The sequence below is a fragment of the Paenibacillus sp. GM1FR genome, assembly GCF_002803315.1.
In the GTDB taxonomy this organism is placed as follows: Bacteria; Bacillota; Bacilli; order Paenibacillales; family Paenibacillaceae; genus Paenibacillus; species Paenibacillus amylolyticus.
In genome coordinates, this window is the sequence record NZ_MKZL01000063.1 from 1 (window position 1) to 57671 (window position 57671).

A 57671-nucleotide genomic window follows, 5' to 3' on the forward strand; every position below is an offset into this window, starting at 1 on the left:
ATCTCCCTTGATTGTATAGGGATATTATACCATTTACTCGAACTCACTTTCTACTCTGTACGTAACTGCCTTGAGTAGTATCTATTATGGGATTAATTTCAAATCACATCACATTCGAAATATGGTTTGAAACACACAAAAAACTATAGCGTACCCAATACGGAATGAATCTCAACATTGTTTGCTTTATCAACTGTAATGTTTGAAACTAATTTTTTCAGGATCAAGTTTACTTGGTCTACTTCAGTAAATTGTCCTAGATCTGATAATTCATCAAGTGAGATGTTTATTTCCTTAAACTGTTCAGTGTCATTCAAAGCTCGTTCTAATTCAGATTTCATTTTGGACAACTGTTCTTGTTTCTGTTTAATCTCTTGTTCATACTGTTCCTTCTCAAACTCATATTGCTCATCATCAATCTCATCGTTTAACTTTTGCTTACGAATTTCAAAAAGCAATTTACGTGCATTTTGTATCTGCTTTTCTAATTTTACAATTAATTTCCCGGTGTCTTCCCTTGCTTTTTTCGTGATGGTTATCGCTTTACCTGATTTAATCTTGGCTCTCAGCTTCCCACTTAGACTTTGAATAAGAGCATCTTTGAAGTCATCATACGGAATCCTGTTGTGATTGCCACATCCAGTTTCACCCTGCCTTCTCCTCTTACTGCACACTAGGTAGCGATAGGTGTTCTTCTTACCATTAGAGGTCACAATGTTCAATGATGATTCGCAATGCTTGCATTTGATTATTCCAGCGAATACATTAACCTTATTTCTTACTCCTCCACGCTTCCCACCTCCACGCTTTAAGCGAACCTCCTGTGCTTTTCTGAATAACTCTTCACTGATGATTCCTTCATGAGTTTGTTTATCGCTCTCTTCCCATAATTCTTTATCCCGTTTTACTAATTTTCTAGAACGATCAGACATATTATTTATGTCGTTGTATACTTTCACCACTGTGAATTTATTGAACACATTCCTACCAGTATATATTTCATTTGTCAATATTCGTTCAACTGAGGTAATCCCCCATTTTCCACCCCTATAAGAAGGTATCTCCTCTTTATTCAGATACTTAGTTATGGCCTTTTCACCCATCTTCTGGTTGACATACATATCAAATATGAGTTGTACAAGGCTGGCACGTTCATTAGGTACAATTGTTTTCCTATCATCAATTTTGATTTTATCGTAACCCAGTGGAGCAATTGTGCCTAAATAATTCCCTTTCATTCCTGATTGTCTTATGCCTCTTCGTGATGAGATGCTAATTTGCTCACTCAACTTCTGGTTTACTGCTGAGAATATTTGAAATTTGAATTCATCATGATCAACTTGCGAGTCATAGTTCTCGTCAAGAGAAATCACTCTTAAACCAAGCTTATCTACAAGTGTCCTCTTCAAACCTAATGAATCGTAAGTATCACGAGAAAATCTAGATAAAGAAGAAAAAAGGATGGTCTTAAAGTAACCTTTAGTCGCATCCTCAATCAACGTCTGAATAGATGGTCTTCCAACAATGGATGTACCAGTATCCCGGTCTACATATATGTACTCTTCGCGAATTTTTAAACTTAACTGTCTTGCTTTCTCTTCACAATCCATCCTTTGATGTTCTGGACTGAACTTTTGTGACTCCTTTGTCGTGGATACCCTAACGTATATCGCTGCATCATCATATCTCATGTAACTTTCCCCTTTATTCTGCCGTTTTAATATGGATGTCATATTCTGAAGCAGGGAAATTTTTGATTGCTTTATGTACTATCGTATCAACTACAAATTGAATTGCTTCTCTTGCTTCTTCTTCGCTACGGTTGTCATCTATGAATATAAAGTTAAATGAATTGGATTGTTTTCTCTTACTTGTCTCCTTCATTCGTTGCACACCACCCGTATTAGTGTCATACGGATACTTTATGCGGATACTGCTTGGACGAATGACAGACAATGTCTTCGCTGTACTTTGAATATTTACTCACCTCCCTACCTGTATGTCCAAGGTGATACCTGCTGTCACCCCAAGACACCACACTCTATACTGTCCATTTCATATTTCTAATTGAGCCTACTCCTGTGTTTGCTGGCTCTTTAACTTCTGTATGTATTATATTAGTTGGTCTTGCTTTAAAATAATCGCCATTCTTTCATAAGTGAAATTTCTACTGATCGTTATTGTTCCACCATATGGATGCTCTGTAGTAATTGAGAAAGATCCCGTATAACTTAAGTCTTCAGGATTTTCATATTCTTCTATTGTTGTTTTTCCTAAAGTGACGTCTTCCGACTGGAGTAAATAAAGACAGTTACCTATCTGATGAAATCTTCCTGTGTCAGACTTTGAATAGGGTAAGCCTATATGTTTAAATGCCGCTCCCTTAGAATCAAAACGTCGAAAAGTTTGCTGTTTAGTTGGATCAGCAGTATTTACTACAGTAAATAGATAGTGAGGAAAGCTAGTTGCTTTGGCGCAATTCTTTGCATTTGTTAATACTTGTATGTTTTCCAAGTTATAACCTTCTTTTTCATTTAATCTATCAATGGTCGGTCTGAAAGAATGTTTAAAATCATTTTTCATGTATTCTTTTGTGACTTCATTCCAAGACAACCAGAATTCTTTTTTCTTATGTAGAACAGCTAAAAAAGTTCCCTCTTCATTCTCCCATTCACAATCAACGTGCTTATACATCCCAGTGTTGTATTTACAATTGGTTATTCGGCTGTAAATGCTCCCATGAAGTAGAAATGCGCTGAATTTTTCATCATGTGTAATTATGCCTTCTTTGTAGCATTTCTCTGCAAATGCTAGTGCGCGCAACTTGTAATCCACGTAATTTTGATCACCGTATGTATCAATCCACTCTTTTAAAACTTCTTCTGTGATGAGACGTTTCGCCAAATTATTAACCTCTTTTCATATAATATTATTTTAGTGCAATTAGTAATTCAGAAGTCGAACATCTACGCCCGACCCCTATAACTATATAATTGCTACTCTCTAACTTTTTTGAAATATTTCAATTTCAAATTTGGGTTATAGAACATCTCTGTGTTGGGTATGTATTGGTCGTCATTCAGATAGCGTTCACCCTCAACTCCAAAAATAGAGCCATCATGATCAACTTTAACCTCGTACAATTTCTTCACTGAAAAGTCCCTTGTTTCACCATCGACCAACTCAATAAAATCAAATTCTTCATTCTCACTTACTTCTCTCAGTTCAGGTTGCATATACTTTCCTCCATGTTTTTATATTTGATAGACACCAATTGACAGCTTAGTTCAAATCAAAGTCACGTCATGGCATCACCACCTCTATTTCATCCAAAGGTGTCTATCTATATAAAACACTGCTTAAATCGTATGTAGGTTACTCCCATGCATTGATACAACCAACCTGAACCAAGAGAGCACGATCCAGTTGAGGTACGTACGTATTGGCATTACCAATTCTCCATAACAATTGATTTTTTTGAATGGTACTCATCTGTTCGAACAGCACAGTTGAGTCATTTCGTAATCCGCATTCAGAAGCGTTCAGTTTAACATGTGTAGGCATATCCTTCTTCTTAGCGGTTGTCACTGAAGCGACTTGAAGTGTCGGACTATATCGATTTCCAATGTCGTTCTGAATTATTAACACAGGTCTTTTCCCTTTCTGAACACTACCACTTGCTGCTGGTAACTCAGCGAACCAAAGCTCGTACCGTTTATATTCCGTCTTTTCAGCAGTCAACATTTCATCACTCCATTTGTCGTTTTCTTTATAATTGTATTATATATCCCGATTTATAATTTAACAAGTATTATTTTAGTGTAATTAATGTAGAAAAAAAGGATCAGGCTTATTTGCCCAATCCAAATGTGTCATTTAATTATCCAGCATCTTCTTCTGCTGCTTGTTTCTTTTTGTATAACCCTAATGAGAAGCAGTAACCAAGGCATTCCTCAACCTGAGACATCCTGTGAGTCATATCATACTTATCCTTAAGTAACATTGACTTGTTGATAGTCATTGTATTTGACAAGTCAACAATGCATTCCATGCCAGTAATCTGCTTTTCGAGGTATGTATAAAATGGATGCTGATCATTTAAAGCTTCATTATACCAAGATTGTTGCTTGTCATCTTGGTACACCCCGTAAATTGGAGCAATTGTTATATCATAAACTGTTTTATCTTGGCACATATCATCATTAGTGATGATGCAAACTTTTCGTTGCTTAAGCTCAAAGACAGCCTTTTGAACCGTTTTTGGATTAAAAATACCTTTTGAAGTAGTTATCGTACCTTTTAACGGATCAGTGTCATCAGGGACAAAAAAATCTAAAGGTCGTTCGGCAGTGTAAGGAACTACTGCTTCATAAATCCATCCACGTTTAATATCTGACCAATTTTCCTTATCGAGAAATTTTTGGTCTCTAAAGTATTTCGCCACAAAATCAATCCCTTTCCCAGCTTCTTCTTTTGAAATCAACCGATTCTTGAATTTGTTTTTGAGAAAGTTTATTTATTGATTTAACTTGTTTAGGAGATTGGTTTTCTTTTCTTTTCTTAAAGTCAGTAAGTGAAGTTGGAGACATTTTTTTTCCTCCTTTTTTCTTCATATACTCTCCCCCATAAAAACTTTTTACAGTTAATTTATGATTGAGGGTATATTATTATGTTACTTTGGTTATAATATTCTGTTCATTAAATATACCACTTTCATATAACATATACAATGTATATGCGACATTTTAGTTGGTAATAGTACCTATAAATTGCACTAATAGTAGGTAAAAAAAATAGCGCCTAGAATTAGTCTAGACGCTATTTTGGTGGTTGTTTACATGTTAACCAAACTATCACCTTCAGAGACAGTTGTAGACGTTCCTAGGTGAGTCTGAACCGTTGATCCCTCAATGGCAATCAGTTTCCCGTTCAATGTCACCCTTGCACCATTCCCTGTTGTAATACGTCCCTGACCACTACCAGATGTACCGGGGCTAATTGATATAATAGTTCCCCCAAGTTTTGGCGAAGGAGAGGGATCAGCAGTCCAGTTCTCGTTGGTCTGATCACCCACACATGCAACGGGAACCCCATTGACTTTAAACTTGTTGGTGTTGGATGCTAAAGTACCTCTAACCTTTGCTCCAGTAGTATGAGTAGTTGTACTATATGTAGGACTATATCCCGTACAGTTGCCGAATTGATCCCATGACGAACATTCTGATCCACTTTGATATCTTTCAACATACGAGACATGTCCACTCTTATTTGATTCTTGTATAGTTGATCCTACAAGTGCTACTTTAGCGATAATAATCTTCCTTTCTTACATCATATAAATTTTAAGATACCTCTGTTCAGTTGAGTTATCGTCAGCGTAATCTATTGCTTGCTTTTTAGAACTGTCTTTGATTTTTGCATCTGCTTTCAAATTTGTCATTTCCCCAAAATAGAAATCATTCTTAGTAATTACGGTCAACATTAGCGCCGTTTTTCCGTCATCACGTTGAACATTAACATCGAGGGCATTTCTCTTAATTGCTTTGTAAGCTTCATAATTATTTTCTTCAATAACGTACATTAGCAGTGTATTACCACCATTAGATGAATCTTGAGCATTCACATCAAGTGTGCCATTATTCAATGCTGTGCGGATCTTCTCAGCATCTAACTTACCATCCGTTGAATATGTTTCTTTCAAATTCTTCACCTTTTTGCTTGCAGATGTGTTGCTGTTGCTACTTGGAGTGTTGACATTACTTCCAGATGAACCGTTGTTTGTTTCTGTTGTTCCACTATTTGTTGTGCTGCTTTCCGTAATTCCCTCTTTTAATGACACTTGAGAACTTGTAACAGATTCTACAGAGTAACCCATAGCGTTTGCTGTGTCTCTCACTGGAAGATAGAGTCTTCCGTTCACGTTAAGTGGCGAATCAGACAGTTTCGCTTGAGATCCGTCAACTATTAGTTTAACATTTGACTGCGTTGCTTTCAGGTAAGTAGTCGCCCCTACCGCTGTTCCTGCTGTAACTGCAACTCCAACAATCAAACCTAATGTAAACGTAGACAATTTCCCAAATATCTTTTTCATTATGTACCTCCAATTTAATATGGGATATACCTAGTAAAATCTAGATACAGTACAGTATATCCCATATATCGGTCACACGAATGAATTTTATTACTTAACTACTTCACTCTTACTCCGTTGATGTAAACCTCTTTACCAATATTAAGGTTTGGCTCCTTAGTCTCTTCTGGTTCATGTGTGATCAGGCTTATGTAACCATTTAACATGTCTGGCTCAGTGTATTCTTTAATTTGTTCATAGATGTAGTTATCTAGCATCTTTGTAAGATTGTACTCCATGACAAAATTCATAAGGATATCACTTTCGTTCATGGTCGTTTCGTACAAGTCTCTCGTTTCAATTAGTTCCGTCATTAATGCTTTTTCTAGCTCATAGTTTTTACTCATATGTATCTTCCTCTTTATTGATTAGTTTGTGTGAAAATTGAATGTTTTACCATGGAATTCAAACGTACCATCTGCTGTAATCTCAATATAACCATTCGTGTTACCGATCTTCATTGGCCCTCCATCAGCCATTGCTGTTAGCTCCTTGGCTGTGAATACCATTTTTGCATCTTGAGAATCTAGATAGACACCGCTATCTTTAAAGTCAACACTGCGCTCTTTTCCAGTATTGCTTGCTTTATAAAGTTGCTTATAACCACCGTTGTACTTCGTGTTTACCATCTTAGCCCGATTATCTGCCCCACCATCACCTGTACCAATGATATCAGTTGGTTGAGCAGCATCTCCTGAGCCATCAAAGCTAATCTCTCGCTTAATCTTCTCATTCGTCAACTTATATGCATAAGCAATGATACCTGTATCTTCCGTAGTCAGAATACGCTTTTCACTATCTTGCCAGAATAGCAGACGATCACGAGAATCTTTCGCTTGTTCTTTAGACTGTACTTGCGCTGTAATCCAATGTTGGTAATTGTCCTGAATATCAATGTAATCAATAAATTGACCCACATCAGCGTCTTTACCAATTGTTTTCAGTCTGTTGACGGTTAGGTTGTTTATATAGCCATCATCAGCCAGAATGGTGTTTACCTCTAGCATCTCAGCCATCAGTTTACCAACATTGATAATATCCAACTTATCCATATCTAGATATCCAGCATCAGTATCAAATAAAATTTCGCCAGCTTTACCAATGAATTTTGCTTTATGGGCTACCAAATTCCCGAAAAGGTCTACGCTAAAGGGTGCGTCATGAAAATTTTCAGCCCCAGCCCACATCCCAATGCGGGGAAGAATCTTGAACACTCCTGTACCATCGCGTAAGGTAAGAGATGATCCTTCGATCTGTGCATGTGCCACAATCATTTTTTTAATGTTCTCGGTGTTGTCATAGACTCCTCTATCACCCGGATACCACTGGAATGGTTTTTCTTCAATTTTCTCATCAAGAATCTTTCGAATGCCCTGTTTTGCTAGAACGTACAGTTCCAAGTTTCCACCAATTTTCTCACTGCTTGCATTAGCATATGTATTTCTGTAAGCTTCGAAAACATCATTTGCTGTTTCTGTTTGGTCAATGAAAAACTCATTATCATATTTACAGTTCACACCAGCATTGTAGTATGCGACCTTATCATGAGCCTTAATCTTCTTAATCTCAAATTCACTTCTTTGATCCAGCTCATATAACACAGGAGAACCATTTTCAAATTTTGCGACAACTGTCATATTTGCTATCTTGCCGCTATCAACTATTTCTTTTACACCCGGTCGTTTAAAATAGTAGCGCTCAAACCAATACTTTATGGTTTCCTTCAATGTATTAATGCTTCTGTCTTCCTTAGTCTTGAACTCATCGATGATGATTTTTGATAAATCTGCATCCCCCGAAGAAAAAATAATCATATCATCAATATGATGAATCTTCTCTCCTTTGTTATGTAGACGGTAGGAAATACCGTTCAATTTAGAAGAAATAGCCGTATCTGCACCCATATAAAGAAAATCTTTGTTAAACATAACCTGACAATAACTCAATTAAACAACTCCCTTTTTAGTATTTATGAATTTAGTGAACTTGTTTCGATATATCTCATATATTTCGTAGGCTTCTGGTGTTTGAGCAAGACATTCCATCTCAAGGAACATTTTCGCAATGTGAATAACAACGTCTTCGTTTTCTCCCTCAGTAGAAATGTAGGCATTCTCTAAAGCAAGATCATTGTAATCTTTAATGAATACGCGCTTGTCTTTCATAGAAAGCCTATCTCCAACTTCATTTGATTCGAGTATGATAAAATTCCCGTATTCGTCTCTCTCAGTATGTAGCATAGTAAGACTCTCGATTTCCTTATTCCATTTGTCATTCAATGGAAATAGTATCTCGTTTAAAAATCGGTTCTTCATTCTTTCACCTTGAGCATTCATCTTAAGGTTGAGGATATACGTCCCCAACCATGGAATGTGATAATTAGGTATTTTCAAAACTATTTACACTCCCTGTAACTTTGACTTAGAACTCAATAACAAGCGCTTTGACCTCATTTCCTTTACATACATATTTTCCTTCTACACGCATTTCAAAGTCTTTTTCAATTGCCATCAAAATTTGCTCAACTTGTTCTTTGCTATATGTATCTGCTCTACTTTCATATGCTCTATTATCTTTTAACAGAAATTTAACTTTCATATTCACAATTCCCCATTCACTATGTATTATTTTTGACTTTCACTATCTATGGTCAATCTATATCCAAACTTATTCCCTCTTCTTCTTCATCTCTATTGCCCTTGCTAGTCTCCTTGGATCACTTCCAGCCTAACCGCTGCATCAACTTGTACCACGCATATCTAACCTTCCACGTATCTCATCCCCCCCGTTCATATGTATTCATAGGCTCCAAGAGTTCACCTTGGAATTCGTTAACCTTGTGTACTTAATATAATTCAAAACAAGTAATTTTGTAAAGTGTTATTATTGTGTAATTGATAAATTATTTTCTCTTCTACTATAGTGACACCTCAGAATCGATTCTCTTCCTCATATCCTTGATTAATTAATAGGGAATTTGAACACAACCGGCCTCGCCGGTATAAAGTGACCCCCATAAAGGTGAGTGCTCATTTCCATTGTAATTAATCATATCTCCAAGCGAGTGTCCTTTTTGTTGAAACAAAATAGATTGTTCTTCTATGGTCAAGAATGCAAGTTGCTCTGCTGCTCTTACTCCTATTGCACCATCAGATACTAGAGATTGGATTTCAGGGATTAAGTCATTAAGTTTGATGAGACGCTTCATAGTACGTTCTGATTCGCCCATAGACTCAGCTATATCTTTAATTAGGACCATTGGTCCCATTAAATTTTTTCTTCCCTTTCCCGCTTTCCAGTACTCCTTTAGGAAAGCACCTTGTCTTCCTTTCTTAACTGGATCACTCTCAGCTTCTCCCCTACGCTCTGTATTCTCAGCAATCAACATGTATTCAGCTTGCCATTCATCTACATCCTACAATCTCAACTGGAACTTCCCTACTTTCCGGAAAATTTTCCGGGAGGTTATCAAAATTACACTAGACACACCAAATAGTCCATGATAATATATATTAAAGCTTTATTTTAGTGTAATTGAATATTATCCAAAGGAGGACTAAAGTTATTGCTCGCAAAAAGAGATTCACAGTAACAGACATCATAGGAAACGATTATGAACAATGGCAGCAGGGTGAGATTATCACAATTGAAGCTGGTACAGGAGTAGGTAAGTCATACTTCATAAAGAACACTCTGTATGAAAAGGCTAAACGTGAGGGAACTAAGATACTGTTTCTTCTTAATCGCACTCGACTCAGTGAACAGTTTCAACGTGAGATTGAACAGGACAATAAGGCAGATATAATAAAGATTCTGTTATACCAGAATATCGAGGATGTTGTAAGGAAGCGAAATGTGGTAATTAGCAAAGATTATCAGTACATAGTGTCAGATGAGTTCCATTACTTTCTCTCTGAATCAAAGTTTAACAATAACACTGAAGATTCATTTAATCTGATTATCTCCGAATTAGAAAAGACCAGGATATTCATGTCTGCTACAGCAGATGGGGTAATAGAATATTTTCGCTTCAAACGTATTAAGCATCGTAGTTACAACGTCCCTCATGATTACAGTCATATCAAGGAATTAATATTTTATAGAAATGACAAGGTGCTAGAAAAGTTTCTACATACGATCCCTAAGAATCAAAAGGCCGTTTGTTTCAGCAAAAGTGCAAAGAAAGCTTCTACCCTACATACCATATTCAAGGATTCACTTTTTGTCTGTTCTGCATCTGGAACATCTAGAGAAAAGAAGTATCTCGACAAAGAAAGAATTAGCCGTATGCTCATGGAAGAGAAATTTGAGGAAAAGTTCTTGTTCACAACTTCCACACTGGATAACGGTGTTAACCTCAAAGACAAACAAATCAAGTATGTAGTTGCCGACATTGAAGACATAGATACACTTATACAATGTTTGGGTAGAAAAAGAATTGCTAGTGATAGTGATAAGGTAACCGTAATAATCAAGAACATCTCAGACAAGATGATCAATAAGAAACTTGAAGACTGTGAACGTATAATTAATCCCGCAAAATATCTGATGGATAATGGATCGTTAGAGTATGTTAAGAAATACAGAAAATATAGTAGTCCAGTTATCTATGACACTGTCACCGTAGATAATGACAAAGTTGAAAAAGTCATCAACGAATTACGATATTTTAAGGAATGCTATGACAAGAAATTTTACGAAGATGTACTAAAGGAGGAAAATGGTTACATGACCTATTTGCAGACTAAGCTTCAACAAGATAGTTACACTGTGCTTGATGATACATATGAAAAGGCTACACTCTCAGATTACTTAGATAGTATTACTGGAAAGCAACTTTATAAAGAAGAACAAGAAGAGTTAATTAAGAAGGTCAATATTCGAGACAGTAGAAACAGGTTACAACGTGGATGTCGAATTATTAACGAATACTTTATAGAAAATAACTTTCCATATAGTGTGAAAGACAAGATGAAGAATAACAAACGAAAACTTGATAATAATGAGCCTAATCCAAACTACACTAAGACGTATTGGTCACTTGCCAAATACAATTGATAATCACAAATAGTACATAAATGAAAGCGACTGAAATTAAAAAAGTCAGTGTTTATATAGGTTTTTTGATGATTTTGCATATTTTTCATGGAGTAAACCCTTATAATAAGGATTCGTTTAGGTACATAATTGCTCAAAACCCTTGATACGACTGCATTTATGACTAATGATTGATTATTTATTTGGGATTTGAATGTACCAAATTGAATCGGAAGGTGAATTGGCGTAGCCAAGAGGAACGCGATAGGCTGATTAATTCGTTTACGAGCGTTGCGAAGTGATTTAATTAGGATGGTATCGTTCCTGATTACTACCTCTACAGTACAGATAACAATAGTCAAATTTTAAATTTGTCACTTTTACTTCCTATAAGGTTAATGTTTATACTATAGGAAGTTGAAGTGACAAATTTCTCATCTTACACTTAATAATAGGTGGCGAGATCCATTCCGTTTCACTCCATGGCTGTCGCTCCACCTTCATCCACAACATAAACCGTTGTGTCTGTCATTTGATTTTCACTTAATTATTCATCATCCACATCATGTATCTTCGTAATTTCACTCAATTCCTTAATGTCCAATACATTCATCAGCCTGAGGAGAAAGTGACCATCAGGCGTTGTTTCTCCACGTTCCCACTTTTGATATGTTCGAGATGACGCTCCTATTGCTTCAGCAACTTGTTTCTGAGTCATTCCTATTGCCACACGTCTATCTTTGATTACTTCATAATCGAAATCCATTAATAGTGGGCCAGTGTAGAGGTCATACCAAATATCAGATCCATCTTCATCTTCCCCATATACATTAAGTCCCCACACTTTTGTTGTAGGTGTAATCTCCACATATAGGAATCCTTTTTGTCGATCATTAACATCTATCCATATCCTCTTGGCGTTCTTAATCCTCACACCAATCCATTTAAGTATCGGTTGATTATTGCGATCACATGGGAATATACCTGACATTTTTAATATGTTACCGTGTCTTTCAATGTAATTCCCGATATACATATCATTAATCTGATAAATAACCGGTTTCAATCCAGTCTTTTCTCTGACAATGTTATAGTCCACAATGAGATGTTTAGGCGTTTTTTCGTCTAATCCAAGTCTTTGAGCTAGCTTAAGGTAATGCGACCAAGTGTAAATTGATTCAAATTCTCCCACATATCCAGTTTGCCTAATGGTGTAGTTAAAGATAGTAACTGTATCAAGCTTGTAATCATAGTATAGCTTCTCTAGTGTATTGTAAAATCGCTCAAGCTCTTCTTCGTAATTGTTACGAGAATATTCAAGCACGCGACTAACAAAATCATAAACTGTGCCAAGATCATCTAAGTTTCTTTTCTGTGACTTGTGAAAATAGAATGGAATTCTTCGTATGAATACTTCTTTATTCACTGGCTGAAACATATACTTGTTCATTTTATTGAATCCCAAATATGAAAACACTTCTAATCCAACTACCTCATGCCTGGATAAGTAATCCACCAGCTTTTCCACTTTGCTCTCGTCCTCTATGTACTGTCTAATAAGTGCTTTAAGTTGTTACTGCTCATCTACTGTTACAGTCATCATATCCGCTCCTCTTTGGTATATCCACATTATAGTATGAAGAATATGGGTAGTATAGATGACAGGTTATTCGTATGAAATAACCGCCCCTTTAAGAATCTACGGATTTTCTAGCACATGACCATCTACATCGCCCTAATAATGCGAAATAATATTCGCCAGCCTCTGATTTCCATCATATTCTTTATGCTCAATCTTCTACTTCCCTCACTCTTTCAATTTATTCAAAAGAATAGAATGTAATAATTGGGCGATAATAAAATCAAGTAGTAATCGATTCTTATTAAGGTGGTCATTATGAGATATAAGAAATGGTATGAATATAAGATTATTTCCCGTTACTCAGACGAAGAAGTTGCAGTTCCAGAAGAGCTCATTGAAGAGCAACTACTCAATTGGATGGAATTTGTTCTTCTGAATTATTCCGTTGAGAACAAGATAGAAAACAAACAAAATTCGGAGGATTGATTTTCGATGAGAGTACTCAAAGATCATGAAAAGTTAGATAGAAGTGAAATCGAAGCCTTGATCGGTAAGATCAGGGCTATTGTTTATACTCGTGTATCATCTGAAATTCAAATTGATAACTATTCACTAGAGTCGCAGATTGATATTTGTGTAAAAGATGCAAAATCGAAGTTTGATATTAATGAAGATGAGATCATTGTCTTACGTGAAGAGGCAGAGTCTGGAGATAATCCTAACCGTCCAATGCTAAATTACATACTGTTTTTACTTGAAAAAGGCCTAGGGAACAGAGTTATCTTTTTACATCCTGATAGATTGAGTAGACATCTTCACCTACAACAACAGATCACACATAGGATATGGGAGTTAGGTTGCGATCTACATTTCGTTGAGTTTGATCTACAAAAAGGAAATGCAGAATCAATGCTCAATTACAATATCCAAGGCTCTATTGCGCAATATAACAAGGCTAAGATTCTTGCGAATACAAAGCGCGGTAGAAAAACAATGGTAGCAAACAATAAGATTCCGGGAATGAATAGAATATATGGATACACCTATGATAAGGAATTGAATACCCTCATTGAGAATGCCGAAGAAAAAGAACGATACCTAATGATGGTGAAGATAATTTTGGAGGGTGGTACTTGCACTGAGGTTGCCGAATACCTAGCAAAGAAAAGATATTCAGCTCCTAAAGGGGATACTTGGTATCAAGCTACAATTAGTCGAATTCTGAGAAATGAATCTTACATGGGTACATACTATCACGGTAAAACAGAGGTTGTTCGGATTGATGGTAAGAAAAAGCAAGTTCCTAAACCCAGAGAAGAGTGGGAGAAGATTGATATTCCTCAATATATAGATGAGGTTACATTCGAGAGATTACAAAAGACACTAGATGGAAATATTAAGAATAGCGGTAGACCATCAGAAGACTATCTGCTGAGAAGTATTGTACGGTGTGGTAGATGTGGCGCTGCTGTATCTTCAGGGGTAGTAACTAAAACTCAAAATGGCATATTAAAATACTACACATGTACAAGAAAAACCAAAAAATCATATAGCATTGAAACGGGACTATCCAATTCTACATGTAAAGGATCAAACTGGCGAGTTGATATGATTGACTATTTGATATGGAACGAAGTATTAAAAATCATAGGTAATCCCGAACCAATGATTCCAGAATTATCCGAACGATTATCAGATAGAAGTAGATTAGATGAGATTATACTAAATATAAACATTATTATCAAAGATATTGCTGAAAAGGAAATGTCCAGAAATAGGTATATCGATCTTTGTGGTGACTTAATTATCACAAAAGAGGAACTTTTGAAGAAGCTTCAACCAATTGAGAAAGAACTTACTGAATTGAAAAAAGAACTATCAGTTTTGAACAAAAACCTAGATCTGAACAGTGGACAAAATACTAGTATGCCACTTAGACTAACATTGCTTGAAAAATATCAAAATATTATTAATTACGAATTACAAATGATAGACATGAGAAAAATAGTGGGCGTCCTTGTCGATAAAGTAGTCTTACATGACGATAAACGCATCGAGATACTATATAAATTCACCGCTGAAAGTAAATTAGTTAGAAATGATCTCTACGTCTCTGATTCAGTCAACTTAAATAAGCTTAAGTGGGTAGTTGAATCCCCTCCTGCTAAATGGAGTGAGATTGAGCACCTGTACCCTCAGATGCTAAAAATGTACAACGAGAACTTGCTTAGCTTTGAACAAATCGCTAATGCAACTGAAACTGATTGGTGGACGATAAAGCAAATGTTCAAGGCTAAGGGTGCAACGCTACTTTCAACAAAAGAAAGAGGCATTAAAAGACGTGCTTGTGACTTTGAGAAGATATATAATCTGCACTATGTTGACGGACTAGCTTTTACTCGAATTTATAAGGAGCATGGATTGAGTCCAACTTACTGTAAACAGGTGCTTAAAGAGAAATATACACAAGTATAAAAAATGAAAAAAATACCCCTCAAGAGAATAATATCTCGAGAGGGGAATATATGCACTTCCCCCTCCTACCTATGGAGAGTTATTTTGTCTAGATTGATGATAGCCTGGTGATAGTTTTATCCGAAGAAGTTCAATCGTCCATATCTACCTCTCGTATCGAAGTGGAAGTCCTAGGGGCATAATCTGTAAAATGGATACTATTTTAGATTTAAAATAGCCCCCACCTATTAGTAGACCGGCTAAGATTGGAATATGAATCGTTAATGAATCCAACTTCACGGAATAATTACAAGTGCTAAAGCAATATTTGGAACATACCAGCTAGTTGTAGGTGTAAATATACCCCCATGCATATTCCTCTCATATCTTAGATGAGCCCCAAACACAAAAGCCTAAGCAATAACGCCTAGGCTAATGATTGTTACAGTCTATCCATCTTAGCAAGCATCTTCTCTCTTGTTGGGTTAGTGTACAGCAACGTAGTATGTATGTTACTGTGCCCGGCTTGATTGGCTACCTCATGCACTGACATATCATTCTCTAATGCATGGGAACAGAAGAAGTGACGCAAATCGTGTGGCGTGATATCTTTGCCTATGATACCTGAATAATGCTTAAACAGTTTATTGATTACTGTTCTATCTAGTTTGCTTCCACGGTTACTGACAAACAAGTATTCTCCTTTGATACCCTTCTCTTCTCTTTCCTTGATCCAGCTTTGTAACGCTGTCCTTGCTTTGCTCCCTATATTCACATTCCGCTGTTTCTTCCCTTTACCCTCTGACACAATCAATTCCCTGGATGTTAGATTGAATTCATTCATCCCAATGTTTAAGCATTCACTAATACGTAGACCACAATAGGCCAGTAATGAAACGATAGCATAGTTACGCTTAGATTCACTCTCTAATACCAGTTGTCTGAATTTCTCTACATCAGCAAGCCCAACCGTAGCCAATGAAGCATATTGTTTCTGTAGCTTTAGCATATCCTTCTTGCTTATCACCTGTTCAGTTTGGACATTCGTTTCAATGAGATAATCATTAAACTTAATCAATGCACTTATCTTAGCGTTGATCGATGTTGGACTGTTCTTCTTAATCGTTTTCAAGTAGCTTATGTAATCTTTAACATTCTCTCTATGTACTTTCTTAAACTCGACTCCCTTACTTTCCTCAAACCATTTAATATATCCTCTAACATTTAGTATGTAGCTTTTAATTGTGTTGGTACTTAGTTCATCGGTTATTAGCTGCTGCTCAAACAATTGAATCATTAGCTCACTCCCTATCAGTTATGTTGCATTATGTAAAGGCGTATATCCACTAAATTATGTTGCATTACATGCTCTTATTCTACCCTTATACATCACGAAATGCAACATAATTAATATTATGCTGCAAAATATATTGATACCTATTCTAGACTGTGACAATAAATATATTTGAGTATTTATGCTGTGTACTTCAATTTGAAGTTACAATTCGGAAATCGAAGTTCGATTCCTTGTTGTCCACTTGTAGTAGTTTAACAAGATGGTACTGGAACAACATCGTAATTTCCGAAGTCACTAACCGTCATAAAATTTAGGATGATTACTTTTTATGTCTGGATAATCACGTTAGTTCACCATTCGATGGGGCATTGTGTCCTATTTAAGAAACAATCCTCACGATCAATTGATTAAGGAAGAGAAAACATTTCAAATAGCTTTCCTAATACCAAGCGGTGCAATGTCATACCAAATTGTTCATATGACAGAATCAACAAATTATAATCACATGAATCGTGATTCCAATCGTGTACGATACATAAACTACCCATTTATCCAGTCGCATCAACGTTTTAGCTTCTATGGCAGATCAAATTATCCTATATCGTAAGTACAATCGTGAAATGACCAAAAAGTCACTAAAAAACTAGTCGTAGCAACGATTCTAGCCATGTTGGTAAAATTTATAAGTTTACGATTGAATATCAAAAAATCTAGACAGGACAAGGGATTCTAGCGTTTTTTAAAAGTTCAATCGTATAGTAACAGGATTATCTAAAATGATGACTTATTTACTCAATATTTCACATTTTTCATGCATCTAAACAAAGCACAACTTGACAATTAAAATTCAATAAGAGAATGAACTCACTCTTCTTCAACAATAACATTCATCTGTTGAGCTAAGATTAGCATACCATCTGTTCTAACCTTGCTCATAAGAGGATTCATTTTATATTGATATCCACGAATTGAGTAAGAGATAAACAAATTGTCTTCAGTTCTTTTCTGTTCGATAATTTTAATGTCATGCTCTTTTAATGCCTTCTTCAGCTCATATATGTCAGCGGTCACCCTGTCTTGTAGTGCACTTAAATAAAATCTCAACTCTCTTTTTAATATGGCACTGCTCTCACCTATTCTTTTCTTATCCTCCTCTATTACGTCTAACAGTAGTGGCATCTCCGCATATTTTTTTACTAATTCTAACTCCTCAGCACTCTGCTTCATTATTCTAATCCCCCTCCTGATAATCGCACTGCAACTAAACTTTTTATTTCAATCCATTCGTGTCCATTTTCCCATTCGATTCTAACCTTCTTTCCTAACTCATTAACCTTCGAAACAATTCCACTCACGACTCGTTTCGAGTTCAATTCAAAAATCTCAAAATTCGCTTCTTCAGTATATCTGTATGATATTCCTATGTTCTGATAAATAACTTCCCACTCGTCCTCGTGAAGAAGAGGTCTAATCTGATCATTGTCTCGTGAGCGATGTTCAATGATTCGTTCTTTATGTTGTGGAAGCATCATGCGGCTCGATTCCCATAGTCCATTTGCTTGCAATTTTTTACTCATCTGTAGTGTCCTCCAATTTTATTTGATCTGTCTATGGCTTGACCAGCAGATGTGATTGAGCTTGCACGAAGTATGGCAATATCTCCAAAGCGATCCTTAATGTCATCCATCACCTTATCAATCGCACGTTTTTGCTCCTGATCATCGAACAATGACATTTGATACGTCTCAGCGTTTGAAAGATTAGATAATGATATCCCAACTCGTCTCACAGGCTGACCGTCCCAATGTTGCCGAAAGATCTGTTTAGCTATCTTACACACATCTACAGTTATATTAGTGGGATCTTGAAGTTTAACCTGTCTACTGAAGCCAGTCGGTCGATCAAAGTCTGCACCCGATAAACTCATAGTAACTACGCTACCCATCAATCCCTTTTTCCGGGCACGTCTGCAAACCTCTGTACAAATATCTTGTATTACAACGTCAATCTCCCACTGTTCTGTATAGTCCCTAGGAAGCGTCATGCCATTCCCAATATCCTTTTGCACACTATGAGTATTTATGGTCACTGGTGAGTCGTCTAATCCATTCGCTACTCTCCATATAACCTCTCCGTTAACACCCCATTTGCTTCTCAATTTAGATAAGGGCGTATTTGCAAGTTGTCTTATTGTTCGAATCCCCATTTTCCACAAGTGTTTTTCCATTCTTGATCCAATACCCCACATATCACGAATTGGCTTATCACCTATATGCTCATACAGTTCTTCTTTTCTAAGAAAGAATACTCCGCCTTCAATTTTCTTCGCGATCATGTCACAGCAAAGCTTACTCATCACTTTGTTGGTCGAAATACCTGCTCTTGCATATACACCCGTTTCATTGTAAATCTTGTCTTGGATCTGCTTTGCCATGTCAATCGGGTCATTGCCAAAAAGATGTAGAGATCCGGTCACGTCACAAAATAGCTCATCTATACTATAGGGCTCTACTAGGTCGGTAAATTCCTCAATGATGGACATAATTTGAGTAGAAACCTCGATATATTCTTGCATGTGCGGCCTTACAATTATCAACTCAGGACACTTTTGAAGTGATTGCCATAATGGTTCAGCGGTTGACACGCCTTTTGCTTTAGCTAGAGGACATGCAGCAAGTATAATTCCTGAACGTCTTGCTGGATCTCCTGCAACTGCCAATGGTTTGTTTTTGTACTGTGGCATCTTAGCCTTTTCCACACTGGCGTAAAACGACTGCATGTCAATTAACATAATTGTCCGCTCTTTCTTAGCCATTATTATCACTCCCATATAAAATAAGAACGTTTGTTTGTATATGTATTATAAACCGAACATGCGTTCTTTATGCAACAGGGAATTTTTGTAGTTCATATTGATATTTAAGTTGTATAATACAATAAGCAATCTATTTCACATAACAAGGGAGTAATACAATGAAGGATAAGTTAAAGGGTTTGATCATTGGTATTCTAATTGGATCAACAATTACAGGAGCAACAGCATTTGCAGCTACTACTACACCAATTAAAGCAGCTATCCAGAAAGTCAGTCTTTATGTAGATGGAACTAAGAATTCCACAACTGATGCAATAACGTATAAAAACACTACATACGTACCAGTTAGAAGTATGAGTAATGCGATTGGTGAGAAGGTTTCATTAAAAGGGGATAATCTTTATATTGGGAAACAACCAAAGTTTATTGTGAATGAGGATAATGCCTACAAGTACGTGTATTCGAAAATTAAGAAAGACGTAGATAAATACAAACTTGGAATGATGGATGAAGGATACAGTGAAGATGGGAAGTATTTTCTAATCAGAGTATATGAAAATCATCCTGAGTACACTGTCACTTGGGGATTTTATTATGTTGAACTTACCAGTGGGACTGTCTACAAATATGACATACCTGAAAATAAGTTGGTAAAACTATAGGGTGGATTTCTCCACCCTTTCTTCTTAATTCTTGTCTTTTATTTGGATAGACTCTCAATTTGTTCAACTTGTGGTATCCCAATAACATCAAGAATCTCTTTAAAATTTGAAACCGTCTCATCTGAAAGTTTGGTAATTTCCTTATTGTGCATTCGCTCATTGAATTTTTTTGAGACTAAGACTTTATCAAACTTTGTTGTTTCTAACGAATTCAAAACAATCTGTTTGAAATCTTTTTCTGAGAATACACCTTCAATTGCTGAGAAAACTTTACTTTTTGCTGGTGTATATAATATCTTGCTCTTATCAATTCCACATTCATTCTTCAATTTCTTTTCGGTTTGTTGTCCTGCTTTATCATTGTCTAATAAAATATAGTAATCCGTTTCAGAATCAATAATTAAAGTTAGAACATTGATTATCTGTGCTGAACCCAAACAAGGATATAGTTTGAAATTATCGAGTTTAATCTCAAGTATTTCATTAAAATAATATCTCATAGCTTCAAGATAATAATAATCAGAATAACCCTCTACAAGAACTACCCTCTTACCAAAAGTGCTTATATTATTCTTAAGTCCCAGTCCTATAGCAGAAAGTATAGGCTTCATAGTGTTATTGTCGGCACCTTTATGAATTTTATTTTCTACATAGGTGCTATCATTGTCTTTGATTACTAACCTAATTCTCTCTAGTCTGTTAGGGTCCATTAGCCAATGACTATGTGTAGAAATGACTATAGGACTATTAACTGAAAGATCATTAAGCATAATCGAAAGGTCTTCCTGAGCAGATGCATGTAAATATAAACCTGGCTCATCAATTAATAAAATACTTCCTGTTTTCATCTCTGCTTCTAGTGTTAAATAAAATGACAAAAACCATTGTAGCCCTTGACTCCTCTGTCTTGGTTGGAAAGGTTTTTGATTATCCAATCCATATACAAAAAAGTTAATCCCATTCCCATCTAAATTAATTGTAAGCGAAATACTGTCTTGTGAATAATAGCCCATAAAGTTACCAGAGACTTTTTTGGAAATTCTATCTGTTAAAAGTCTTCTTCTTTGAGGACTTGTTTCACCGAACAGAAGTGATGGATCTTGGTTCACAACTTTGAAAAATCTATTAACAATTGGAGTTATTTCTGCATTGCTTGAAATTGAATCGGGAATGATATCTTCAAACGAACTAAAGTATACAAAGTTGGGTATAGTTTCTTTGAAGATAGCACCTACACTGAAATTATGGATTTTAGTCAATAAGTCGAAATAAGAATCAAGATCCTGAAGGATAGTGGAAATTTTATTAATCTGTTCATTATCCAAATTATTAATAGCTGTAAGGAGAGAGTTTATTTCTTTGATAATCACAACAAGGCTTGCTGATGTCATTGCTTCTATATTCGTTTTGTATCTTGTTCTTAATTCCTTATTAATTGCAGCTGTAGCTTTATCTGTTTCCGTTACTATATATTCTAAGGTATCGTTAAAAATCTCTATATTAATAACTTCATTTGATTCGGCTGTTCTAGTTATTGTTACACCATTACTTTTCTTTGAACTGTTTTTGTTTAATGTAAAAAATTCTTTAATATTTTGGAGATCATTATCTTCTAATTCAAGGTGAACTATTACTTCAGGATATTCGCTTATGTAATCAATTGGGTAATCACTCTCTTTATCAAAGACATTTTTCGAAAAACAATCAAGAGCTTTTAAGATATTTGACTTGCCCGATTCATTTTTACCAGCTAGAATAGTTAAATTTGGATTAAAATAAATCTTGCCGGAGTCGCGGATTGACCTAAAGTTCTTGATTTGAGCCCATACTAATTTCAATTAAACTCGCCTCCCTAATATATTACATAGGGATATTATAGCTTTATCTAATTCCAATTTCTATGGAGTTTGAATATAGAAATCAAATAAGTATTCATGCATCTTCTTAAAGTGTAGACAAGTATCCTGTCTTTGCTCCTTACTGACTACACATTCTTTTTCAGAGCTCAATAAATCCTGGTCGAACTTCAAATCTATATAGTAAGGTGCTCAATTCGGGTCTATTTTGTATGGTTCTGCGCCAGACGGTTCGGAGTTTGGTAATAATGTTTTGGTTCAAGGTGAGCACATTTAATGTATTTGCGTGTTAATTATGAAAAAAAAATCGATGTGAATTGGACTACTCAACAGAAGAACAAGAACGAATCAAAACTATGATAAATCAAAGTTTCATTCTATCCTCTGACCGTATGATTTAATTTAATTTAATTACTGCCGATATAAACATTATAAATATGAAAGCGGTAGTTGAATGATCGAAAGTTTAAAAGAAAACTGGTTACAATTTTTGATGCCTACTTTTTTACCCTTGGTTATTATTTCAGGTATACTTTTGCTATTAGCAAACAAACATGAAAGAATATTGTTTACTCCCAGAAGAGCTCTTTATCGACAACTAACCAAAGTCCTTATCTTATCAATACTCGTAACTATAATAGGATATTTTCTTATAAACATAACAGCATCATTTTTAAATAAAGAAGATATTATAGATAGTTATTTTGATCTATTCCTTCTCTTTGTCGTTTACCTTTCATTTATACCGATAAATCTAAGATTTGCTGAGAAGAACGACATAACATACCACTGGGTTTATCTTAAGAAATATCAATACGTTCCCTTACTGATACATAAAGTTACGTTTAACAATAAATTGATGCTTCAATCTTTGACATCTTCTCAAGATAAGTATGATCAAGGGTTTATTATCATTGAAGAAACTGCCATCCTAAATAATGAAAAGATTCACTTTATTGGACCCAAGAAAAAGAATCCATTCTATGTAAATCGTCCGAAAAAAGAGGATCTATTTGCAGCGGTTGAACAAATTAAGCCAATAACAGTTGGAGATGAAGGCCACTAAGTCTATAATGCTAATTTTTTAACTAGAGCTCTAAAGACAACTCCATCAGATTTAATTTGCATATCTGCAAACTGTTTATTCTTTTTCTCATTCTTTAATTAATTTACCCTTACTACTTCATCATCCAAATACTGTGCGTGTACTCTTCTGAGAGAAACTACTCTAAAGAAGACTATTTGAACACAACAAAAACCCGCCACTTAAATGGTGGGTTTTATTATTGAGTCTATGTGAAATCTAAATTTCATTATAATTTCTCATTTACAAATTTTTTAGGATATATCCATCTGGACTCATCTAATTGAAATTCATATAAAACTTCTTCATGGTCATCTTGAAAAACTTTACAAATATCTTTTTTCTGAGATAAGTCATGTGTATATTCAATTTTTTCATTTCTTAATGTAAAGTATGTAACTTTAACAAGCAAAACATCAAATGTTTCTCCGACATATGCATTGATTGGAACAGTAGGTATGAATATTTCAATCCCCTTTTCAAACACCCCAATGTCCACCTTAATACTATTTAACCCTTTTGAAGTCTTTGTCTCAATATTCACTTTGCAATCCAATATGACTTCTGGGTTCCCATAATGAGATAGTTTAATGAACGAAGTATTAGCATTATCTGTATTCTGTGTTACTGTTTGTAGGTGATTGAGTAACCATCTGTAGCCCTCAGTCTCAATTATTCTACTGTTTTCATGAGTTTTAACATCGTTCAATTTGATATTGCCGTAAAAGTCATGAAGCACCAAGAAGGATCGATTACTCTTTCTGTCTTGCTCATCTTCCTTTTGTTTTCGGCTATCTTCGTCCTCTTTATCTTTCTTTCTCTGATTGTACTGTTGGTAAAGAGCAATACACACAGCAGAAATTAAACCGACATAATTAGCAAAGAATCCTAACCAAGCGTTCTCATCTGCATTCACTCCCGGAGCTTGCCACGAAAACAAAGCATAATTTAAGATGATTGGCAGACCCACAATCAATATAATTAAGTATATGAACCTCTTCAAGAAATCACCTTACCTATCTCAATTCGTTTAAATCAAACTTGCATTTTACAGTGCTTCAACCCAGTTTACAGCAGCCTCAAAATCATTGATTGCGCGCGTGGTATCACTCCCATTCGGCATGAGAGAAGAGTGCGCGATTTTATGGCGAAATTGATTCCTGTGAGAATTGATATTTGTCCATATTGTAGAGTTGTTTGTTGGCAGAGATTGTCCAGTCTTCTCATTCAATTGTGTATTGCATCTTCGATAAAAATTAGTCTTTGTACTATTCAAGTAAGTATCAATTTCTTCTTGCGTGTTACCATTTAAAGTCATTTTCTCAATGATTTTTTGTTCTACAGCAACTTCGAGAGCTGCGGAACTATTAATGATGGCTGAACGGTACTCTCCTCTTTCTGCAAGATTGCGGGCCATAATAATCAAATCTTTAGTAGGTGGAATATTGAAGTCATTTAATAGCCTTTCTCTAAATGTTTCAATTTGATCACTATCAATATCAGGTAACCATTTTCGATATGGCACCAAGCTTGGTGCTTTCCCAACATGTTTAATAGAATCATAAAAATAACCGTCAACAAACTGTAATGATTCTGTTCCCTTAAGAGTATGCATAGTCATTGTTTCAACAAAAAAGTCATTTCGTAAATAAGAATATTGCTTTATAAATTGATTTAAAGCATTGTAATATGGATAAACTAATCTACTAAGTTCATTTAATCTTTTACTAACAATGTAATCTACTTTTGCTTCCAAGATTTGATCTGTAGTGTATGAATTAAATTCTGTTGTAGCCATTCTTGTTAAATCACTTGTATCAGTATAGCCTGTACTTTCTCTTATCATTCTTGATTTAATTTTCTCAATTAAAACTTCGCTTGTGACAACTGTATAGTGTTCTTCAGTCAGCGATAACTCTTCTTCGATATGACAAGTAATATAACTTTTACAAGGCTCAAATGCGTAATTTGGAATTCGATTGTTTATTATGTGACTTTCCAGGTCTGCCCTCTCACCTTCCAAATAATTAGGAGACTCTTTACTAGCAAAAGGACTAATGTGTACTCTGAAAAAATTGTCACTTAGATTTAGAATAAAATCCTTCTCTTCTGTTGGACTAATTCTCGTTTTCACTGGATAATCTCCATTTGGTAATTGAATCATAAAGGGAAGTTCATTAGAAAATCTTACTTCTAATTTCATTTTTAATTTTCCTCTCCTTTCTTATAAAACATCCCTCTCGTTGCTCATCAGAATACCTGTTCACAGTAATCGGATAATGGTATATCTCGATATCCTCTACAATGAACCCTCGTCGCTGAGCCGCTAACAAAGTCTCATACATATTCTGTCGTCCTAGGGTTATCTGTGTGTATGTAAATCTTATCTGCCCTCAATCCATGCTCACAGAAATACTTAACCAAGTCATATCCATTGGGTAACTCTACACCATCTACATCCTCGCCCAGATCGTGGTCTAATGTAAGAATGGCCACCTCTTTGGTCTCTAGGATATGTACTGCTTCGTAATATTGTACGAGCGTAATATGTACGAGCGACCATGAAGCCATCTGGACAGTCTCTGAGGTCGTCTACGTAAAGGTTGATCTTATCTGTCATGGTCGCACATCCTTCCTCGTGAAACAATTCTTTTACTTTAATACCTCTATTACGAATTCATCAAAAAACGCATACGTGTCCATACATAATATAGAACTCTGATCAAAATTTTCAATGTTTATTACGATAGGTTCTTCTGTCTCAATTTCATCTAGGGCAATTCTAAATTCTTTTTGATGTTCAAAAAACAAATCTTTTGTGAAAATAGATTCTATATTTCTATACTGATAATTTAATAACCTTTCAGCGCCATTGAGATTAAAGTCAGTATAATTCACTAATCTTGCATCGTAGGAAATGTTGTTAGTTCTGAAATGATTTTCGACAGATTCTTGAAATGGGAAAGAATCGATAATTACAGCTTTACTCCCGAATGATGACAACATCAGTTCTTTTACTTCTTCCGTGAAATGGGGTTTTACTATATAAGATTTTGTAGATTCATCAACAACAATAAAGTCGCTACCTTTTAAAGCAGTCATACAGTAGATGGGGATTCTACTAAAAGAATAATCTCTTATGATTGCTTCAGGTGTTATGCCTTCTAAAATAACTTCCTGTGTATCATCGTCAAGCAATTTAAAATCTATTTCCCTGATTACATTGCCCCCATCGTACCTATCTCCTTGGCCTTTTAATTTTGTTCTGTTTTCTAGTTCAACAAAATAATCGATATTATTCATATATAATTGTCCTTTTGCGATACTATCCATAAACTCAGGCTGCGTAAATTTTACAAATTGTATAATACCGTCAACAAACCCTTCGATATCTGATACCTTCATTTTACCCTCCTTTACGAAATCGCCATTTGATCAGATGTCTTGCGAAGTACCTTGTGTAGACTCCAATACAGAAATTCGCTCCTCAAGTTTATCTCTATTAATATTTTTTTTGTCCAATAGATTGTGCGTTGCGATTAAAGATCGATAATACTCTACTCTATCTAAAGTTGGTCTATTTTTCTAAAAAATCAACAATATACGATTTCAAGTCCTCAATGAACAGAGGTGAGGAAAGAAATGCGTCATTAATTTCCTTATATTTTTCTTGTTCATTTCCTAAATGAAGATACTTGTTGTACACCTTCTTTATAATTTTATTGACATCTTCACCGCTGTAATCGGAATAAATATGTCCAAGATCATTTCGTACAAACTGATCCACATAGCGTGTCAAACTTGGGCGCGCGCGGTCTGACAATTGATCAAGATAGTTCATGTTAGTTTCCTCCTAGTTGTGGGATAAAACAGTCATCTTATCGCATATGTTTCAATTGAAGTTATACAGCTAAGATCATATATGACAATTTCATTGAATGTAGTTAATTCCAATCCTTTGAAACCTCTAGATAGTGTATAACCTTCGAATTTATTATCAAAATTAAAACCTGAATAACTTTCCTTTGGTTTGTACGAAGAAATTGAAGCAAATTCATCTTTAAGAATGCACTCTTCATTTAATTCCACTTTTAAAATATGTCTCCCATATTCAGCACATTTGTCTACATCTTTGGACAAATAAATCCCCTTTCCTAACCCCCCTCTGAGGAAAAAGTCCAATGAGAACCCTTCCCTTATTATAGATATTGCATTTACAGATGTAGTACCGTGAAAAGCCCTCATTAGAGCGAACATCTCCTATCGCAATTAAGTAAAATAGTTATTTAATTATCCTTAGTAAAATCGAATTCATCCAGAAGAAATTGTTTATCTTACTTTGATGTTCTATGTCTATTGCTACTTTCTTAAGAGTGAATTTATAATCATCGCCTCTTAATAACCCTCTGCTATACATCTTCTCAAGTTTGATTAGATTCACCCAAATTAATCTGTGGTTTTTGTTTCTGCAACCGTCAGATATTTTGTTTCCATTTAGAGATATTCCAGGTGACAGCGGTCTTCCGAATTCTAAGTGCAACAAATGATTATCTAGATAATTTTTCATAGCTGTAAATGTATCCGTCGTAGTTGAGTCTTTCAACTTAAATACTGTGAGGAGCACTAATTGATAAATAGAATAAGAGAATATAAAATCTTTAAAGAAACTCAAAATTGTATTGTCTTTAAATCCACCAATCAATAAATTAATCAGCATAGAACTAATTATAATTTCAACGAAAAATAACATATAGTGTTTTAAAATATATATAAAGTTACTTTTATATTTTCTTGCTGAGACAAATACTAATAGCACTAACATGAAAATCAATACATATAATAGGGTCTTGTTTATATCGTTTATAATCATATCCTCCTAGATGTTTATTTAGACAAGTAAACCTTTTAGACATCTACAAAAGTAATCTATAATTTACTTTTCCCTACTCGAAATTTCATTTCAACTCACTGTCGTAGGCATTTGCAAAAGCAATGCCCACAATTTGTACAAGATCATAGTCTGCAAACTTGGGATGCGTTTCTATGAGTCCATGCACAACATTTGCTGCTCTCTGTGCCAGTTCATCTTTATCCAGTTTCTCATCAGAATTAACTCTCACGTTCCTGTTTATGTATTCCTCAGTGTCATCCTGACTAGCATATAGATTAACCACAACTGTATATGAGTATCGAGCATTCTTGCTTTGTTCTTTAACATTTTCAGGCATCAAATAATATTTCAATTCTCTAACCTCACTTTCTCATCAAATATAAGTTTCCTCTTATTGCTAGACTTTAGCGTTCAATAACTCATAATCGTTGTTCTTATGATCCAAGATTATTAAATTCTCCAGTAACACTCTTATATTTTTTGAATCCAAACTGTCTTGCTGATATTCGATGCCACCAAAAATGAACTTTTTGATTTGAAATATGTCTAATTCAATTATAAAGCCACCTTTGATGTACTGTTCGAATAATGCCTTCATTCTAATATTGGTATGCTGGCTAGGCCCTGGTTTTAAATAACCAGAAATCCTTTGCTTTAAATTATCAGTCTCACCAATATAGACCATCGTGCACTGGGTATGGGGCTTGTATATCTTCCACCTGTATACAGCAGGAACATGATAAAACTTATTCATTGTCTTATCAAATGGTCGAGGGAAACGATAAGTCTCTATGTTTGCAACTGCATCGACGCTCTTCCACTCGAAATCTAGGCTCAAACTGTACATGTCAGTCTCCAATCAAATCTGTACCTCCTTCGAGTAAAAGATTCGTTTTACCATAATAATTTCTAAGCCTACTCTAAGCCAAGGCCACTCAATACTTCCCTTAATTCTTTGGGACATTCGATTCTGACACCTCTCTCATAACCAACCCAAAATTGAATTAATCCCAATTGATCCAGGGAAGTAGATACATCACTAATCAATTTTCTTATCCTTGGAATATCGGGGTTGGCCAATACCAAGAAAGTCGTTTCAGATTTAATTTCAAGCTTCTTCATAAGATAAAATATCTGGGCACTTGCATGTACTTTAAGCTGTCCACTATCAAACACATTCTCTGTCTGATTGTTTTTTCTAGACCCCTTTGACTCAATTATAAATGAATAGCCTTTCATTTCAGCATGAACATCGTATCCTTGCTCTCTGTCTATTGCTACCCTTAAAATGTTTGCTCCCTTACCTCTAAGAAACTCAGCAACCGCAAGATTCACTTCGTTCTCCGTAATCGAAAAAGGATCTGAAGTTTTATTAATTTGTGTAGGCAATCAACCCAACTCCCTAGAGTTACAATGAAGTCTAATTTTATTTTGTTATATGAAGTACATACTTTTCAGTTACTTTTCCAGTCGATATTAAAAGATTGTTTCGGCCATTTTTCAGTGTCTCTGTCAAGTTAACAACAAAGTGCTTTTTTATGTAGTATTTCGAATAAAACTGAGCCATTTCTCTTTGTGGTTGATCGTTGTAAAGCACCTTGTCATTTAACACAACTAATAGTGGTTCGGCACTATTCACGTATCTGCCATAGATGAACATATCAACTTTATCTCCTCTGTACTTCGTTAAATCAACCGTTGGGTTAGCTTGATCATCTAAGTTCACTTCCTCATCGTATCCGCCTCCCACATCATCAATCATTATTCCTAGATTCATACCGTAGAAAAATGTGTGCGAGTTGCCGAAGACATTTTCTACTTTATACCTCAGGTTATTTGGTAATTGAAGTAAGAAAGAGACAATCAAAATAGCAATAATGCCACCAATAATCTTTTTTTTCATTTTAATCCCTTTCTAATGATGCTAAAAGAATTGTTTTTCTATTATTACTCGTCCTTATCTATTGCGTGTTTAGCATTCATCACGCTAGTAAGGTAATATTCAAATAATCCACGAAGTCTTTTATTTTCAATTTCCATATACCTTACGTTCAGTTTATTTAAAACTAAATCATGGGCTTCATCCTCTGTCAGGCACTCCGGTCCCCCTTGTAATACTCCCGCATTTGACCAACCCAACAGAGCATTCTTCAGAGGTGCCTTGTAGTAATAATTCATTTTTTGCCCATTCTTATCTTTTCTTTTGCTTCTTGATAGATGTCCGTTAAATATTCTGCCTTGAATGTTGGCGGCTTTTCCAACATAATAACAAACCCTATCATCTTCTGAAGAAAACATATACACACCAGAACCTGTTGGCAACAGTTCTTTATCCGTACTTAACTTTAAAGGACCTTGATTTAAGAATTCATGAGCCATACTGTTGAGATTTCGTTGCCACACTTGATCACGAACTGCCACTATGCCACTCCTTATAAAAGTATTATTTCACTAAGAATAACTCCGCAATTTAAATTGATATATCCTTAATAATGCACTCACTTTTCTACCACAATTATACAACAAGAAGTATCTATCTACCTATATTTTCTGAATATAACTGTGTTAAGTGGTAGTCAGTTTGACTACTACTGATTCTATCCTTGCATTTTCAAGCAGAGGTATTCATATTGTATACATGAGAAAAAGCACCCCGAAGGATGCTCTAAAATTATAGAATAAGTAATTCACCTGAATGCTCATCATGCATTGTTGGGATAACTATTTCTCCATTAAGTACAAATACTGTATACTCATGCAATCCTGGGGCCAACTTTTTTGAATCACCAACCATAGATCCATCTTCCTCATAAACTGGATTTTTGTAGATCCTACCCTTTTGGTAAATATAATGTGAATCCAATGAAAGTAACTCACTATCTCCAAAAATCCTTATAACTGGTGTTTCATTTGTCAAGTATCCTACAGGTATATTTAAAACATATGGAGTGCTCTTTTTATTCAGAGATGCAATGCGATAAGGATTAATTTCACAATGGACACTATGCGTTAAGGCAAAATTCTCTTCTGTAGTAAGAAAACTTTCAGAACACTGATAAAGAAAGACCATATTTGCAACAGATGTAGGGTTTTCAACAAAATAATTTTTAATCCATTCAGAACATTTATTGACCGAAATGCTTAATGGTAAATGAATGTAAATGATATTCACACTATTTTCTTGAGTAACATGCCTATTTAAATTTTTTTGAGCTTCGTCAAGTTTTGAATGTAAGTTCCTTTCTTCGTTCTTATGATACTGACCAATTATCATTACTTGGTAAGAGCGCATAGTGAGTGCAAGTTCTGCAATTCTACTGGATTGTCTAACACGAATTGTCCAACCTCGAACATCAAGTTTAAGAGGTATGGGAATTCTATTATTTCTGTTTGAGCGCTGAAAGCTTTGGATTATCAGTGGTAATTGTTTCCTGAGATCAATCCAATCTTCTAAAAGAGGATACTCATCGAAACTTGCAATGAAAAACTCTGCATATCTCAATTTGTTTTTTTTCATCAAATCTAGAATTAAAATTTCTGTTTCCTTGCTTTGTCTTTCAAATTCCCTATCATGCAACGATCTACCATAACTTTTACAAGACACTTTTGTTTCTCTTAAAGTTGAGAGTATGGTAGCATCGAATCCAGGTTGTGAATTAGGTGCGGGGTGTAAGGAGGAAGAATTGTCAGCAAAGAAGCTAAGCCCAATAATTTCGAAAAATGCACCTCTACGATTATTTTCATCCGAACCCATAATTATTTTTATCTGTCCTTTTAGCCAACTTTCATTTATTTCTTTCATTCTTTGTAGAGCAGTTCCGAACGTTAAAAGCTCAAGAGTAGAAAGGTTATCCTTCCTATTCCATAACAATTGTAATGGATGTTCCCCTTTTTTATCCTGCAACCAATTCTCCTCAAAAAAGCAAGCTATTTCTTTTAAAGCCGTGTCTATTTGATCTCTAGGTACATCAGTACCATAACCTCTTAACATACAATCACTCCCTATGTATGGTAGGAATATTGTACCACCTACACTAGCTTAATAGGAGTATTAGAGTTTTCGAATATAACCGTTACATTAGAGTTCAGATGTCGTGAATTGCGACTTCCGAAATATGAATCATGTTACAACTGATCTGCACGAAATTCGAATAGGTTGATATTCAACGAACGGTTATAATGGTTCGACAATCGATTATAACTTCGTTACAGTTGAAAGCAGTCAGCGAACGAAAATCTCCGTTGGCTGTCTGTATTTGTCTAACTCATTTCTACTGTGGAAACCAGTATCTTATTCTGTGATTTTGCCAGATTGGAATGAACGAATGAACACATATGGTCGTATGTCTCATTAAATGCAATGATCACTGTCGACCATACCGACCGCCAACTTTGGCGAGTCAACTCAAGTTCAACCTGAAGCCGACCTCTTTTTAACTTTGAAGTTAGAAAGTGATTATTTCCGTTCTCAAATTAACGATGTGGCTTCAACCCACACTATAATAGTGATCATCTAGTTTATTATAATGGTGAAGTCCACTATGACCGTCACAACTCAGCTCGATATGGTTTCACATAATGATAAACGGTGGTACACAGTTTACAACGCATGTTCAATACGGACACTGTTTAAAGTTGGACATAGCTTCCAATAAAAGGTGTATGCTTAACCTACTACCTTGGCTCAGTTACCGTCAATCTGGGTGGAACTAAGCCCCCCTCAAACTGAGGGTAACTGAGTTTATCACGATTTCGCGGAGAAGTATTGTTTGTGTTATTGCTTGAATCAGATTAACAATAGGTGATATTCCAATGTGTACAAAACTTTCAATAAACAGATTCCGAACAAAAAAGGACAGCACCCATTTGTGCCATCCCTCATACATAACATTCAATTTTCATCATCAGTCGTTTCTGCTTCCTGATCGATACTAACTCCTTGCGTATATCCATCCTACGTTCAACGGTTATGTCTAATCTCGATCCTTCAGCAACCAGATGGCTATACCTTGAATCAATTGTTATAGGTTTGGGTCTAGGTTGTTTCTTTGGCTTGATACGATTAGCTCTGCGTTTACTAGTAGGCGACTGATACGGAATTTCCGTATGATTCAGGCTCATTATCGTTTCAAATAATGAATCTCCATTATACATCGAATCTCATTCTCCTCTATCAATACTTGTTTTCATTTGGTAGTGGTCTAAGCACCTCACGAAATAAATCTGCAAACAATGATTCCAGCCAACTCAACTCTTCACTAAACGGTGGTAGCAATTTAGCATCAAGTAAGTCAATCATTGTTTGATATCGAATATCGCTTTCTTTTGCCCTTTCCATCATCCCAATTAGCATAGCGGTATCTAACCCATACGAGACAAAATATTTATTATGGCTTCACGAGTATGTTGATAATGATCATACTTCCATGCTGCCTTTTCATCTGGTGGCAAGTTGTTATAGTCTGACGTGTACAATTCCTTTACTTTCATCTGCCCTGTTAACCTCCATTCTCTTGTCGTCAAATGAAATGAAATAAAACTAGGATTTCACAGAGAATATTATATCCATATTTAGTTGTTATAAGAATTTATTAAACATAGGTACAGTACAGTATTTATGTATAGAATCAATTGTGAGATGCATTGCCGATTGCCCTGACTACATGAATGTGTCTGTTCAGCTTTCGTTGCTCGATTAGATGTTCAATGGTTACACCATATGTCCTCATACGTTCAACACAAATAGGTGAAACCTGTTCTTTAAAGTATTGTGTGAGAGCCTTTACAGGATTGAGTAAGAACATATCTTTGAAATCCTCATCTCTCATGGGATTCAATTCAAGCTGTTCACGTCTGAACTGACACAAAAGGCTAAACACCTGAATAGATGTTGGATAGATCGGAACCCTTGCCATAAACTGTTGACGCAATTCTTGAGTTGTGAGAAGTGCTTCAATTCCATGTATAATATTCAATGCCTTTTTAGGAACTTCGCAAGCAACATATATCTCATTCAGTGTCCAATCCTGCTTTTGATCAAAATAGTAAATTATCATTGTGATAACTCCTTTCGCAACATGTTGGGAATTTGCTAACCTAAAGTTGCAACAGACTTTAACGCTATCCATGTACCGTTACGTGTACGTATACATAATTGTCGATTGATCAGTTTGCCATGTTTGTACATTTGTATCGCCCCCTTCTGCTGCGCAAAATTTTGAAAACCTACAATTTATAGTTGTTACACGAATAATAGTTACAGTACATTGTTACTGGTGTGACTCTCTTTTCGAAATCGGAACTCAAGTTCCAGTATGTTTTTGATGATGAAAAGTTGTAGATAGTGTACAATGTGTACACAGGTGTTAACGTTTGATACTCATAATTTGATTCGCATAAACGAATAATCATTACTCTTACATAATATTCGCTCAAACGAATCATGTCAACTGTTTTTTAGGGGGAATTTCTAGTTGCGCGTTCTGAGAATTAAACTTAAAGATTTACTAAAACAGAGAAATATCACTCAAAGACAATTAGAAGGCATGTCTGGAGTCAATCAAGCTAGAATATCGCAACTCTGCAAGCCGGGTAGACAAGAGATCAACTTAGGTATCCTTGAGAAAATAGCTGCTGCCCTAGATATCACAGACATATCTGAACTGATTCAGTTTGAAGAAGTAGCAGACATAGATCATGCACCTGACTCAAGATGAGTTGGGTGTTTTTTCTATTTTCTCGCTAATCCCAATTTTCTAATATATGTATGTTCCATAGAATAATAGAGAATACTACTTTATTAAAATAACTCTAGGGTGGGATATTGTTTGGAACTCTTATCTGCAAGACTCAAATTCCTCAGAGAAAGAAATGTATTATACACGTACCAAATTGCTGATAAACTAAGGCTCTCAACTTTAAGCTACGAAGATCTTGAAAATGACAACGCAAACCAGATGTAGACATGCTTGCTAAACTTCCAGACATACTGGGAGAAAGTGTAGATTTTTTAATAGGTGTATCAGACTATGATAAGCGAGGTACACGTTATAAACGTCAATATATGCGGAGTGTGGTAGGCTACATTGTCAGTGAGGAAAGAATTAAGGAACTCCAATAATATATCCACCGAAAGCCCTCCAGCTTCCGTACTATTTACAATAGAAGCTATTCGTAAAGAACACATAAGCGATATGTTAAGATTCAAAGTGCAACAAAGAGAATTAAAAGATACTTTATACAATCATCTGAGAAAGATACCGTTTGTCTCCAGTAAAACTTTCCGCAAACTTGAACGAGAAATTGCTGATAAAAAGTTAGAAATCCCCTCTGACTTTAGTAGTTTTTATCCACCACTTCTAAGCTTTGATTGGAGACTTACAGAAGTTAATATGGAGTATAGACCGAATCCTGAGGAATAAAATAAATCTTTTAGAAGGATAAAAAAAGAGAGGATTATTCCTCTCTTGGGGTTATGGGTTTACCGCAATTTCTTCTGGTTTAATGTAATATTTAATGTATGGAATATTGTTTCCCGTCCCAGCAAAACGATAACCTGTTTCGTGTTCATAAGAAGATATAGCAGATCGAAGATTTTCAATTGAAGCATAACCGAACAAATCAAGAATTGACTCCGCTCTTCGTTTTGACTTTAGCCTTGCTAATAATTTAATTGGTTGTATGTAATCCCTATAAATAAATGTTACTGGAAACCATCCACCGCGATCAGGTGATACATTGAGCATTATTGAGAGATAAAACAATATCATATCTGCATCTAGTAGTTCCTGCTTACTGATGAAAGTTACATTGATTCTTTCAGTTATTAGGAATGCTGTATAGCTTATTTTTCTAGAACCAATTCTCTCGTTTCTTGATTCTAAGGAAGAAAGATGAAACCTTAAATCAGTAAACTTCCCTTCGAATGTACCACGTTGATAATCAAACATATAACTTGACGATACCAATTCATTGATAACTCTGTATTTCGACTGTTTCAAAAGAACCGCACATGCATAAATATATGATTCTTGAATCAAAAACTTATAGTGGTCACACTGAAAGTCGCTGGAATTACCTTTACCTCTGAATTCGGTGAAGACAAAGATTCTTTCAAAAAAATCAATAAGCCATTCTGTTTCGATTATATCATTTTCGCTTAGAATTTTAATTGTCTCAATAAAATTATCTCTTAATGGAATAGTGTTATTCAATTTTTCAATAATTTTTTCATCTGGAGCTTGCATATCGAAATCTTCATAGTTAATACGTAATTGATCCAAGTCCTCAAAGTAAGAATCAGAAAAATTAGAAGCCAAAGCTGACAATCTACGTGGATTACTCTCTACAGCTCTACGCATCTGGTGTACTATACCACCAGTTTTCAGAAAGATTGTAGCTTCTTGATCATTAAAGACTCGTCTTTTCCCAAGTGGCGGCTTCCTGTATAAAGGGGCGTTTTCAATATTTCTAACCAAGTGTTCGTAACTGTCCTCAAATTTCTCAGCATCTGACATGTCTATATATATTCTTGATTTAAGAAAGGTTGGTAAATATGGGTTTCTGTCTTCATCCAATTCTGAAACAATAGGTATGATTTTGTTTTGCTCAACATTCTCCATAACTTCAGGAGTAATGAGAAGTTTTTCTGTGCCTACTCCTCCTTTGTTGCTGTTTGCCTTAGACTGATACCCCCTATCACAAATAACAAGAACCTTGTCTATCTCTGGGGACGTCACCATTCTCTCCATAAAGGCAAATTTATCATGCCCTTCTTTCAGATCCCACTTATCCAATTTCACATCTATTCCATCGGCCTCCCTTAACCTTTCAGCTAATTCATAGACCCATTTTTCGTGTTCAGGAGTAGTCCAACTATATGATATAAATACTACAGGAATCTTTGAGTTCTGAAGTGCATCCATTTCTCTTATTTCCCCCATCAAGTTAAGTTGCAATCAAATTTATTATACCATCAGATTTGAAAACTATGGAATTTATAAAATCAGACTTTCTCCTCTAGTAGCTATTACACACCCGCACAAGTAAACAAAAAGGTTGACGCAAATGTCAACCTCAATAGCCTATCCTATACCATAAATCAAACTTAAATTCTCCATATTCAGAAAGCCAACTTTATATCTTGAATAGGCGTACGAACCATCTGGCTGCTTGCCTACGTTATAATGCTCACAGATCGTATAATATTCCTCTCTCTCAAGTTTTCCATGCTTGATATACAGGTCTCTTGCCATTTTTAGCATTCCACTATTTCTAAGGTTAGTAACAGTCAATAAAGGTAAGCTGTGCCATTCTGCAATTTTAGACAATCTAGACTGAACAAGATATCTAGATGCTGGTTCATCTATCCCTTGCTTAATACTAGAATTAACAGCAGATCTGATTATATAGTCGTTATCAATTAACTCATTAGAATCGCTTTTGATATGTGCTTTGAGAACACCATTATTTTTGATGTACTTCTCTTCTCTATTGGCTATTCTCAGTATATTGTATAAATAGTCTGATATAGTTATTTCTCTGCTTTCTCGTCCTTTTCGAGTATCATTATAAAGCGTTATTTTAAATTCATCCTCTGATCCAGTTATGTGTTCCATCTTCATATTAAGCAATTCATTGTTAGCCTTACCCATTATCCCCTCAAATAGTGACTGTACAATTAGCTTATCCTGAAAATTTAAACATCCATCTACAACATTCCCAACGTCTTCTTCACTGAACAATACTGCTCTGCTATCATCTACAAACTGGATGTAAAAGTCATTTCCATAAACAGCGTCAAGTGGATTTATATTGTCCTTACGCAAATCTTGCTCTATAGCCCATCGAATATAGTTCTGTATAATGCTTCCTGTAGTTTTAACAGTAGCAAGTTTAGTGGATTCTAACAGAAGTAATACTTGTTTGATTTCATTTAGATTAAAATCATATAAGTCCATTTCTAACCGTTTTTCAATAACAGATGCTCTACGAAGCACTCTAGAGTATGCTTCTTTTGTATTCACATTCTGTCTTTGCAGAAATCGCTCTTTTTGTGACTCATTGTAAAGATTATCATCATATATCTTTTTCACTGTTATTCCCCTCTGAGCGTAGATTCAAAGTGATTAATTATTTGATTACGGATACGTTTGTTTCCTGTGAGTGTTTTCTTAGCATTGAGAAGCAGTTCAAGTTCTCTATAGTCAAAAATAATACTTTCGATATACTTCTCTATCTGGTCTAAGCCTACATCATGATCTTTCATGAATTTTGAAAGTACAATGTATCCTATAAACATCAATGGATGGCTCATAATTGGAGTTTTGCGCTTATTAGCGTCAATTGAAAACTCATCTGGATAACTACCAACCAAATAAGTAAAGAAATCATTGAGATAATTTGAAGTTTTAATCACGTCTAACTGTCTGTCAAAATGATACATGCGATCAATTGAGTAACTCATGATATCAAAGGTGGTCAACTCTCCAGCTAATTCATTAACAGTTGTTGATGAAGCAATCCGTTTCCCTATCTCTGACTTCCGCTGGAGAATGGAAACTACCTTGTCAGACATTCTTTCCTGTGCAAGTTCATCTCTTCTTTCTTTCTTCAACACGTTTATTGTATTGATCTGTCCAAAATACTTTTGAGCTGTCTCATGGTCATATGACCTAATGGAGAGTATCATATCTAAATCTAAATTAGGATTCATCTGTAAAGCTGCTATAGCACCTTGTAAGCGGTGGAATCCATCAAGTATAGTTATAACTGCCCCATCGTTAATAGTTAGCGTTCTAGAGTCCTCATAGTACGTCACAGGATCAACTTCTGTAGAGTACACGTTTAAGGTAATCATATCCTCAAAGTAGTGATTATCAGCCATTTTAGTTGCAATCCTCTTAACACTTGTCTTATTAATAATTGGTGTTTTGACGACTCCTCCAGACTGGTTAACTGTATATTTAGCACCACGTTGAGTTTCGTAATCGTACACAATCAATTGGCTTTCAGACATTTTTACTAAATCTGCAATCGCAATCTTGGTTATGTAGCTGTCATATTTAAGCATAGTAGTGTCTGAAAATGAAATAGGTAACTCCATTCTTTTCTGGACAATTAATTTAAGGTTATCCTGAGCATCTCTAATCTCACGTTTACCGAAAAGTTGATTTGGATCTAATTGTTCATTACCTGTCACACTAAACAAAGCTTGGCATACACCGTACAATATTGAAGCGTCAATTTGTGTGATGTATTGTGCAACGTACTCTTCTTTTTTCAGGAGTGAGTCAATTACTTCTACAGGAACATTAAGCTCAATGAGTTGATACTTGAATTGATACTTGAGACTCTTAGAGGTGCTTAATCCTTTGAGTTGAGTATTAATTAAATGCTCAATATCTGACCTGTCTATCTTCATGTACATTAGCTCCTTCCATACATATAGTATGGTATCACAATTACACTAAAATAACATGGTGTAGTTTAAATTTATAGGTGTCAGTTGATGACACTTTTTGAGTGAATTTTGCACTTCCATAATTCGGAACCACAGTGTCACCGAGTGACACGATTGTGAATGGATAGGATTGACTTTGTTGGAGTTTCGGAAGACACGATTCGTTACATCCGAATGGAAAATAAAAAAGCCCACTAAGGGGCTGTATTTGAGAAGTCAGGCGGTTTAATATTCATCAACTGATTCCATGTCGTTTCAAGTATTCCGGTAAATCCATTTGCGGATAACTTGTGTGAAGTTACATTGGGAATCGAGTAAATTAGTAAACCTATAATAACTGCTAAAACAATAATTCTTGGTAATTGGGTTGTGTCAAATCTAATGCGTATGGTATCCATCTCCCTTGATTGTATAGGGATATTATACCATTTACTCGAACTCACTTTCTACTCTGTACGTAACTGCCTTGAGTAGTATCTATTATGGGATTAATTTCAAATCACATCACATTCGAAATATGGTTACGCACCGTTTTCTCGCTGATGAATAACTGCCCTGCGATGTCACGCGTTGTTTTGTCTTGAACCAGTAATTCGAATACTTCGCGTTCACGGTGGGTCAACAAAAATTTGCTTTTATGATCGATACCCTTCAATGTTCACCCCTCCTTGCTCGGGTTGTGTTGGTGTAACAAGGTTAAGGGGATACAGTCAACTCATCTTATGTCAGGTCAAGGGCGTTGGTTCAGTTTTATAAGAAAAATGGGCAGTAATTTGCATACATCCCTCTAAAATAGTTGGTGCATAGTTCAAAAAATTATGTATTAATCAGTTATTGTTCTTCCAAGCCCTTTCGGTATAACTCCAACGCTTAAAAAACTCTTTCTCATCAATTATTGAATGATAAACAGGTTCAAGAAAAGAAACAAGAGCATCCATCACATCCTGAAATGCAAGTTGTTCTTCAACCCCTAAACGACGCAGAAAAGCCTGCCACTGTTTTGTCCGACCTTCATTTTCAGCAAATTCTTCATGAAACAGAGGATGCTCTTTTTCAAATATTGTGCCCCGTTGTTGGAAGGTTTCGGACACTGCCTCGTGAAGGATTCGACCATCAAAGTTGTTCGTTGTTAACAGCGTATAAATATCATAAAAATCCTTCATCCGACTATTCATCACAGATAATGTGATCATGGCTTCAAATTTTTCTGAAATGACGGATTCCCTCGAGTAGGCTTGAACTTGTGGTGCTGTCATATCCAGGAGAACAGGATATTCAATAAGCTGGGGCTTCGGGACCACCACATCACCAAATCCGATATCAAACTGCAAACTTTTTCTCATCCGCCCTAAAAGAGCAGTTACTTTAATTCTTACTCCCTCATAATCAGCATCTTCTTTAATTCTCTCCGTTGTCAGTTCATCCAACTGAAATGCAATACCATCCGTAGGAACCGCTATTGAGCAAATGGAGACAAACGACTCTCTTAATAAATCCAGTTCATTAGCAATCTGTCTGGCGAGAAAATCAACGTCTTTGGTTGGACGTGCCTTGAATTGAGTTTGTGAGAACAAAAACAACCCGCCCTTTAAAATGAATTTATCCCTGTACTCAGAAATGGATAAACGATATAAGAAACGCTCTTGAAAATAAAGCAACAGCAAGGTATCAAATGCTTTTCCTGATTTTTTAGCTATATTTTTCAAACGTTCAGAAACAGAGGCGGGAATATTTTTAATTTCACTCATTAGATCAGCACCTCCAGATACTTTTGCAAAACCGTTCGAATTCGTAGCTTATCAGCATAGGAGACAAGCCTTGTTATATTCTTGTGGGGGGATTGAAGGTAATTCCTCAGCCCTTCCTTCATCAAATCAATTCCAATTTTCTCACGATACCTCACCATATCACAAATTGTTTTCTCACGATCATAAATTTTAACTGCCGAGCCATCAATATAGACTTCATCAATTCCAATTTTGTATTGAGCATCTGCCAAATAGATTACTTTAATAGGAGGATAGTCTGGAAGCTTTGGCTTTTTACCGCCACGATGAATAGCAATCTGATATTCCCATGGATTGTAAGTTGTCAGTTCATAGAAGGAGAGCGCAGAGAGAAGACATATAACTCCTTTGGGAACAAGTTTGGATACCTCAACCATTTCATGGGGCGGTTCATTAAATTGACCAGACTGTCGGTAAATCCCCTGTTTTACCCGTTCAATTTCACCAGCGGACTCCAGTTTTTTTATGTAGTAAGGGGATACGCCCGCTTCTATAAAATCTTTTGTTCGAGCAAAACCATGCTGTTCTTCAAATACTCGCATTGCAGCAACTACAATTTTCTCGTTCATACACTCACCACCATTCACATTTGCGCGTGCATTTCTTGCCTTATCTGGATCTGTTCAGAATTTTCTTTCCAAGTTCATTCTAATCCATAACTATTCCACACCCTAATTTCAATCCCCTTTATTATTCACTAAAAACTCTGCACTTAGACGTAAGAGCAGAACATAATTCTTTTAGGAGCGCAAGAATATTAGATGGTACTTCATTTCGTTAGTCTATTTAGTCTATATGGAAGACAAATATTCTGAATTTATTGAAGAAACATTCAAAGTGAATCCTGTTGAGATCATGTAAAACAAACATGCCCCTGCAGCAGATGTTACCATCTGCGCAAAGGCACGCTTGTTCATGTCATGAAAAACTACCGATCCATTCGATTCATGACACCACCGTTGTGATTACGGTTCATCAGGCCATCGTCAAGGATGCCATCACGGTTATTCGTATCTGTTCCGTTCGTTGGGAAAATGCGCTCCACCATCGATTGGAACGTATCGATCATGCCACTAACGGGCTTACCGTTACGAATATCTGTGGCATAGTTCTCGACATGCTCCACAAAATCCGGATTGGCTGATACATATACATTCTCGATGTTTGGTGCAAACTGTTTGATTTTGGCTGAAATCTTACCCTTAATCTCAGCTGATGTGTTATCGTCCGAGCTATCTACACGTTGTCCCTCACTTTTCATACCATAATGCCCATCGTCCGTCCCACGTGCTTTGCCGCTGTTTGTCAGACCACGCATCATACCAACGGCGCCTGTGCCCATGGTTCCATAGATGCTGCGGTCATTCCCCATATGGCTGCGATCCGTTGCCGAATTTGTGTTCAGTCCTGGAGCAATTCCACTAGTGCTGTACGGAGACATTGTGCCCGTACCACCATTCACACGCATACCACCCATATCGTGATTCATGTTGCCCCCACGCATGGTATCACTGGCATGATTACGCATCTTTCCATTCAGCATGCTCGTACGACCATTGGACTTGCTCTCCAACTTGCCTGCATGACCATCTGCCAAACGAACCGCGACATAAGCATTACGATCCGTTAACATGACACGAGCGGATTTTACTTCCTTCATCTCCGTGATACGTTTTGCCAGCTCTTCACTGGATTTCAGGTCAGTCACATTGTGCATGCGATAACTTTTCGCACGGATTCCATCCATACCATTTGTTTCCACACCATAACGGTTAATGCCGTTGACTTGCTGACGAACACTTTGCGTATGCATATTGTTGGTATCCCGATTCGCGCCACAACCTGTCAAACCGGCCATTACAAAGATTGCAGTAGATAATGATAACGTAATAGCTGTTGCCTTTTTGACTGCTGGCATGTACTCATCCTCCAATGTTTGTTGGTTTTGGTCACAAAGATAGGATGCGCTTCTGTACGTACCGATATGCTGAAAGGATATGGTACCTTACCCTGTAGATTCAGGTATTCTGGTTTTGGTCTTTGTTTAGAAGTCTTTGGGTTTTGATCTGTGGACAGTGAAATTCTTCGCTATATAAAATAAAAAAAACAGTGCTGCTTGTTCGCAGCACTGCCTCGAAATCATATTTGCATCTCAACACAACAATATCACTTATCTTCCGCCCCACTCATTTCCCGTCTGTTGATGAGGAAGTCGTTTCGTCCTTCGGAGAACTCGATGACTCTTCTGAAGAAGTTGTGGATGCTTTAATTGTATCCGGGAATTTCTCTGCTTCCGTTAGACTTGTCGCATCCATGCCATATGCCCATTGACCATCCGGTGTAATGACCCAGATCTGATCCGATTCGGATGGCACCGTAAGTCCCCGATACACATCTCGAACTTGTTGCCCATTGACCGTCTGTTCGATAGACAGGGTGAATCGTGGAACCGAATTCTTTAGCTCGGAAGCTTTGCGCACATCATCTGCTGTCGACAAGTTTTTGATTTTGCCGATAAGAGATACGGCATCTGTGGCTTCAATCGTTTTTCCATTCAGTGTCCAGGTCTGTTCTGCCGCATCTTTCTCCGATGTCGATGTTAACATCCAGGTAGCTGCCTCACCCTCCCACTCCAGAGACCCAACATTTGTCTCATCCATGTTAAAAGGTGTAGTGTCCAACAAATCACGACGAGACAAAGCTATGCTGGTAATCGCCTCTGTCTGCACGGCAACCACAGGGCCCGAATCAACACGCACATAACGTGCATCATCTGCTGGAAGCTGGCCGCCAATAGCCAGTTTGATCTCCCGATTATCTTTGAGTTTGATATCCATACGTGTAGCATCAGTTCCTAATCCGTACTTATCCAGATCCGTCGGCGCTTCTTCCACCACCAGTTCCTGATTTGCACCACTCAGAGCATCCAGCCAGCTGCTTACACTGTAACCGTTCAGAGGATAGGCTTTTGGCTCAACCATGTGCCATACGCCATTATCAAGCGTCAGGGTCGAAGTTGCTGCTGTACCGGATGTCTCCTCCGTTGTGCCATGTATTGTAATGGATTGGATATCCCCGGATTGAATACCAAGCAACTTGGCTTGCACCGCTTCTTCTTCCCGAAAATAATTTTGACTGGCCGCGTACACCCAGCCCACAATTAGTACGATGACCACCAGAATTGTTGGAACCCATTTTCTCATACTCGTCTGCGCCTCCACCATAAGAGTACACCAATGATAACAAAGATGAGTGGGAATGCTACAATAGCCACGAAGAAAATCGTTCTGGCCTGTTCGCCATTCAGGTATGCCATCTCATACCCAGCTTGTACCCGTGGACGAATCGTCAATCCATTTTCTTTCTCACTCAAATAGTTTACCGTATTCAAAATAAAGTCCCGATTGCCACCATTCGCAATTTCCGAATCCTGCATGAAAATGGACGAGCCAAGAATAACCGCCTTCGGTTTACCATCCGTCGTATCGGCTGCATACCCTAATTCAACGGGTCCCTGAATGTCCTCTTCGGCATCATTGGTTGTTTCATTCTGCAATAAACCGCCGATATTTGTCTCCCCATAACTGTCATTCGAAGAATGAATTAACGGTGAAAGGGTATATTTATCCTGTTCTTTGCTGGTCAACGCAATCGACAGCGACAACATCGGATACAATTGGCTCGCAGCGAGTTTGTCCGTAATTGCATGTGTACCATACTCCGGCACCACCCAGAGTGGCCCCATCGTACTGGCTTGCTGATTATCCACCATGACCGCATGCTCATCAACGACGCCATAGTCAGCCATGAGGGCATCGATGTTTTTCCAACTGGATTTCATATCTTCTACAAATCCGAGGGATAATAACAGCTTGCCTCCATTACTCAGATATGTGCGAATGGCTTTCATTTCCGTATCACTGAGATCGCGTTGTGGGCCAATAATGGCGAGTACATCTGCATCTTCCGGAACCTTACCAGCTTGATTCAGCTGCAACTCTTCCGTCTGCACATTATTTTGTTCCAAGGAGGATTGCAGCGTAGTCATCTGAGCGAGACTCAACTCTTCATGTCCAGTCAAAAAGACCATTTTGTGCATCTCCGTGGATGACATATTCATGAGCGCCTGCGTAAGTTTTTCCTCACCTGTGAACTGATACGATCCATCACTTCCGTCACCTGTCGCGGTGAACAAACTGGCGATATCAATCACTTTGTGTTGATCTCCCTGCTCCAGCACAATGGAGCTGCCTGTTATGCCATATTTGGATGCAAGCGCAGGTTCCTGCGTCAGATTATATTGTTTTATTTTCAGCTTGCTATTGCGTTTCGTGTATTCCTCAACCATATCCGTGACCTCACGGTTCAGGACGGCGTTGTTGGCATTTTCAACCGTTAACACCAGAATGTTGACGTCATCCTTCACATTTTTGATCGCAGTAAGAGACTGGTCAGATAACGTGTATTGTTTGTTCGAGGTCAGATCCAGCTGGAAGCCGCCAAGTGAATTCAGGAACAGTGTTAGCAAAATAAAGATGCCAATCACCGCTACGGACAGCACGGTACTGTTGGTATGACTTAACCATTTTTTCATCTTCTCACCTCCACCGCTTCCGTTCCACAATTTGAATGCTTAACAGCAGAAACACACCCGAAAGGGTGACATAATACAAGATATCCGGCCCACTAAGCACACCTTTCATGAAGCTGTCGAACCGGTTGGTCAGAGCAAACGGGTCCAGCCACTGCTGTAAAACAGAACCTGTATTGCCTGCGAATGAATCAAGCATCCACAAAACGAGCAAAATAATAAAACCCGCCACCGCAGACACCATCTGATGCTGGGATAATGTAGAAGCGAACAGTCCAATCGCCATCATGCTTCCGCCCAGGAAAAATAACCCCAGCGCAGACATCCATACCGTCGTCATATCCAATGTCCCATAGAACGACATGATGAAAGGGTACACGAGACTGCACAGGATGAGCACGACCAGAATGGCCAGAGAAGCAAGATATTTGCCAAAAATAATTTCTGTTACTCGTGCCGGAGAAGTCAGCAACAATTCATCCGTTCCTTGTCTAAATTCCTCTGCAACCAGTCGCATCGTTAACAACGGCACGACAAACAGCAGCATGGACAACGTATCGCCTAACACGAGACGATAATCGACAATACTCGGCTGGTAATATACAAAGCTTGAATAGAACAGCAGACTGGTCATCAGTACATATACGGCAAAAGCAAAATAGGACGTTGGTGACAGAAAATAAGCTTGCAGCTCTTTATTGCATACCGCCATCATTCGTCTCATTTGGAGTCCTCCCCTTTGCGAGCTTGGGGCGAAGCATCGGCTGATGTACCAACTGATGTTCCCGATATACTCGACGAGTCGATGTCCGAAGTTACGTCCAGATCCATCTCTGCCCCAACAACCTTATCCACATCTGCCGAATTTGCGTCTGTGTCTGTTGCCTCGGTTGTGGTCAGCTTCAGGAAGATTTGCTCCAAACTCAGGTTCTCCTTTTTCATCTCCAGTATCGGTAATCCTGCACCTGACAAAAGGTAGAACAGCTCCTCCCGGAAATCTTCCGAGTTTTCTCCAGTAAGCAGCATTTTAACCGTATCCGCTGAATTTGAAGTAAGTGAAGTATCTTTGCTGGTACTCACATCCGACGCTTGAATGACTTCACTCCGCACCTTCTCCCATGGTGTCAGCACATTATGTAATTGCTCCGCAGTGGCCTTCACTTCAATCGACACCTTGAACTGATCCCCCATTGCTGATCCGAAATGCTGAGGTGAACCATCCAGCACGAGCTGTCCCTGATTGATGATCAACATTCGATTACAGAGCGTGCTCACTTCAGGCAAAATATGCGTACTGAGCAGCACCGTATGATTCTCCCCGAGTTCCCGAATCAGATCCCTAATCTCGATAATCTGATTTGGATCAAGGCCCGATGTTGGCTCATCCAGGACCAGCAGATCCGGCTTGTGAATAATGGCTCCTGCCAGCCCAAGGCGTTGTTTGTATCCTTTGGATAACCCACGTACCATTTGTCTTTCCCGACCCTGAAGTCCCAGTCTGCTAACCATCTCACTGACCCGCAGCTTAACCTCACGTGCCGGGACATCTCGCAAATTGGCTATGAATTTAAGATAGGACTGCACGGTCATATCCGGATACAGTGGCGGAGTTTCAGGCAGATACCCAATCTTGGAACGAACACGCTGACCCTGCTCATGCACCGATATCCCATCCACCATAATGGAACCCGCGGTTGGATGCACATAACCCGTAATCATACGCATCGTTGTTGTTTTTCCGGCACCATTGGGCCCGAGAAAGCCAACAATCTCACCACGTTCCATGGTGAAATCCAGTTGATGTACGCCGCGTTGTCCTTCGTAGACTTTGCTGACCTGTTTCACTTCGAGCACATCATTCATCCTTTCCCGTTAAAATACCCGTGCACCATCGTTCGTTATATAAATTCAACTGAAAATATTACACTTGCACTCCGATGACAGAATAACCTTCCGATCACTGTTATCCCCAGATTTTTTTGATTCCTTCATTTCAGAAGGAAAAATCCGCTGATAAAGGTGAACGCTTCGCTTCTTCAAGTTATTTCTGCCCTCTCCGTTATCGTGTAAATGTTATGTTGAACTTATGTAATAGATGATAGACACGGGAAGTTCCTTGTATATTAAGGGAGCTATCCTAGCCTCAGCTTAATGACACTTAAAAGACAGCTTAAAAATATTTGTCCAAAATGTGAACATTCTGACCAACACCCACACCCTGCGCTTAAAGCCAACGTAACATAGAGTACAGGAGAATGTGCTCCTGACCAAAAGTCAGAGGGTGAATCGTGTGAAAGTATTATTCACGTTTTATGTTCCGAGCGGTGGCGTGGATACGTTAAATCGACTGCGCACCGCTGTTCTGAAACGCCATGGCATTGAAGCGCACCTATTGTATCTCAGCACAGGCTCGGGATTACAGAACAACAGTGATACACCCATTTTCACCGCGTCCAGTGACGAGGATATCCATCATATCATCCATACTCATCATTATGATGCCATCATTGCCACTTCAGACATCGCTATGCCCGGCCGTTTGAGAGGACTTGGTTATACCGGACGAATTATTTTTGAAGCGCAGGGACTCGGAGCACGCGATCAAGCTCTGGAAACGATACAGATGGGTGTCCCATACCTCCAAGCTCATTGTGATGCTGCCGTTATACCTCCCACAGACCACCTGCTGGATATGTTCATTCATATCTGTCCCTGGCTTCATCGGTTTGTTATTCCCAATATGCTGGATACAGACACCTTCGCACCAATCTTGGTGGATACCCCACCCTATCCGGTGCTGGCTTGGGTAGGACGACTTGAACACAACAAAAACTGGCGTGAATATCTAATCATATCGAGTGAAATCGTCAAAAAAAATCCGGAAGCCAGACTATGGTTATTCCACGATCCAACTTTGGCTAATCCAGAAGATGAAGTCATGTTCCGGCACATGCTGGCAGAATACGGGCTTGAGGATCGGATTGGCATCTTTATCAATGTTCCTCATTCTCAGATGCCTGCATATTATTCCATGATTGCCGCTTCAGGGGGCATCATGTTATCCACTTCCCTGCTTGAAGGATTCGGTTATGCCGTCGCTGAAGCCATCTCTTGTGGCTGCCCGGTGCTCAGCACGGATTCGGATGGTGTGCGTTCATTTATCACACATAATAAGACTGGTAAGTTTTATCCAATTGGAAATATAGAGGCAGCTGTAGCCGAAGCAAGGGACCTTATGAATAACAAGAAACTGCGTGAGTATATTCGCATTCAGGGCAGACAGCATATGAGCTTGTCTTTTTCACCAGATCGATATGCCATTTCTTTCCGTGAAATGATGACAGCACTACGAATTTTCCATTGAGCATAGCAAAAAAGGCAGTTCAGCAAAATTTCTCTGAACTGCCTTAGTATGGTTTTTATGATTTTTATGGTTTTTATGGTTTTTATGGTTTTTATAAAATCTCAGTGTCCCATCATCATCGCGGGATCAGGCTTGTCGCCATTTTGAAGTTCTTCTTCCGGCATCGGCTTAGGTTTGCGCAGAATCAGACTGAGCAAACATCCGAACAATGCAATACAAGCGGCCAGGAAAAACGTATCATTGAAACCAGCCACCAAACCATGAACGATAGCGGTCGGCTCTGTACTCGTTGTATTGTCTGCGATTCTTGAAGTAAGGAAACCTGTAAGCCCTGCAACCGCAAAGGACACGACCACTTGCTGTGCAGCCGCCGTGAGCGGTGTCACCCGTCCAACCAACTTACGCGGAGCAGCATTTAATACATGCGTATTGAGTGGCATCATGGACAAGCCCATACCCAGACCCATCATGACCAGAGCCGTTATAATCAGGCCAAGACCTGTCTCTGCCGTAATGGAGGACAGAATAAACAATGCTCCCGAAATAATACCCAGACCCACGAAGGCCAGAGGTCTAGCACCGATTTTATCAAACAATCGACCACCAAGCGGCATACCCACTCCGGAAGCCAATGCCTGTGGCAGTAGAATCAATCCTGTTTCCAGTGCAGTGTAACCTTTGATCTGCTGCAAATAAAGCGGGATCAGGATCATCGCACCGAACAGCGCCACTTGTGACACCCATGCGAGAATAATTCCCCGTGAGAAATCAGATGATTTGAATACCCGGAGTTCGAGCAATGGATTTTGATGACGAAGCTCCACAATAATGAACAAAATGAGCGCTACACCACCCACAATGACACCCGTCAAAGTTGTTGCAGACGTCCAGCTCGTTCCACCCTCACTCACACCGTAAGCGAGCATCGAGAACGCAATTGGCGCCAGAATCATGCCGAGCAGATCCAGTGCAGGTGTGCGTCCACGATCTGTATCCGGCAAAAACTTGATACATAGAATGAAAGCTGCAATACCAATGGGCAAGTTAATCAGGAAGATCCAGTGCCAGCTCAGTGATTCAATAAACCACCCGGACAACACCGGACCCAATGCAGGGGCAAGCAGCATCGGAATTCCCAGCATCCCCATGATAGAACCTCTTCGCTCAGGCGGAGCCAGACGAAAGACCATTGCCATACCAATAGGAGCAACCATGCCTCCACCAAGTCCCTGAATAACACGGTAAATGATCAATTGCTCAGGTGATTGAGCGATCGAGCATAACACAGAACCCAGGGTAAACATGGCAATGGTGAACAGGAATACTCTTTTGGCACCAAAACGGTCCGTTAACCAGCCTGCCAGTGGAATAACTGCAGACAAAGCCAAGGTGTAACCCGTAACCGTCCATTGGATCGTTTTAAGATCCGTCTCAAAATATTGAACCAGATTTGGAATGGCCACGTTCACCACCGTGCTGTCCAGAATAACCATAATCATTCCGACGATAATTGCCAGGAGTGGCAGTATAATGGCTTTAAGCGAAAACTCTGCCGGCTCCTGGGGTACTGCTGTTTGTTCTTTCACGTTCTCCACACTCTTTTCCAGCCAGGAGATCGCAGGCTTAGCCATGCGTCTCACTCAGCCTATATTGACGACTAATTTCAAACTATCGTTTTAAATCTTCGTTTTAAACTTTCGTTTAATACTGATCTAATTCTAATGAAAATACCTTTGCTGTCAAGCTATTTTTTTAGACAATTCTACTATGGATGCACCACAAAAAAATGGAACAGGCACCTTCCCTGCTCCACACGTTGGTTAATCATGATTATGCAATGATGTCCATATCAATCTGCAAGCTTCATCATCTGATATTCTGACAGTATGCCCAATGTCTGACCGTGAATACTTCTGCAATATATTCGAATAACCAGATGCTTCGGTGAAGAACTGTTGCTGATGATCCTCAGTTCATAAGGCTCGGATGACACATCCAGATTATGAATGACCTGATTACCGCCCGCTCCCCCCGAATTTGACGTTAGGTGAAAAAGGTGTCGATACAGTTCTCCGTGAATACTGGCTCCACCAACAAATACATCCGTCCCTTCCTCGCCGCCCACATAGGCCAACTCCACATCCATGTACTTGACGGGAACAAATGTCTGTAACAGATTCTCATGAATCTCAAGTAAATATACCGCCACTGTAGATCCCTCCTTCGGAGCACACGAACCTTCCTGTACATAGGATATGCTTCCTCTCGTCCATTGCCATTTGCATTCACCCATTTTCGACCAATTACACGGAAATGCCCGACCTTCCGGTCCTCTTTTTTCATAGAATAAAAGGATAGAAGCTCGGCCGGTGCAGGCCGTGACAAGGAGGTCGCTATGAAAGTTCTGCTCGTTACGTATTGGGAGCTTACACATATGGGAGGCATATGGACATATGTTAAACAACTGGCCGACAGGTTAATCGCACTTGGTGTAGAGGTTGATATCATGGGCACAAATGGTGCCAATAACGAAGTATATGTTCGTAATCTGAACCGAGCTTTCTCCAAGGATAAGGTGTGGCCCATGTTGCAAGCCAAACTCAATCCGACTGATCTGCCACAATTCACTGCCGATCCTCTTCTCGCTTATTATGAACTGAATAGATATGCCTTCGAGATGGCAGCCGCTTATCTGGGAGTGGACCACTATGACGTTATTCATGCGCAAGATCCGGTAGCTGCCGTAGCCATAAAACGCATCTTGAACCGCAATATCCCACTGGTTACAAGCTATCATGGCGCTCTTGCACGCGAAGCCTTTTACGATGCACAAAATTCCAACCCACAGCTTACTCTCCCTTCATATTTGCAATCCAAGCGTGGACGTTATTTTCTCTCATTGGAAGAGCGAAGTGCAGCACAGTCCGAGCTCATTCTCGTGTCAAGCCACTGGATCAAGAGTACGCTTACAGAACTTGCCGTTCCTGAATCAAAGTTCAGACAGATTCCCTATGCTGTTGATCTGCCAGCCTACCGTGCCTCAGCAGCTGTGAAGTTCCGCCAGCGACCACCTGCGGGCAAAAAAGTCATTGCCTTTACCGGACGACTTGAATACATCAAGGGCGTTCATGTGTTAATCAAAGCCTTAGCCAGTCTGAAAAATAAACGTTCCGATTGGGTCTGCTGGATCGCAGGAGAAGGCAATCTAACCGATGAATTGCGTTCACAGGCCGCGTCAACGGGTATTGGAGCGGATGTTGTGTTCTGGGGCAAGCTGGACAATATTCCTTCCTTCCTGCGCCATGCAGATATCTATGTCCAGCCCAGTCTGCAGGACACCCAGCCGTTCTCCGTTACCGAAGCGCAACTGGCAGGTGTACCTGTTATCGTCAGTGGTACAGCCGGCATGCCTGAGATGGTTGACCCTGGACGCACGGGATGGGTTGTTCCTCCGCAGGATGTCGACTCGCTCCGTGAACTGTTGGATGCACTACTTGAGGATGATGTTACCCGGAGAACAGTGGGTGCGGCGGCGAAAGCCTGGGCTGAACAACATCGTTCACTGGAAGTGATGGGATTGCGTACATTTCAAGTCTACCAAGAAGCCATCTACAGAGGAGGACATACAATATGACGTTACTTGTACCAAGTGATCTATACAATCGCTGGTTTTCGACTCCAGTTTCCACACCTCACATCAACGTGGATTACGCTGTAATGAATGAATTGATGAAAAAGCTGCCTAAAGGATATATATTTCCCGATCCTGCATCCATGGCGATCATGAATTCAAAAGATTGAGTTGTCCAATGATATGCCGTCTTCATATAACATGCCGAAATATCAAACAAGGGGTGTCCCATCTGTCATATGAATGACTGAGGACACCCCTTTCTCGCTTCAAATGTGTTCTAACGGACCGAGCACACGCTATTACAGATCGTTTTAATCTGTCACCAACTTGGAATACACATTCAGATCACTGAACGTTTCGCCTACCCTCTCGTATGCTCTGAGGGTGCCTTCGTATGTGAAATTGAGCTTTTGCAATAGCTTGATAGAATTCACATTATCGGGGTCAACCTTTGCCTCAATACGATTCAGTTTCAAAGTCGAGAATGCATGAGCTAACAAAGAAGAGATCGCTTCCGTCGCATATCCTTTCCCCCAGTGTGATCTGGCAATGTCATACCCAATTTCTGCTTTAAGATTGTCAAAATCCAGTGCATTATAACCACATGAACCTATGATTTCGTTGGACTCTTGCACAAGGATAGAGAACCGAATGGCCTTGTTTTCCTGAGCAAGATCATTCAGAAGATTAATCATGGCTATAGCTTGATTTTCATCCGTAAAATGAGTGATATTCATAAATCTAGTAACATCCGGATCAGACCAAATCTTAAACAAGCTGGCCGCATCCGACACGTTCATTTTTCGCAAATATAACCGTTCTGTGTATAACTCTGTAATCAATACTCTTACCTCCATTAGTTTATTAATAGTTGGGTTTAAGATATTGATATCTGCGCATAGTCCAGTCCCTTCCGTGTATGAATCATTTCATTATACAGAGACTTCAGCAATCGATCACCCTTTGTGTCCACGTATCTGTCCATAAAGTAAAAAAAGAGCTTCCACTTATAGCACTTAAAAAGTGCTTCATAAGGGTGCTCTCCTGTCCATTTAACACCTATTCCATTTCAGCCATCGTTGCCAAATCCATCTACTTCCAGTACCCGCCAACCTGAAGCAAGTTAAACAGAATAGGCCGATGCTTCTCTTGAACTTTTTCCATCTCGGCAACCAGTGCCTTGAAGTGACGTTTGGTTCCCATCGCCTCATGCAATCGGTAACACATCAGAGGTTCATTGTAGTAGAACAGCTCATACATTGGAAACAGCCTCATCCACATCTCATAGTCATGGGTGTAGCGAAAATCAGTGTCGAACAGTCCAAACCGCTCAAATGCTTCCATCTCTAACATGACAGTACAGCCGTTGATCGGACAACCTTCCAGCAGTACCTGCAACATCTCCAGACGACTGCCCACTTCCGGATGCACCGTATCCAACCATTCACTCTTCTCATTCACATAGTGGTAGGCACCATGGCAGAATGAAGCCTTAACCTCGCGCATAAACTTCAGTTGCTTCTCCACCCGATCCAGCAGCATCACATCATCTGAGCTGAGCCAAACAAAGTAATCCCCTGTTGCCTGCTTGATGCCCTCATTTAATGCTGTCGCGGTTCCACCGTTTTCTTTGCGAATATAGCGGATGGAATCCATGAATGGCTGTAGCCGCTCCACGTGCTCGGTTGACCCATCATCCACCACGATGACCTCGATATGCGGATACGTCTGGTGAATGGCACTGTGAACAGCCTGCTCGATATAAGCACAATTGTAAAAAGGAATGACGATCGATACTTTTGGCTCCATTCGGGCCTTCCCCTCCTCTTACTGTCTTAGGTAAAATGCTGCGCAAAGAGGGCGTTAATCAGCCATCTTTTGGCTTTCTTAACTGCCCTCCCTACGCTACCCGCCAAGCGTCGCTATTCGCTGCAACAGCGGTTCCCGATATCTGGACCATACCATGGATGCCTCTCTGCCGATGACATCCGCATGACGTACCGATCCCATTCCACCATGCCACCGATAGGCAGTAAGCGGTTCATTCAGGTATGGGAACCGATGACCGTTCAGTACAATACGCATCCAGAGATCCAGATCATGGGTGTAGGGAAGAAGTTCATCGAACAGCCCCACTCCGCTAAAGAGATCCTTGCGAATCATGACCGTGCAGCCATTCACCGGATTGCCGTTAACAAACCGTCGTAGTAAATCCATATCCGACATCGGTTCAGGCCCACCATGCATTTTGGTAACTGCCGAATGCTCGTTGATATAATGAAAGTTCGTATGGGAGACGAGCACATTCTCACGCTGCATAAACTCCAGCTGATAACGAATTTTATCCGGGTACAGATAATCATCCGAACTGAGCCAGGCTACATAATCACCAGAGGCATGGCGGATGCCATGATTAAGTGCCGAAGCCGTCCCGCCATTGCTTTTGCCAAGCACATTAATATAAGGAAGATAGGGTTGAAGCAACTCAGCATGCCGGGTTGAACCGTCATTCACAACAACGATCTCCACATCGGGATACGTCTGGTTCAGCGCACTCTGAATCGCCTGAGGCACATAAGGACAGTTGTAGAATGGAATGACAATGGATACTCTCGGATTCAACTTGTCGTCCTCCCTTGCTGGACACGAACATCACTCAGGATATCCTGAAGCGATGTGGCAAATGGAATCATCGGCTGCCAGCCAAGCTTGCGCAGCAGTGATAATTCCTCCTGTTTCCCCGAACCATCCGGACCAGAGGATGCCCCATCCCAGCGAACAGGAACTTCCGCTTCTGTCATGGACAACAGCAGATCTGCAATTTCACCAAGACTGCGCTCGACTCCAGACACCACCGGGTATACTGTACCACTGGACCCATGTATCAAGAGGGTTGCATACGCTCTGACTGCATCCCGCACATCCAGAAAGTCACGGGTATTGTCCCGTCCGGACAGACGGAATGCCTCGGTTTTGCCCGCCTGTTCACAGGCAACAACATGGCATGCAAGCAGTGAACAGATGCCTGTGGAAGGACCCGCACCAATCAGATTGCCTGGCTCCGCCAGCATGATCTGTTGTCCGAAGAGCGACATCCACGACAAGGACACCATCTCTTCCAGCGCTTTACTGAGACTGTATGGATGCGGAGGCTGGGGAATCTGGCCAGGTTCCGGCGTATATTTTAACCGCGATCCTACAATAACGGTTCGTGCTGTCGGACAACTGCGAAGCGCATCCAGCAGATACAGCACGGCCATCACATTGGTCTCCAGGACCAGTAGTGGATCAGACCACGAATCAGGCACTGAATTTTTGCCAGCGAGATGCAGCACATAGTCGGGCTGCACCTCGCCGATCAGATGACGTACTTGCTGTTTATCGTTCAGATCACAGACATGGACTTGTGCACCTTTACCGAATGAATACACATCCGGCCTCCGGACTACCGCTGCAACCACTGCACCCGCTTCCCGAAAATAAGATACGGCATGTCGCCCGGTAAAACCGGAAGCGCCTGTAATCAGCACTTTTTTGCCTCTCAGCTCTGCTCCATCCATAATGCCAACTCCTTCAGCATTGTAGAATAATCCGGCAGGTCTGTCTTCACATCCTCGCGAGTGGACACCAGCGTACGGTCCTGCACTACACTGTCATCACGCACAATCGTCACATCCTGCTTATCCCAGGTCTGCTTGAACAATACAAGCAGGTCATGCTTGCTGACAGGTGCCGGATGAGCTAAGTGGATCAGACCACTAACCGATGAGGCCAGGTAATGGTCTACCCATTTGGCCAGCTCAAGGGTGGTCACACCGTTCCAAAATACGCGGGTATACCCCCCAACTTCACCTGTGCTGGACATAAACCATTGCATCAGACCAATGCCGCCCTGGCGAATCTCGGGTCCAATGATGGACGTACGGATCGTCAGATGACCTTCATCCTGAACTTCGCCAAGTGCTTTGGTGATAGCGTAAGCTGAAGTCCCATCCGTAACATCATCTTCCCGGTATGCTCCCCGTTCTCCACTGAACACACAGTCCGTGCTGATATGAATCAGGCGTGCACCAATCGTATCTGCAACCCGCCGCAGACGATGTGGCAGGAAACCATTAATATGATATGCAGTAATTTTGTCCTCATCTGCGAAGTTGTTCAACACACCTACAGCATTAATAATCACATCCGGGTGCACAGCTTCTACCAATCGATCAACCATGAAGCTGTCGTTCACATCCAGGAGCAGACCATTGGGGTCTGTTACATCCCGAGATGTGTAGAAGACGCTGTGTACACCTTGACGGCGGAAATAGTCGACCAAAATATGGCCGGCCATTCCGTTTCCACCAAGTATCAGCAGTTTCATGACAAGAATCCTCCGCGTTTCAGAATTTCACGAATCTCCTCTTTGGTCATGAGTTGGTGTTCAGAACTGAAACTGTTAAAGGAGACCGGAGGACAATTGGTATAATGTTCACGCAGGCCCGGTATGCCCAGGGTAGGAAGAATTACCAGGTACTGCTCATCGTAGACAACGGTGGTCATGCTCTCGAATTCACTCATCAATATTTCATGGATTTTCTCCCCTGGACGAATGCCCCGTTCTACAATGCTCACATTCTCCACACCGGAATCCTCAATCAGTACTTCCGCGAGATCAACGATTTTGCAGGTAGGCATCGTCATGACAAAGATCTCTCCGCCGACACTTTCCACCGAAGCTTTGAACAGCAAGGTAATTGCATCCTTCAGCGTAAGAAAGAATCGAGTCATACTCATATCCGTGATGGAGACCTGCCCTTTCTGGCGGATCTGATTCTTGAACAGATGTACCACACTTCCGTTTGTTCCCAGTACATTCCCGCCCCGTACCGTAACAAACTTGGTATCGCTGTGTAACAAGTTTGCATATACAATTAATTTCTCGCCGATCGCTTTTGTCATGCCATAGAAGTTGGACGGATTGGCAGCTTTGTCAGTCGAGATATAGATTACTTTTTCCACCTTGTTCTCAATAGCAGCC

63 protein-coding genes and 1 pseudogene (1 of these 64 running past the window's edge) are annotated in these 57671 nt (G+C 38.8%); 10 read left to right on the forward strand and 54 right to left on the reverse strand.

Features of this window, described 5'->3' with window-relative positions; genetic code table 11:
• Window positions 1–143: 143 nt before the first annotated feature.
• The 14 genes from PAEAM_RS27975 to PAEAM_RS28025 all read right to left on the reverse strand — a co-directional run bounded on the left by PAEAM_RS27975 (window position 144) and on the right by PAEAM_RS28025 (window position 9518).
• Window positions 144–1691 carry a recombinase family protein gene (locus PAEAM_RS27975; protein ID WP_100529667.1) on the reverse strand — a complete coding sequence of 516 codons (1548 nt, stop codon included), beginning with the start codon at window positions 1689–1691 and terminating at the stop codon, window positions 144–146.
• Window positions 1692–1704: 13 nt separating this feature from the next.
• Window positions 1705–1884, reverse strand: a complete 180-nt coding sequence (locus PAEAM_RS27980; protein WP_100529668.1) for a hypothetical protein — start codon at window positions 1882–1884, stop codon at window positions 1705–1707.
• 228 nt (window positions 1885–2112) lie between these two features.
• On the reverse strand, window positions 2113–2904 hold the full coding sequence (locus PAEAM_RS27985) for a hypothetical protein (RefSeq protein WP_100529669.1): 792 nt from the start codon (window positions 2902–2904) through the stop codon (window positions 2113–2115).
• Window positions 2905–2996: 92 nt separating this feature from the next.
• Window positions 2997–3236 carry a hypothetical protein gene (locus PAEAM_RS27990; protein WP_100529670.1) on the reverse strand — a complete coding sequence of 80 codons (240 nt, stop codon included), beginning with the start codon at window positions 3234–3236 and terminating at the stop codon, window positions 2997–2999.
• 139 nt (window positions 3237–3375) lie between these two features.
• The gene (locus PAEAM_RS27995) at window positions 3376–3744 is read right to left on the reverse strand and encodes a type II toxin-antitoxin system PemK/MazF family toxin (RefSeq protein ID WP_100529671.1); all 369 of its coding nucleotides are present in this window, start codon (window positions 3742–3744) and stop codon (window positions 3376–3378) included.
• Window positions 3745–3880: 136 nt separating this feature from the next.
• Complete coding sequence (locus PAEAM_RS28000; RefSeq protein WP_165790076.1) at window positions 3881–4483, reverse strand: hypothetical protein; 603 nt, start codon at window positions 4481–4483, stop codon at window positions 3881–3883.
• Window positions 4449–4613: a hypothetical protein gene (locus PAEAM_RS32025; RefSeq protein WP_165790077.1), complete on the reverse strand. Its 165-nt coding sequence runs from the start codon at window positions 4611–4613 to the stop codon at window positions 4449–4451. The genes PAEAM_RS28000 and PAEAM_RS32025 overlap by 35 nt, the downstream gene beginning before the upstream one ends.
• 221 nt (window positions 4614–4834) lie before the next feature.
• On the reverse strand, window positions 4835–5074 hold the full coding sequence (locus PAEAM_RS31635; RefSeq protein WP_133120491.1) for a hypothetical protein: 240 nt from the start codon (window positions 5072–5074) through the stop codon (window positions 4835–4837).
• 252 nt (window positions 5075–5326) lie between these two features.
• On the reverse strand, window positions 5327–6091 hold the full coding sequence (locus PAEAM_RS28005) for a stalk domain-containing protein (protein ID WP_100529673.1): 765 nt from the start codon (window positions 6089–6091) through the stop codon (window positions 5327–5329).
• Between the two features lie 98 nt (window positions 6092–6189).
• A complete protein-coding gene (locus tag PAEAM_RS28010) occupies window positions 6190–6477 on the reverse strand; it encodes a hypothetical protein (RefSeq protein WP_100529674.1) in 288 nt (95 codons plus the stop codon).
• 21 nt (window positions 6478–6498) lie between these two features.
• Entirely contained in the window at window positions 6499–8058 is a 1560-nt protein-coding gene (locus tag PAEAM_RS28015) for a hypothetical protein (protein WP_165790078.1), read from the reverse strand.
• An 18-nt stretch (window positions 8059–8076) separates the two neighbouring features.
• Window positions 8077–8523, reverse strand: a complete 447-nt coding sequence (locus tag PAEAM_RS28020; protein ID WP_100529676.1) for a hypothetical protein — start codon at window positions 8521–8523, stop codon at window positions 8077–8079.
• 28 nt (window positions 8524–8551) lie between these two features.
• The gene (locus tag PAEAM_RS32030; RefSeq protein ID WP_165790079.1) at window positions 8552–8728 is read right to left on the reverse strand and encodes a hypothetical protein; all 177 of its coding nucleotides are present in this window, start codon (window positions 8726–8728) and stop codon (window positions 8552–8554) included.
• A 367-nt stretch (window positions 8729–9095) separates the two neighbouring features.
• Window positions 9096–9518, reverse strand: a complete 423-nt coding sequence (locus PAEAM_RS28025) for a hypothetical protein (RefSeq protein ID WP_100529677.1) — start codon at window positions 9516–9518, stop codon at window positions 9096–9098.
• Window positions 9519–9664: 146 nt separating this feature from the next.
• On the opposite strand from PAEAM_RS28025, the gene PAEAM_RS28030 reads away from it, so the two are divergent.
• Window positions 9665–11188 carry a DEAD/DEAH box helicase gene (locus PAEAM_RS28030; RefSeq protein WP_100529678.1) on the forward strand — a complete coding sequence of 508 codons (1524 nt, stop codon included), beginning with the start codon at window positions 9665–9667 and terminating at the stop codon, window positions 11186–11188.
• Between the two features lie 526 nt (window positions 11189–11714).
• Here the strand turns inward: PAEAM_RS28030 and PAEAM_RS28035 are convergent.
• Window positions 11715–12695 carry a helix-turn-helix domain-containing protein gene (locus PAEAM_RS28035; protein ID WP_100529679.1) on the reverse strand — a complete coding sequence of 327 codons (981 nt, stop codon included), beginning with the start codon at window positions 12693–12695 and terminating at the stop codon, window positions 11715–11717.
• 369 nt (window positions 12696–13064) lie between these two features.
• Between PAEAM_RS28035 and PAEAM_RS32035 the strand changes: the two genes are divergently transcribed.
• Both PAEAM_RS32035 and PAEAM_RS28040 read left to right on the forward strand, forming a co-directional pair.
• Window positions 13065–13235 (forward strand): hypothetical protein, encoded by a 171-nt coding sequence (locus PAEAM_RS32035; RefSeq protein WP_165790080.1) that lies wholly within the window; start codon window positions 13065–13067, stop codon window positions 13233–13235.
• A 6-nt stretch (window positions 13236–13241) separates the two neighbouring features.
• On the forward strand, window positions 13242–15224 hold the full coding sequence (locus tag PAEAM_RS28040) for a recombinase family protein (protein ID WP_100529680.1): 1983 nt from the start codon (window positions 13242–13244) through the stop codon (window positions 15222–15224).
• Between the two features lie 421 nt (window positions 15225–15645).
• Here PAEAM_RS28040 and PAEAM_RS28045 read toward each other — a convergent pair whose 3' ends face one another.
• The 4 genes from PAEAM_RS28045 to PAEAM_RS28060 all read right to left on the reverse strand — a co-directional run bounded on the left by PAEAM_RS28045 (window position 15646) and on the right by PAEAM_RS28060 (window position 19315).
• On the reverse strand, window positions 15646–16500 hold the full coding sequence (locus PAEAM_RS28045; RefSeq protein ID WP_100529681.1) for a tyrosine-type recombinase/integrase: 855 nt from the start codon (window positions 16498–16500) through the stop codon (window positions 15646–15648).
• Window positions 16501–17364: 864 nt separating this feature from the next.
• On the reverse strand, window positions 17365–17727 hold the full coding sequence (locus PAEAM_RS28050; RefSeq protein ID WP_100529682.1) for a YhjD family protein: 363 nt from the start codon (window positions 17725–17727) through the stop codon (window positions 17365–17367).
• Window positions 17727–18077, reverse strand: coding sequence for a YolD-like family protein (locus PAEAM_RS28055; protein ID WP_100529683.1), 351 nt, complete (start codon window positions 18075–18077; stop codon window positions 17727–17729). Before PAEAM_RS28055 ends, PAEAM_RS28050 begins: the two co-directional genes overlap by 1 nt.
• Window positions 18074–19315 carry a DNA polymerase IV gene (locus PAEAM_RS28060; protein ID WP_100529684.1) on the reverse strand — a complete coding sequence of 414 codons (1242 nt, stop codon included), beginning with the start codon at window positions 19313–19315 and terminating at the stop codon, window positions 18074–18076. The genes PAEAM_RS28055 and PAEAM_RS28060 overlap by 4 nt, the downstream gene beginning before the upstream one ends.
• A gap of 158 nt (window positions 19316–19473) precedes the next feature.
• Between PAEAM_RS28060 and PAEAM_RS28065 the strand changes: the two genes are divergently transcribed.
• The gene (locus PAEAM_RS28065; RefSeq protein WP_100529685.1) at window positions 19474–19977 is read left to right on the forward strand and encodes a stalk domain-containing protein; all 504 of its coding nucleotides are present in this window, start codon (window positions 19474–19476) and stop codon (window positions 19975–19977) included.
• A 38-nt stretch (window positions 19978–20015) separates the two neighbouring features.
• Here the strand turns inward: PAEAM_RS28065 and PAEAM_RS28070 are convergent, their stop codons facing one another.
• Complete coding sequence (locus PAEAM_RS28070; protein ID WP_100529686.1) at window positions 20016–21815, reverse strand: ATP-dependent nuclease; 1800 nt, start codon at window positions 21813–21815, stop codon at window positions 20016–20018.
• A 472-nt stretch (window positions 21816–22287) separates the two neighbouring features.
• On the opposite strand from PAEAM_RS28070, the gene PAEAM_RS28075 reads away from it, so the two are divergent.
• Window positions 22288–22899: a hypothetical protein gene (locus PAEAM_RS28075; protein WP_100529687.1), complete on the forward strand. Its 612-nt coding sequence runs from the start codon at window positions 22288–22290 to the stop codon at window positions 22897–22899.
• Window positions 22900–23146: 247 nt separating this feature from the next.
• Here PAEAM_RS28075 and PAEAM_RS28080 read toward each other — a convergent pair whose 3' ends face one another.
• The 15 genes from PAEAM_RS28080 to PAEAM_RS28155 all read right to left on the reverse strand — a co-directional run bounded on the left by PAEAM_RS28080 (window position 23147) and on the right by PAEAM_RS28155 (window position 33936).
• Complete coding sequence (locus tag PAEAM_RS28080; protein ID WP_165790081.1) at window positions 23147–23887, reverse strand: hypothetical protein; 741 nt, start codon at window positions 23885–23887, stop codon at window positions 23147–23149.
• 78 nt (window positions 23888–23965) lie between these two features.
• On the reverse strand, window positions 23966–25120 hold the full coding sequence (locus PAEAM_RS28085) for a hypothetical protein (protein ID WP_100529689.1): 1155 nt from the start codon (window positions 25118–25120) through the stop codon (window positions 23966–23968).
• 134 nt (window positions 25121–25254) lie between these two features.
• Entirely contained in the window at window positions 25255–25488 is a 234-nt protein-coding gene (locus tag PAEAM_RS32645) for a cyclic-phosphate processing receiver domain-containing protein (protein WP_347707921.1), read from the reverse strand.
• Between the two features lie 81 nt (window positions 25489–25569).
• Window positions 25570–26322, reverse strand: a complete 753-nt coding sequence (locus PAEAM_RS28095; RefSeq protein WP_100529690.1) for a hypothetical protein — start codon at window positions 26320–26322, stop codon at window positions 25570–25572.
• Window positions 26323–26494: 172 nt separating this feature from the next.
• On the reverse strand, window positions 26495–26758 hold the full coding sequence (locus tag PAEAM_RS28100) for a hypothetical protein (RefSeq protein WP_100529691.1): 264 nt from the start codon (window positions 26756–26758) through the stop codon (window positions 26495–26497).
• A gap of 32 nt (window positions 26759–26790) precedes the next feature.
• Complete coding sequence (locus tag PAEAM_RS28105; protein WP_100529692.1) at window positions 26791–27162, reverse strand: PARP domain-containing protein; 372 nt, start codon at window positions 27160–27162, stop codon at window positions 26791–26793.
• A 37-nt stretch (window positions 27163–27199) separates the two neighbouring features.
• A complete protein-coding gene (locus tag PAEAM_RS28110) occupies window positions 27200–27739 on the reverse strand; it encodes a hypothetical protein (RefSeq protein ID WP_165790082.1) in 540 nt (179 codons plus the stop codon).
• Between the two features lie 133 nt (window positions 27740–27872).
• Complete coding sequence (locus PAEAM_RS32040; protein WP_165790083.1) at window positions 27873–28037, reverse strand: hypothetical protein; 165 nt, start codon at window positions 28035–28037, stop codon at window positions 27873–27875.
• 168 nt (window positions 28038–28205) lie between these two features.
• Window positions 28206–28667, reverse strand: a complete 462-nt coding sequence (locus tag PAEAM_RS28120) for a GIY-YIG nuclease family protein (RefSeq protein WP_100529695.1) — start codon at window positions 28665–28667, stop codon at window positions 28206–28208.
• A 56-nt stretch (window positions 28668–28723) separates the two neighbouring features.
• Complete coding sequence (locus tag PAEAM_RS28125; protein WP_100529696.1) at window positions 28724–29197, reverse strand: hypothetical protein; 474 nt, start codon at window positions 29195–29197, stop codon at window positions 28724–28726.
• Window positions 29198–29234: 37 nt separating this feature from the next.
• Window positions 29235–29711 carry a hypothetical protein gene (locus PAEAM_RS28130; protein ID WP_100529697.1) on the reverse strand — a complete coding sequence of 159 codons (477 nt, stop codon included), beginning with the start codon at window positions 29709–29711 and terminating at the stop codon, window positions 29235–29237.
• A gap of 44 nt (window positions 29712–29755) precedes the next feature.
• On the reverse strand, window positions 29756–30229 hold the full coding sequence (locus tag PAEAM_RS28135; protein ID WP_100529698.1) for a GIY-YIG nuclease family protein: 474 nt from the start codon (window positions 30227–30229) through the stop codon (window positions 29756–29758).
• Window positions 30230–30479: 250 nt separating this feature from the next.
• Complete coding sequence (locus PAEAM_RS28140; RefSeq protein WP_100529699.1) at window positions 30480–31799, reverse strand: hypothetical protein; 1320 nt, start codon at window positions 31797–31799, stop codon at window positions 30480–30482.
• Window positions 31800–33169: 1370 nt separating this feature from the next.
• Complete coding sequence (locus PAEAM_RS32580; RefSeq protein ID WP_279303108.1) at window positions 33170–33298, reverse strand: hypothetical protein; 129 nt, start codon at window positions 33296–33298, stop codon at window positions 33170–33172.
• 137 nt (window positions 33299–33435) lie between these two features.
• Window positions 33436–33936, reverse strand: a complete 501-nt coding sequence (locus PAEAM_RS28155; protein WP_165790084.1) for a hypothetical protein — start codon at window positions 33934–33936, stop codon at window positions 33436–33438.
• A gap of 345 nt (window positions 33937–34281) precedes the next feature.
• On the opposite strand from PAEAM_RS28155, the gene PAEAM_RS28160 reads away from it, so the two are divergent.
• The gene (locus PAEAM_RS28160; protein WP_100529703.1) at window positions 34282–34524 is read left to right on the forward strand and encodes a helix-turn-helix domain-containing protein; all 243 of its coding nucleotides are present in this window, start codon (window positions 34282–34284) and stop codon (window positions 34522–34524) included.
• Window positions 34525–35001: 477 nt separating this feature from the next.
• Window positions 35002–35229, forward strand: coding sequence for a hypothetical protein (locus PAEAM_RS28165; RefSeq protein WP_165790085.1), 228 nt, complete (start codon window positions 35002–35004; stop codon window positions 35227–35229).
• A gap of 51 nt (window positions 35230–35280) precedes the next feature.
• Here PAEAM_RS28165 and PAEAM_RS28170 read toward each other — a convergent pair whose 3' ends face one another.
• From PAEAM_RS28170 to PAEAM_RS28220, 11 genes and pseudogenes are all read right to left on the reverse strand, one after another.
• Window positions 35281–36732: an SEFIR domain-containing protein gene (locus tag PAEAM_RS28170; RefSeq protein WP_165790086.1), complete on the reverse strand. Its 1452-nt coding sequence runs from the start codon at window positions 36730–36732 to the stop codon at window positions 35281–35283.
• 159 nt (window positions 36733–36891) lie between these two features.
• The gene (locus PAEAM_RS28175; protein WP_100529706.1) at window positions 36892–37902 is read right to left on the reverse strand and encodes a phage lytic cycle repressor MrpR family protein; all 1011 of its coding nucleotides are present in this window, start codon (window positions 37900–37902) and stop codon (window positions 36892–36894) included.
• A 2-nt stretch (window positions 37903–37904) separates the two neighbouring features.
• Window positions 37905–39230: a DNA sulfur modification protein DndB gene (locus PAEAM_RS28180; protein ID WP_165790087.1), complete on the reverse strand. Its 1326-nt coding sequence runs from the start codon at window positions 39228–39230 to the stop codon at window positions 37905–37907.
• 541 nt (window positions 39231–39771) lie between these two features.
• A pseudogene (locus PAEAM_RS28185) lies at window positions 39772–39924 on the reverse strand (LuxR C-terminal-related transcriptional regulator); the annotation flags it as partial.
• Window positions 39925–40096: 172 nt separating this feature from the next.
• Entirely contained in the window at window positions 40097–41017 is a 921-nt protein-coding gene (locus PAEAM_RS28190) for a nucleotidyl transferase AbiEii/AbiGii toxin family protein (RefSeq protein WP_100529708.1), read from the reverse strand.
• On the reverse strand, window positions 41017–41625 hold the full coding sequence (locus PAEAM_RS28195) for a type IV toxin-antitoxin system AbiEi family antitoxin domain-containing protein (RefSeq protein WP_076211329.1): 609 nt from the start codon (window positions 41623–41625) through the stop codon (window positions 41017–41019). Before PAEAM_RS28195 ends, PAEAM_RS28190 begins: the two co-directional genes overlap by 1 nt.
• A 359-nt stretch (window positions 41626–41984) precedes the next feature.
• On the reverse strand, window positions 41985–42974 hold the full coding sequence (locus tag PAEAM_RS28200; RefSeq protein WP_100529709.1) for a YhcN/YlaJ family sporulation lipoprotein: 990 nt from the start codon (window positions 42972–42974) through the stop codon (window positions 41985–41987).
• A gap of 268 nt (window positions 42975–43242) precedes the next feature.
• Complete coding sequence (locus PAEAM_RS28205; protein ID WP_165790088.1) at window positions 43243–44259, reverse strand: DUF4340 domain-containing protein; 1017 nt, start codon at window positions 44257–44259, stop codon at window positions 43243–43245.
• Window positions 44256–45650 (reverse strand): GldG family protein, encoded by a 1395-nt coding sequence (locus tag PAEAM_RS28210; protein WP_100529711.1) that lies wholly within the window; start codon window positions 45648–45650, stop codon window positions 44256–44258. The genes PAEAM_RS28205 and PAEAM_RS28210 overlap by 4 nt, the downstream gene beginning before the upstream one ends.
• A gap of 4 nt (window positions 45651–45654) precedes the next feature.
• Window positions 45655–46371, reverse strand: a complete 717-nt coding sequence (locus PAEAM_RS28215; RefSeq protein ID WP_047841224.1) for an ABC transporter permease subunit — start codon at window positions 46369–46371, stop codon at window positions 45655–45657.
• The gene (locus PAEAM_RS28220) at window positions 46368–47501 is read right to left on the reverse strand and encodes an ABC transporter ATP-binding protein (protein WP_100529712.1); all 1134 of its coding nucleotides are present in this window, start codon (window positions 47499–47501) and stop codon (window positions 46368–46370) included. Before PAEAM_RS28220 ends, PAEAM_RS28215 begins: the two co-directional genes overlap by 4 nt.
• Before the next feature lie 436 nt (window positions 47502–47937).
• On the opposite strand from PAEAM_RS28220, the gene PAEAM_RS28225 reads away from it, so the two are divergent.
• Complete coding sequence (locus PAEAM_RS28225; RefSeq protein WP_243391494.1) at window positions 47938–49011, forward strand: glycosyltransferase family 4 protein; 1074 nt, start codon at window positions 47938–47940, stop codon at window positions 49009–49011.
• 101 nt (window positions 49012–49112) lie between these two features.
• On the opposite strand, the gene PAEAM_RS28230 is transcribed toward PAEAM_RS28225, so the two are convergent.
• Together PAEAM_RS28230 and PAEAM_RS28235 are read right to left on the reverse strand one after the other, a co-directional pair.
• The gene (locus PAEAM_RS28230; RefSeq protein ID WP_243391495.1) at window positions 49113–50642 is read right to left on the reverse strand and encodes a DHA2 family efflux MFS transporter permease subunit; all 1530 of its coding nucleotides are present in this window, start codon (window positions 50640–50642) and stop codon (window positions 49113–49115) included.
• A gap of 218 nt (window positions 50643–50860) precedes the next feature.
• Complete coding sequence (locus PAEAM_RS28235; protein ID WP_076253288.1) at window positions 50861–51220, reverse strand: hypothetical protein; 360 nt, start codon at window positions 51218–51220, stop codon at window positions 50861–50863.
• Window positions 51221–51406: 186 nt separating this feature from the next.
• Here PAEAM_RS28235 and PAEAM_RS28240 point away from each other — a divergent pair, with 186 nt between their 5' ends.
• Window positions 51407–52645: a glycosyltransferase family 4 protein gene (locus tag PAEAM_RS28240; RefSeq protein ID WP_076319755.1), complete on the forward strand. Its 1239-nt coding sequence runs from the start codon at window positions 51407–51409 to the stop codon at window positions 52643–52645.
• A complete protein-coding gene (locus PAEAM_RS32045) occupies window positions 52642–52812 on the forward strand; it encodes a hypothetical protein (RefSeq protein WP_164783209.1) in 171 nt (56 codons plus the stop codon). Before PAEAM_RS28240 ends, PAEAM_RS32045 begins: the two co-directional genes overlap by 4 nt.
• 144 nt (window positions 52813–52956) lie before the next feature.
• Here the strand turns inward: PAEAM_RS32045 and PAEAM_RS28245 are convergent, their stop codons facing one another.
• The 6 genes from PAEAM_RS28245 to PAEAM_RS28270 all read right to left on the reverse strand — a co-directional run.
• Window positions 52957–53487, reverse strand: coding sequence for a GNAT family N-acetyltransferase (locus PAEAM_RS28245; RefSeq protein ID WP_100529714.1), 531 nt, complete (start codon window positions 53485–53487; stop codon window positions 52957–52959).
• Between the two features lie 250 nt (window positions 53488–53737).
• On the reverse strand, window positions 53738–54454 hold the full coding sequence (locus tag PAEAM_RS28250) for a glycosyltransferase (RefSeq protein WP_100529715.1): 717 nt from the start codon (window positions 54452–54454) through the stop codon (window positions 53738–53740).
• 96 nt (window positions 54455–54550) lie between these two features.
• Window positions 54551–55267, reverse strand: coding sequence for a glycosyltransferase (locus PAEAM_RS28255; protein ID WP_074096304.1), 717 nt, complete (start codon window positions 55265–55267; stop codon window positions 54551–54553).
• Window positions 55264–56205: an NAD-dependent epimerase/dehydratase family protein gene (locus tag PAEAM_RS28260; protein ID WP_100529716.1), complete on the reverse strand. Its 942-nt coding sequence runs from the start codon at window positions 56203–56205 to the stop codon at window positions 55264–55266. The genes PAEAM_RS28255 and PAEAM_RS28260 overlap by 4 nt, the downstream gene beginning before the upstream one ends.
• Window positions 56187–57014, reverse strand: a complete 828-nt coding sequence (locus PAEAM_RS28265) for a dTDP-4-dehydrorhamnose reductase family protein (RefSeq protein WP_036605842.1) — start codon at window positions 57012–57014, stop codon at window positions 56187–56189. The genes PAEAM_RS28260 and PAEAM_RS28265 overlap by 19 nt, the downstream gene beginning before the upstream one ends.
• On the reverse strand, window positions 57011–57671 hold the 3' portion of the coding sequence (locus tag PAEAM_RS28270; protein ID WP_017692517.1) for a polysaccharide biosynthesis protein. The gene runs 326 nt beyond the window's last position; 661 of the gene's 987 nt are visible here — the last part of the coding sequence; the start codon falls outside the window, past its right edge; it ends in the stop codon at window positions 57011–57013. The genes PAEAM_RS28265 and PAEAM_RS28270 overlap by 4 nt, the downstream gene beginning before the upstream one ends.

Excerpts from the sequence above, each read along its gene's own strand:
- PAEAM_RS27975 (WP_100529667.1), bottom strand. The coding sequence starts at position 1,691 with ATGAGATATGATGATGCAGCGATATACGTTAGGGTATCCACGACAAAG.
- PAEAM_RS27980 (WP_100529668.1), bottom strand. The coding sequence starts at position 1,884 with ATGAAGGAGACAAGTAAGAGAAAACAATCCAATTCATTTAACTTTATA.
- PAEAM_RS27990 (WP_100529670.1), bottom strand. The coding sequence starts at position 3,236 with ATGCAACCTGAACTGAGAGAAGTAAGTGAGAATGAAGAATTTGATTTT.
- PAEAM_RS27995 (WP_100529671.1), bottom strand. The coding sequence starts at position 3,744 with ATGTTGACTGCTGAAAAGACGGAATATAAACGGTACGAGCTTTGGTTC.
- PAEAM_RS32025 (WP_165790077.1), bottom strand. The coding sequence starts at position 4,613 with ATGAAGAAAAAAGGAGGAAAAAAAATGTCTCCAACTTCACTTACTGAC.
- PAEAM_RS28005 (WP_100529673.1), bottom strand. The coding sequence starts at position 6,091 with ATGAAAAAGATATTTGGGAAATTGTCTACGTTTACATTAGGTTTGATT.
- PAEAM_RS28010 (WP_100529674.1), bottom strand. The coding sequence starts at position 6,477 with ATGAGTAAAAACTATGAGCTAGAAAAAGCATTAATGACGGAACTAATT.
- PAEAM_RS28015 (WP_165790078.1), bottom strand. The coding sequence starts at position 8,058 with ATGTTTAACAAAGATTTTCTTTATATGGGTGCAGATACGGCTATTTCT.
- PAEAM_RS32030 (WP_165790079.1), bottom strand. The coding sequence starts at position 8,728 with ATGAAAGTTAAATTTCTGTTAAAAGATAATAGAGCATATGAAAGTAGA.
- PAEAM_RS28025 (WP_100529677.1), bottom strand. The coding sequence starts at position 9,518 with ATGTTGATTGCTGAGAATACAGAGCGTAGGGGAGAAGCTGAGAGTGAT.
- PAEAM_RS32035 (WP_165790080.1), top strand. The coding sequence starts at position 13,065 with ATGAGATATAAGAAATGGTATGAATATAAGATTATTTCCCGTTACTCA.
- PAEAM_RS28040 (WP_100529680.1), top strand. The coding sequence starts at position 13,242 with ATGAGAGTACTCAAAGATCATGAAAAGTTAGATAGAAGTGAAATCGAA.
- PAEAM_RS28045 (WP_100529681.1), bottom strand. The coding sequence starts at position 16,500 with ATGATTCAATTGTTTGAGCAGCAGCTAATAACCGATGAACTAAGTACC.
- PAEAM_RS28050 (WP_100529682.1), bottom strand. The coding sequence starts at position 17,727 with ATGAAGCAGAGTGCTGAGGAGTTAGAATTAGTAAAAAAATATGCGGAG.
- PAEAM_RS28055 (WP_100529683.1), bottom strand. The coding sequence starts at position 18,077 with ATGAGTAAAAAATTGCAAGCAAATGGACTATGGGAATCGAGCCGCATG.
- PAEAM_RS28060 (WP_100529684.1), bottom strand. The coding sequence starts at position 19,315 with ATGGCTAAGAAAGAGCGGACAATTATGTTAATTGACATGCAGTCGTTT.
- PAEAM_RS28065 (WP_100529685.1), top strand. The coding sequence starts at position 19,474 with ATGAAGGATAAGTTAAAGGGTTTGATCATTGGTATTCTAATTGGATCA.
- PAEAM_RS28075 (WP_100529687.1), top strand. The coding sequence starts at position 22,288 with ATGATCGAAAGTTTAAAAGAAAACTGGTTACAATTTTTGATGCCTACT.
- PAEAM_RS28085 (WP_100529689.1), bottom strand. The coding sequence starts at position 25,120 with ATGAAATTAGAAGTAAGATTTTCTAATGAACTTCCCTTTATGATTCAA.
- PAEAM_RS32645 (WP_347707921.1), bottom strand. The coding sequence starts at position 25,488 with ATGGCTTCATGGTCGCTCGTACATATTACGCTCGTACAATATTACGAA.
- PAEAM_RS28095 (WP_100529690.1), bottom strand. The coding sequence starts at position 26,322 with ATGAAGGTATCAGATATCGAAGGGTTTGTTGACGGTATTATACAATTT.
- PAEAM_RS28100 (WP_100529691.1), bottom strand. The coding sequence starts at position 26,758 with ATGAACTATCTTGATCAATTGTCAGACCGCGCGCGCCCAAGTTTGACA.
- PAEAM_RS28105 (WP_100529692.1), bottom strand. The coding sequence starts at position 27,162 with ATGAGGGCTTTTCACGGTACTACATCTGTAAATGCAATATCTATAATA.
- PAEAM_RS28110 (WP_165790082.1), bottom strand. The coding sequence starts at position 27,739 with ATGTTAGTGCTATTAGTATTTGTCTCAGCAAGAAAATATAAAAGTAAC.
- PAEAM_RS28130 (WP_100529697.1), bottom strand. The coding sequence starts at position 29,711 with ATGAAAAAAAAGATTATTGGTGGCATTATTGCTATTTTGATTGTCTCT.
- PAEAM_RS28140 (WP_100529699.1), bottom strand. The coding sequence starts at position 31,799 with ATGTTAAGAGGTTATGGTACTGATGTACCTAGAGATCAAATAGACACG.
- PAEAM_RS32580 (WP_279303108.1), bottom strand. The coding sequence starts at position 33,298 with ATGAAAGTAAAGGAATTGTACACGTCAGACTATAACAACTTGCCACCA.
- PAEAM_RS28155 (WP_165790084.1), bottom strand. The coding sequence starts at position 33,936 with ATGGATAGCGTTAAAGTCTGTTGCAACTTTAGGTTAGCAAATTCCCAA.
- PAEAM_RS28165 (WP_165790085.1), top strand. The coding sequence starts at position 35,002 with ATGTTAAGATTCAAAGTGCAACAAAGAGAATTAAAAGATACTTTATAC.
- PAEAM_RS28170 (WP_165790086.1), bottom strand. The coding sequence starts at position 36,732 with ATGGATGCACTTCAGAACTCAAAGATTCCTGTAGTATTTATATCATAT.
- PAEAM_RS28180 (WP_165790087.1), bottom strand. The coding sequence starts at position 39,230 with ATGAAGATAGACAGGTCAGATATTGAGCATTTAATTAATACTCAACTC.
- PAEAM_RS28190 (WP_100529708.1), bottom strand. The coding sequence starts at position 41,017 with ATGAGTGAAATTAAAAATATTCCCGCCTCTGTTTCTGAACGTTTGAAA.
- PAEAM_RS28195 (WP_076211329.1), bottom strand. The coding sequence starts at position 41,625 with ATGAACGAGAAAATTGTAGTTGCTGCAATGCGAGTATTTGAAGAACAG.
- PAEAM_RS28200 (WP_100529709.1), bottom strand. The coding sequence starts at position 42,974 with ATGCCAGCAGTCAAAAAGGCAACAGCTATTACGTTATCATTATCTACT.
- PAEAM_RS28205 (WP_165790088.1), bottom strand. The coding sequence starts at position 44,259 with ATGAGAAAATGGGTTCCAACAATTCTGGTGGTCATCGTACTAATTGTG.
- PAEAM_RS28210 (WP_100529711.1), bottom strand. The coding sequence starts at position 45,650 with ATGAAAAAATGGTTAAGTCATACCAACAGTACCGTGCTGTCCGTAGCG.
- PAEAM_RS28215 (WP_047841224.1), bottom strand. The coding sequence starts at position 46,371 with ATGAGACGAATGATGGCGGTATGCAATAAAGAGCTGCAAGCTTATTTT.
- PAEAM_RS28230 (WP_243391495.1), bottom strand. The coding sequence starts at position 50,642 with ATGGCTAAGCCTGCGATCTCCTGGCTGGAAAAGAGTGTGGAGAACGTG.
- PAEAM_RS28240 (WP_076319755.1), top strand. The coding sequence starts at position 51,407 with ATGAAAGTTCTGCTCGTTACGTATTGGGAGCTTACACATATGGGAGGC.
- PAEAM_RS32045 (WP_164783209.1), top strand. The coding sequence starts at position 52,642 with ATGACGTTACTTGTACCAAGTGATCTATACAATCGCTGGTTTTCGACT.
- PAEAM_RS28250 (WP_100529715.1), bottom strand. The coding sequence starts at position 54,454 with ATGGAGCCAAAAGTATCGATCGTCATTCCTTTTTACAATTGTGCTTAT.
- PAEAM_RS28260 (WP_100529716.1), bottom strand. The coding sequence starts at position 56,205 with ATGGATGGAGCAGAGCTGAGAGGCAAAAAAGTGCTGATTACAGGCGCT.
- PAEAM_RS28265 (WP_036605842.1), bottom strand. The coding sequence starts at position 57,014 with ATGAAACTGCTGATACTTGGTGGAAACGGAATGGCCGGCCATATTTTG.